This is a genomic window from Leclercia sp. UBA5076, assembly GCF_002416465.1.
Taxonomy (GTDB): Bacteria; Pseudomonadota; Gammaproteobacteria; order Enterobacterales; family Enterobacteriaceae; genus Enterobacter.
Genome location: NZ_DIAO01000005.1, coordinates 1 through 56804 on the forward strand (window position 1 = coordinate 1; position 56804 = coordinate 56804).

Consider the following 56804-nt stretch of genomic DNA (forward strand, 5'->3'; position numbering starts at 1 on the left):
GATTGAATTTACCGTGGACGATGGTATGGGAAATAATGTAAACGGGAAGCTAAGACCTGGCTCCTCAGGCCCTGCGTGGGGACTAGAGTACATCACCAAACAGGGTCTGAGAGAGGACATAGCCCAGTTTAAGACAAACTATCAGGGCCTACCCGACAAAGTACCTGAAGTTAAAGGCTACACCGGCTGGGATCATATGCGCTGTGACATGGATGCGGGGCGATAATTGATGAAAGGATTATGTACTTTTTTCGCCGTCGTCACCGTTGTGCTGGCTTCTGAGTGTCAGGCGAAAGAGCCGCCGACTCAGGTAGTTTATCGGTTCGATGACCATCGATTTCTGGAGCTTAAAGGCTGGGACTGCGAAGGAGAACTCTGGTATACGGACACTAAACGAGGTATTCACACAATACCAGCCAGTCAGTTTTATCGAATTTTTACGCGAAAGTTTATCCATCCCTCTGAGAGGTATATAGCAATTACCAACTGGCAAGTGGATGGATTTCTTGTTTCAAAAGATTATGGCAAAACCTGGAGGGCGGTTGGCTTTGCGCCCGGACATAATGAACCTAATGGTGATAACAGAGCGCCCGCAGAAGACGTGGTGTCTTTTACCGTCGTCAACGATCAGGGTTTTCTGCAGACCAAACACCGGCTGTATATGTCTTCAAAACCGTTTGAAGATCCGCGCATTCTGCCGGGGGGCCCAGGGATTGAATATACCGTGGATGACGGTATGGGAGGCATAGTAAACGGAAAGCTGGAAGCCCGTTCTCCTGGGTGGGCCTGGGGGATGATTTACATGACCAGGCAAGGGCTTGAGGGGAGCACGCAACAGCTTAAGACGAACTGGCAAAATTTGCCCGACACAGTCCCCGATGTGAAGGGTTACACCGGCTGGGATCGAATGCGCTGTGATATGGACGCGGGGCGATAAGTGATGAAAGGATTATGTACATCTCTCACAGTTGCCGCTGTTGTATTAACTGCAGATTGCGTGGCGAAAGAGCCACCGACGCAGATAGTTTATCGGTTTGATGACCATCGATTTCTGGAGCTTAAAGGCTGGGACTGCGAAGGAGAACTCTGGTATACGGACACTAAACGAGGTATTCACACAACACCAGCAAGTCAGTTTTATCGAATTTTTACGCGAAAGTTTATCCATCCCTCTGAGAGGTATATAGCAATTACCAACTGGCAAGTGGATGGATTTCTTGTTTCAAAAGATTATGGCAAAACCTGGAAGGCGGTTGGCTTTGCGCCCGGACATAATGAACCGAATGGAGATAACAGAGCGCCCGCAGAAGACGTGGTGTCTTTTACCGTCGTCAACGATCAGGGCTTTCTGCAGACCAAACACCGGCTGTATATGTCTTCAAAACCGTTTGAAGATCCGCGCATTCTGCCTGGTGGCCCAGGGATTGAATATACCGTGGATGACGGTATGGGAAGCAAAGTAAATGGGAAAATAGAACCCCGTTTCCCAGGGCCAGCCTGGGGGATGGATTACATCACCAAACAAGCACTGAAAGATAATACAGCCCAATTTAAAGCAAACTATCAGGATTTACCCGACAAAGTCCCCGAAGTGAAGGGTTACACCGGCTGGGATCGGATGCGCTGTGATATGGATGCAGGACGATAAGGAGATAGAAATAATGAAAGGTGTCATTCGATTAAACGACCCGCTGGTAAGCGGTGGAAAAGTAACGACAGCTTCCGGTGCGCCCTTTATGGGCAAACCCGTGGCCCTCAGGGCCGATCTGGTGACGTGCCCTTTGCACAGAGGGACATTTCCAATAAATGAATGTCATCCCACCTGGACTATGCGCGGCAGGGGGGTTGTGGTGGATGGTTGTCACGCGGCCTGTGGTTGCGAAATCAAAAGTACCTTGCCTGTCGCGGGGGCTGCGTGATGAAAGAGTGGTGGTTATTCAAGAAACAGCCAGATGCAGATACCGATGTGCCAGTCGCGGTTATTATTGTCCTGTATGTTGTCGCCATAGGAGCGAGCCTGCTGATCAGAGCTTTAACCTGGCCTGAAAAGGAACAGGTTACTGCCATTTTTTTTGTGCCTTCAGTTATTTTACCCTTTTGCCTTGTCTCTGTGATTGTTTATGTAGCGTTCATGTTTCATGACGCCAATATTCACTATTTTGAAACTCGTAAATTCATTGCAAAAGAGCGGGAAATTCATTTAAAAGCTTATGCTCGAAAAAATGTGGCTATTGCAGCATGGTCTGCCATCACTCCGCTGGAGCAACCGGCACTGAACATGTTGAAGCTGGAAGGGGAGTTTCCACTGGCGCCGAAAACACCGGTAAAAATTCTGCTGGAAGCGCTTTTCGACCAGACGCGCAATGAACAGGTATTTTGCCGCCTACTGGCTCCGATGGCCGAAAAGCTGAAGGGATACAATTACCGGGTTTTTGAAACCATTGTCTGGGTTCGCGGAGGGAATGAAAATTGTATAGAAGAGCTGAGGCGCTCGCTGGACCGATTAGGTGTGGTTCATGCCAGTACCTGCAAAATTGAATACAGCACTGAATGTCCCGATTATGCACTTATCAGCAAATGGACCAAACTGTCAGATTACAGGGTTGAAAACCGATTATTGGTTATCGTTGATTTACATGAAGAAGAAAATGAATCAAAGAACATGGAAAATGCTTGTGCATTCCTGCTGACCAACCATTATGTCCGGGAGGAAGGTGAAAAACCGGTTTATCTGTATCAGCCCATGGCCGGTGTGACAGATGTTGAGGCAAAAATGCCGATCTATCTGGAGGCAGGCTCGGTACTTACACCGAAAACGCTCTGGCATACCGGGCTGCCCCGTACTGAGAAATACCCGTTAATGCAGGTTCTGGATGAAAGGGGGCTGGCATCGGAGCGGCTGGATGTAGATGCCTCTTTCGGCGAAAAGAGTGCCGGGTATCGGTGGCTGGCGCTGGCTTTGGCGGCAGATGCGGTGAAATATGCCCAAGGGGAGCAGTTGGTGGCCTGTTCAGAAAAAAACAAATTTTGTATTACTGCACTCTCTTCCCAGAAAACCAGTATCCCGGCAAACCTTGAGTGGGGAAGCTGGAGTAATCCACTTATGCCTTCGGTTATGGCTGCATTTTTCTGTGTAATTTCATTCTTTGCATATCAGATTACTTTCTCAGATAAAAATGCCCCGCTATCTCTTTGGGGGCTTATTGCGAGTATCTTTATCCCTTTCGTCGGGTTTATTAGCATAGGCTGCTTAGCGTTAGTTATAAAAACCAATGAAGCATATAGGGACATGGGATATTAGTGTGCAGCTGAATCAAAAGATCTGTTTCCCGAATTCAGACCGTCATCAGGATTTGCCGGGCGGCGCTGCGCTTGCCCGGCCTACGGCTTCTGTACCCTTGTAGGCCGGGTAAGGCGCAGCCGCCACCCGGCGATTCATACATACAGCTCCGGATGCGCTTCAAGCATCGCCAGCATATTATCCCGAATCTCATCCTGCGCCCCGGCCATCCACACCGCCTCCAGCGGCATCCCCATCTGCTCCGCACCGTTCAGCTGCACAAATTTCACGCCCGGCATCAGATAGCGGCTACTCCAGGCGGGCACAATCGCCAGACCAATACCCGCTGCCACCAGGTTGATAATGGTCTGCTTCTCGTCCGCCATCTGTGACACTGTCACTTCTATCCCGGCGTGATGGAAAAGATTCATGGTCAGGTCGTGGCTGTGCGGGCGCGAGCGCCGCTCCGGCAGGATCATCGGCATCCCTTCCAGCTCCGCGATATCGACCTTCTCCCGGTCAGCAAACGGATGGCTGGCGGGCAGGGCGAGAATTCCCGGCTCATTGCATAAAAATGCCCGGCCAAACTGGGCGTCGAGCTGGGCAGGCGGGCGGATAAAGACCAGATCCAGCCTGCCGCTTTTCAGCTTCGGCAGGAGGTGTACGGTCTTATCTTCGAAAAGCTGAATCTCCACATCCGGGTAGTGCTGGCGGAAGAGATGCAGCAGTCCGGGCAGCAAACCGATGGCCGCGCTGTCGATGGTGCCGACGCGCAAAAGCGGCTGCGCCCGGCGTGGATTTTGACGAAATTGCAACATAATCGCGTCGGCATGGGCGAGCAGCTTACGTGCCTCTTCCCGCAGCAAGACGCCATTCTCCGTCAGCGCCACCCGGCGGGTCGAGCGGGTAAACAGCCTCGTGCCAAGTGCCTCTTCTAAAAGACGAATATTTCTTCCCAGGGCGGAGGGCAGCATATCCAGGCGCTGGGCCGCCTGACCGAAATGCAGGGTTTCGGCTACCGCCATGAAACAGCGCAGGTGTTGTAGTTCCATTCTGGCTCGCTCTCGATTATTGCATTTTTTTGTATAAACCGATGCGCATGATCATGCAAGAAATATCAGCATACTCATCAAGGCAGCCCGACTGCGTACCCTACAAAATAATTATGAGGAACACCTCACATGACCTGCACAATCGAACAACGGGTAATGCGCAAAATCACCTTGCGCATCGTACCCTTCATCATGCTGTTGTACTTCATCGCCTTCCTCGACCGCGTGAATATCGGTTTCGCGGCGCTCACCATGAACGCCGACCTCGGCTTCTCCCCGGCAGTGTTTGGTTTCGGTGCCGGGATCTTCTTTCTCGGCTACTTCCTGTTTGAGGTGCCCTCCAACCTGATCCTCCACAAGGTCGGGGCGCGTATCTGGATTGCCCGGGTGATGATCACCTGGGGGCTGGTCTCCGGCGCCATGGCCTTCGTGCAGGGCACGACCAGCTTCTACACCCTGCGTTTTCTGCTCGGCGTGGCGGAAGCGGGCTTCTTCCCGGGGATCATCCTCTACTTAAGCTACTGGTTCCCGGCGCAAAAGCGCGCCCAGGTGACGGCCATCTTTATGGCGGCAGCACCCATTTCCACCGCCCTCGGCTCGCCGATATCCGCGGCGCTGCTGGAGATGCACGGCATGATGGGCTTCGCCGGCTGGCAGTGGATGTTTGTTCTCGAAGCGGTGCCGGCGGTGATCCTCGGCGTGGTGGTGCTGTTCTGGCTCACCGATCGCCCGGAAAAGGCGAAATGGCTCAGCGAAGAGGAGCGTGGCTGGCTGATTGCCACCCTGCAACGCGAGCAGGCGGCGAAACAGGCCACGGCCCAGCACAGCGTCTGGAAAGGGTTGCTGGATAAACGCGTTCTCGCCCTGTCGCTGGTCTACTTCGGCACCTCCGCCGGACTCTATACCCTGGGCATCTGGTCCCCGCAGATCATCAAAACCCTCGGCGTCTCCTCCATGACCGTTGGCCTGCTGAATGCGATCCCGGCGGTGCTGGCGGTAGCGGCCATGGTGCTCTGGGCGCGTCATTCCGACAGAACCGGCGAACGCTCCTGGCACGTAATTGCCGCCTGCATTGTGGCTGCGGCAGGGCTGTTTATGGCGGGCAGCACGGCAAGCATCGTTGGGGTGATCCTCGCCCTGACCATCGTTAACTGCGGCATCAGCGCCTCCAAGCCACCGCTGTGGAGCATGCCAACCCTGTTTCTTTCCGGTTCGGCGGCGGGGATCGCCACCATCAACTCCCTCGGCAACCTGGGCGGCTTCGTCGGTCCGTTCATGATTGGCCTGATCAAGCAACAGACCGGCAGTTACGCCTGGGGGCTGTGGTTTGTCGCCGGGCTGCTGATCCTCTCTTCACTGGTTGTGCTGTGGCTCTCGGCATCCAGCCGTAAAACGCAGGCCAACGAAACATTAATTCAGTCAAAACATTAATTTAAGGAAAAAAACTATGAAAGATTACGCCATTGCAGCCATCCCCGCAGACGGTATCGGCCCGGAAGTGATCACCGCAGGGGTTGAGGTCTTACACGCCCTGGCCCAGCGTCAGGGAGATATGCGTTTCTCGGTACATACCTTCGAGTGGGGCTCGGACTACTACAAAACCCACGGCGTGATGATGCCGGAAGACGGGCTGGAGCAGTTAAAAGCCTTTGATGCCATCTACTTTGGCGCGGTGGGTGCTCCGGACGTGCCGGATCACATCACCCTGTGGGGGCTGCGTCTGCCGATCTGCCAGGGCTTCGATCAGTATGCCAACGTGCGGCCAACTAAAATCCTGCCGGGCATTCAGTCCCCGCTGCGCAAGGCGGTACCCGGCACCCTCGACTGGGTGATCGTGCGTGAAAACTCCGAAGGGGAATATTCCGGCCACGGCGGTCGCGCGCACCGCGGCCTGCCGGAAGAGGTGGGCACCGAGGTGGCGATCTTCACCCGCACCGGGGTGACGCGCATTATGCGCTACGCCTTCCGCCTGGCGCAGTCGCGTCCGCGTAAGCTGTTAACCGTCGTCACCAAGTCCAACGCCCAGCGTCACGGGATGGTGATGTGGGATGAGATCGCCGCCGACGTCGCCCGCGAATTCCCGGACGTCACCTGGGACAAGATGCTGGTGGATGCCATGACCGTGCGCATGACCCTGCACCCGGCGTCGCTGGATACCATCGTGGCGACCAACCTGCACGCCGATATCCTCTCCGACCTGGCCGGGGCGCTGGCGGGCAGTCTGGGGGTCGCGCCGACCGCCAATATCGACCCGGAGCGTCGTTTCCCGTCGATGTTCGAACCGATCCACGGCTCGGCCTTTGATATTACCGGCAAGGGTATCGCCAACCCGGTCGCCAGCTTCTGGACCGCGGCGCAGATGCTGGAACATCTGGGGGAAGGGGAAGCTGCCGCGCGCCTGATGGCGGCGGTGGAGCAGGTCTGCGCCGAAGGGATCATGACCCCGGACGTGGGCGGCACGGCCAACACCCGCGAGGTCACCCAGGCGGTGATCCGCGCCATTGCAGAAGGCTGATCTATGGCACAACACGACGATAGCGCCCTGCGAGGGGCGCTTACTGAGATCTTTATGGCGGCGGTGAAAAGCGCCGACCCCCATGAGGCGCTGATTAACGCCCTGCCGGCGAAACCGCGCGGGCGCTGCATTGTAGTCGGTGCCGGGAAAGCCAGCGCCGCCATGGCCGCCGCGCTGGAGGCCGCCTGGCCGGATGTCGATCTGCAGGGCGTGGTGGTGACCCGTTATGGCCATGCCGCCTCGACGCAAAAAATTCGTATCGTCGAGGCGGCGCACCCGGTCTCCGATGCCATGAGCGAAGTGGCCTCAATGCTGATGATGGAGCAGGTCAAGCACCTCACCGCCGACGACTGCGTGATCGCGCTGATCTCCGGCGGGGGATCGTCCCTGCTGGCCCTCCCGCGCCAGGGCATTACCCTGGCCGATAAGCAGGCGGTAAACAAAGCGCTGTTGAAGAGCGGGGCGACCATCAACGAGATGAACACCGTGCGCAAGCAGCTGTCGGACATCAAAGGCGGACGTCTGGCGCTGGCGGCGCTGCCTGCCAGGGTGATGACGCTTATCATCAGCGACGTACCGGGTGACGATCCCCAGAGCATTGCCTCCGGCCCGACGGTGGCGGACAGCGCCACGCCAGAAGAGGCGCTGGAGATTATCGCCCGCTATGGCCTGAAACTGCCGGAGCCGGTAATGCGGGTGCTACGCACCCCGCGCGCCCCGGTGACGACAGCGGAAATCGACGAAGATATCCGCCTGATCGCCACCCCCTCCGGCGCGCTGGCCGCTGCCGCAGCCGTGGCGCAGAAGATGGGATACACCCCGCTGATCCTGGGGGATGCCCTGGAAGGGGAAAGCGCGCAATTAGGTATCGTGATGGCCGGGATTGCGAAATCCGTGAAACAGCACGGCCTGCCGGTAAAAGGCCCGGCGGTGCTGCTGAGCGGTGGAGAGACCACGGTGACGATTGGCGATACGGGATGTGGCCGCGGCGGGCGCAACACCGAGTTCCTGCTGGCGCTGGCCTGTGCCCTGAAGGGCGAGGCGGGAATTTACGCCATCGCCGGGGACAGCGACGGGATTGACGGCACCGAGGATGCGGCGGGAGCGATAGTGACGCCGGAGACGCTGGCTCGCACCGCGCTGGATGCTAAGGCGATGCTGCGCGGGCATGACAGCTATAGCTACTTTGCCGCCGCAGGCGATCTGGTGGTGACCGGCCCGACATTAACCAACGTGAATGATATCCGGGTGATAATGATCGCCTGACAGGAGCAGTGCCGGGCGGCGCTGCGCTTGCCCGGCCTACAACGGCACCGGCCCCGTAGGCCGGGTAAGGCGCAGCCACCACACGGCGTTTTTTCAACAATTTGCGAGGCTGCTTCCGGGAATGCCTCTTGCCGTCTCGTCTGTATCGCAGTATCTTCTTGTTGCGCTTGCAAAATCAGGCGTCGGGATTAGCCTCCTGCAACCTTAGTGACGGCGCAAAGCTTCATTTGCGCCGTGCGACCTGCTACACCTCAATGGTGGGCTGGACGGGGGCGCTGCAAAGCGCGCCGGTGTCACTAAGGCCGGTAAGGCTAACTCCGTTCAGTTCACCACCAGCGAGATTAGCCTCTCCTGTGGTGATGTAAATTAATCACTTAGTGAGGTTGCCAATATGGCTACGACCCTAACCCCAATTCACGCATTAATTACCAGACCCTTCAACCATCTTACCGATTTCATCGAGCTTGCAGATAACTGCGAACGCTACGTTGAAGCGATGGTAGAAGCCGACGATCCCCGAGATAAACTGGCTCTGTGCGGACGGCTGTCTACCAGCCTCTCTCTGCTGATGCCGACGCTTAACGAGCCCATTCCTCCGGAAATGGTGGATGTGTTGACCATTGATACGCTGCCCACTCATCTCCCCGTGTTCGAGCCGGAAACCGATACTCTGTGCCGGTACTGTCAGGAACTCACTCAGTTGACAATGAGTGGCATGCTGACAAGCGAGCAGCAGCGCGTTATCGAAGATTTGCTGTTTGACCTAGTGAGTTATTTTACTTACAGGCTGAAAGCTCCGCGCTGGCTGAGGACAGAGCAGGGCGATGTATTACTTTGAAAACGATAAAATTTACTTCTTAATGCTTAGAGTATCTGGCATGAAAATGAATCTCTGAATTTAATTCGGCCAACATGTATATCGAAGAGTCGTTAGGTTGTGATATTCACGAAACACCCTTACAGTTATTATCTATAAGGGTGTTGATTTTATCTCTTTTTCAGTGATGCAGTTATATAAACGATGATGGCTACGATGAGTAATGATAAAATGCAGAGGGAAAGGAAATAATATTTATCCCATGTATCACCAGGGATGACATCTGTAAAGATTCTCACCAAACTATAGGCTTTCATTTCTGGTATCAGTAAAAATAAGGCCGCTAACACCAGGGTGTATAGCAGCGCTTCCCCAATCCATAATAACACGTAATGCAGTGGCTTCATTAATACACCTGTATAGTACCGAAAGCAGTTAATGAGGACGTTACTTGTATGGTTGGCGTTTTAAGCAAAGCATCGCGTAACAGCATAAAATCTGATAGACGCGGCAAGGTAATACAACCTTCGCTTACGCCTTTATAACCAGCGGGATGCAAGCGAAAGTGTCCTCTTTCTACCTGTCCTGTGAACGTAATATCATCAATCTGTGCGTCATGTCTGTACAAAGCAAACCATACTGACCTGTCCGAACCGGATACGAACGATGCAAAAGCATCACTCAACCCTGTTAGTGCACCACCTGTACCACGTGTAACAATGTAGTATAAACCTGGCGGTAGCGGTCCGATAGAAGGGATTGCAATATCATTAGCATTGTTGCGTGATGTGCCTGTACCAGAATAAGCCGGAAAAAAACCTATTCCGGGGCAGCTCAGATTACTTAGTTGATTCCCATTTAGATGGAAAGTGCATTGGATCATCGTTCATTCCAGCTATCGGAGAAAATGACATTCCCATCACAATATTTCCATGTTATTTTCTCATATCGTAAGGATACTGCTTCCAGATGATTATGCTTTTCAGTTGCTGGATTTTTACAATCGTGCATCATGGGGCAAATTGAAATAACCTTAACGTTCTCAAGTAACATATTGAAGTACTCTTCCTCTTGTCCTGAGTGATTAATTTTATACCATTTCAATTCTACGCTTTTTAGTGTCTGCCCCTGAGCTACAGCCTTATATATATATGGGCTTGAGGAATCAAATTCTTTCTGAAATGTTAATGGCGCATGTAAGCGCGTTCCGGTGATTTTGCCTGTGCTATTATCAGTCGGTAAGTGTAATCCATGACTAAAACCCAGAACCTCAATGCTTCCTTCACGATCTTTAACATCAACCGATCCTTTAATATCAGCTCCACCATCGTCTTTCATCCATAAGTAAGCTGGAATTGCCATTTGTGTAATCCTTTAATTAGTTGATAAACGAAAAAAAGCCTACATACATTAAGGTTAATTTGCAAAAACATTGATCCCGAAAATAAATAAGGTTTTTTTATTCGTTTAAACAAAGTTGATTCATGCGGGCTAGCCTGCATCGAACTCCTGGCGTTGAAATGTTCTCAGTACATTCACCGCAGAATCACCCGTCCCCCCTTTGACAGAGCACTACACTGATCTACATACCTGCACGCGCTAACCCAGCGCGCGTTTGTCATGTCCATTAAATAAGGATGCATCATGATCCGGCCTATTCCTCTCGAGCGTTATCGCAATATCGGTATCTCGGCGCATATTGATGCCGGTAAAACCACCACCACCGAGCGCATCCTCTTCTATACCGGGGTGAGCCATAAGATGGGGGAGGTCCACGATGGTGCGGCGATCACCGACTGGATGGCGCAGGAGCAGGAGCGGGGGATTACCATCACCTCGGCGGCGGTAAGCTGCTTCTGGTCCGGCATGGATCGCAGCTATGAGCCGCACCGGATCAATATCATCGACACCCCCGGCCACGTCGATTTTACCATCGAGGTGGAGCGCTCCATGCGGGTGCTGGACGGGGCGGTAATGGTCTATGACTCGGTAGGCGGAGTACAGCCGCAGTCGGAAACCGTCTGGCGGCAGGCCAATAAGTACCGGGTGCCGCGTATCGCCTTTGTCAACAAAATGGACCGTCCGGGGGCCGATTTTTTCCACGTGGTGCAGATGATGATCGACCGGCTGAAAGCGCACCCGGTACCGATTGTCATCCCCATCGGCGCGGAAGAGCATTTCACCGGGGTGGTGGACCTGATCCACATGCGGGCCATCATCTGGGATGACGCTACCCAGGGGATGACCTTTACCTATGCCCCGGTGCCGGATGATTTACAGGCCACTGCCCGGACCTGGCGGGATAAAATGGTCTCTGCGGCGGCGGAGGCCAGCGACGAGCTGATGGATAAATACCTCGACACCAATGAGCTCGACGAGGCAGAAATTATCCGCGGCTTACGTAAACGGACGGTGGCTGGAGAGATCCAGCCGATGCTCTGCGGCAGCGCCTTTAAAAACAAAGGGGTGCAGCGAATGCTCGATGCGGTGATCGAGCTGATGCCGTCCCCCCTCGACGTGCCCGCTATCGACGGCGTGGATGAAAAAGGCCAGCACGCCGAGCGCCACCCTAATGATGACGAACCCTTCTCGGCGCTGGCGTTCAAGCTGATGTCCGACCCCTACGTCGGGCAGCTGACCTTTATCCGCGTCTACTCCGGGGTGCTGAAAAAGGGCGACGCGGTCTTTAACCCGGTGAAAGGCAAGAAGGAGCGCATCGGGCGTATCGTCCTGATGCACGCCAACGACCGGCATGACGTGGAGGAGCTGCGCACCGGGGATATCGCCGCCTGCGTCGGGCTGAAAGATGTCACCACCGGCGACACCCTGACCGACCCCAACGCGGTGATCACCCTTGAGCGGATGGCGTTCCCGGACCCGGTGATCTCCCTCTCCATCGAGCCAAAAACCAAAACTGACCAGGAGAAGATGGGCATCGCCCTGCATCGTCTGGCGGCGGAAGATCCCTCCTTCCACCTGCATACCGATGAAGAGTCCGGTCAGACGATCATTTCCGGGATGGGCGAACTACACCTGGAGATCATCGTCGACCGCATGAAGCGGGAGTTTGGCGTCGAGGCCAACATTGGTCGCCCGCAGGTGACCTACCGGGAAACCATTCGCAAAGCGGTGAGCGACGTTGAGGGCAAGTTTGTCCGCCAGTCCGGTGGGAAAGGACAGTATGGCCACGTGGTGCTGAGCCTTGAGCCGCAGGCGCCGGGCAGCGGCTTTACGTTTGTCGATGCCACCAAGGGCGGGGTGGTGCCCCGGGAGTATATTCCGTCGGTTGAGAAAGGGCTGCGGGAAGCGATGAACAGCGGGGTGCTGGCGGGCTATCCGGTGGTGGATATCAAAGCGACCCTGACTTTCGGCTCTTATCACGATGTCGACTCCTCGGAGATGGCCTTCCGCATGGCGGCGATCTTTGGCTTTAAGGACGCAGCGCGCAAGGCCGACCCGGTGATCCTGGAGCCAATGATGCATGTGGAGGTGGAAACCCCGGAAGAGTATGCCGGGAACATTATGGGCGATCTCTCCTCCCGGCGCGGGCTGGTGCAGGGGATGGAGGAGCGGTTCGGCAGCCAGATTATTCGCGCCGACGTGCCGCTGGCGGAGATGTTCGGCTACGCCACCACGCTGCGCTCCATGTCCCAGGGGCGAGCCACCTACAGCATGGAGTTCCACCACTACGCCGAAGCGCCGCGTATCGTGGCCGATGAGATCATCGCCGGGCGGTCGAAAAAGTAGGCCCGTGGGGTGAACCATGAAGCGTCTGCATTATGCTCTCGCCGCACTCATGGCACCCCTGTTACTGCTGGGGTGTGTGGTGATGTCTGGCACCAGCAAAACCGACTTTGCCGCCACCCGGCAGGCGGATCTCGTTTTTATCGGCCTGCCGGCACCGCTGAACTGGCTTGCCGCCGGGATGCAGGGCACCACATTCCCGGTTTCAAGCCAGCTGTCGCTCACCGCCGCGCACGTCGCGGTGCCGCTGCTCAAGCCGGTCAGAGCCCAGCATCCCACCTGTGATGTCGCGGTAATTGGCGATAACAACCGCGGCAAGATCGTCCATCAACTGGCCTGGGCCCGGGCCGGACGCAACGTTACGCTGTTTGGCTATAGCGCCATCAACAGTTTGCCCAAATCCAGCCGGGGCAAAATCGACGGCTTTGTGAAGCGCAACGGCTGCTACTACGGCATCATTACCGGGGCGGGGGCGGTATCGGGCATGTCCGGCGGACCGGTAATAGACAGCCTGACCGGGGAGACGGTGGGGATCATCACCAACGTCATCCCCGGCAAGGGCGCGGTGGCCTTTGTGGCGGTGCAGGACTTTACCAACCTGCTGGACCGCATGCGGATCCCTTATAAGACCTATTAGACGATATTGACTACAGTGCAGGACCTGCGACGCCGGGTGGCGGCTGCGCCTTACCCGGCCTACGTGTCCCGTGCTCGTGTAGGCCCGTGCAAGCGAAGCGCCGCCGGGCAAAATCCGGCATCTGAATAAACACCGGTTATTTCACTCAGGCGCTTTCACCTGCTTCCCGCTGGTCACAAAGGTGCCTGCGCCCAGGTGGTGCAGGGTGTTGCGCTTATCGTCGTCAAACTGCCAGCGTCCGGCCGCGAACGCCCGTTCATCGGCGGCGGCTGAGACCACCTCGCCAAACAGGGTGTCATATTTTTCTGCCGCGGAGGTGGCGGGCAGCAGACGGCACTCCATCCACGCCAGGCACTTCTCTTCAATTACCGGCAGCCCCAGCACCGGGCCGTTAATCACCGGAATCCCGTAGCAGTTGAACTTATCCTCATCGCGCCCGCTAACGCTGCCCACGGCATAGGTCCAGTTGGTGGCCGCCACGCCGGGAATGACAATCCCGAACATGCCGCTGCGCTCAATCAGCTCCCGCGACCAGGCGCTTTTATCCACCACGATGGCGATCCGCGGCGGCTCGAACTCCACCGGCATCGACCAGGCGGCGGCCATGACGTTGCGGCGGTCCAGGGAGTCGTCGCGGCTGGTGATCAGGATGGTCGGGCCGTGATTTAACAGGCGGCTGGCGTGCATTAACTCAACGGGGCGGAAGTGGCTCATAGAAATTCCTCATCAATAGCATCAGAGCATTAAACGTCTGAAAGCCATCGGAAATCAATACGCAACAAAGGTGTCATGTTTTCGCAACACAAGCTGCCTACAGTGGCGGGCATCAAATCCCAAAGAGGATAACAAGATGCTCACTTCCATATCGCTCAAAGGCGTGTCGTACGCTTTTGGCGCGAATACCGTATTGAATCAAATCGATCTGCATATCGAGCCGGGTAGCGTGGTTGCGCTGCTGGGGCCGTCGGGCTGCGGCAAAAGCACCCTGCTGCGTCTGCTGGCGGGGTTAACCCAGCCTGCACAGGGTGAGATCCATTTTGGCGATCGCCTGGTGGCGAAAAGCGGATGGGCGCTGTCGCCGGAAGCCCGGGACATCGGCATGGTGTTCCAGGATTACGCCCTCTGGCCGCACATGACCGTGGCGCAGAATGTGATGTTCCCGCTGAAGATGCGCCATGTTCCGCGTCAGGAACGTGAAAGCCGCGTGGCGCAGGCACTGGATCGCGTCGGCTTAAGCGCTTTTGCCGATCGCAAACCGGCGGGGCTCTCGGGCGGACAGCAACAGCGTGTGGCGCTGGCCCGGGCGATTGTCGCGGAACCGAGAGTGCTGCTGTTTGACGAACCGCTCTCTAACCTCGACAGCGAGCTGCGTAGCGCCTTATGTCACGAGATGGCGTCACTGCTGCGCCAGCTCGGCACCACCGCCGTCTATGTTACCCACGACCGCCGGGAGGCTGAAATCCTGGCCGATCGCATCGTGCATTTGTCTGCTGGCAGCGTCGCTGCCGATCGTTTGATTACCACCTCAGGGGAGTTCGCATGAAAGCTACAATGTCCGTTAGAAAAGGAGTGCTGTTAGCCATGGCGTTATCGTCCGTTATGATCTCCAGCGCCCACGCGCTGACCGTCTACACTGCCGGGCCCGGGTCGCTCGCCAAAAACCTGGCCAGCGGCTTTGAAAAGAAAACCGGCGTGAAGGTGGATATCTTCCAGGCCACCACCGGCAAAGTGATGGCCCGCCTCGAAGCGGAGCAGGCTAACCCGCAGGCCGATATTCTGATCTCCGCCTCCTGGGATACCGCGGAAGATCTGCACAACCGCGGCTGGCTGTTGCCGTACCAGAGCGCCAATGCGGCTAACGTGCCTGCGGATCTGAAATCAGAGGACTTTGTCGCCCAGGGCGTCTCGGCGCTGGGCATCGTCTGGAACACTAAAAGCGGCACCCCGGAACCGAAAGAGTGGCGCGATCTGACCACCGCCGCCTTTAAAGACAAAGTCACCACCCCGGACCCGGCGCTGTCCGGTGCTTCTCTCGATCTGCTGATCGGGTTGCAGAATGGCATGGGCGACAAGGCCTGGACCCTGTTTGATGAGCTGAAAAAGAACGGCATGGTCGTCAGCGGCCCGAACGCGCAGGCGGTCACCCCGGTGATGCAGGGAGCCAAAGCGGCGGTGTTCGGCGCGGTGGATTATGTCTCGTATGGCAACATCAGCCAGGGCGAATCACTGAAGGTGATCTTCCCGGCCAGCGGCACGGTGATTGCCCCGCGTCCGATGATGATCCTCAAATCCACCCAGCATGCGGATGACGCTAAAGCCTTTGTGGATTACGTTCTCTCCCCGGAAGGTCAGGCGATGGTGGCCGACGCCTGGCTGATGCCCGCCCGCGGCGACGTGCAGGCCAAACGTCCGCTGCTTAACGACCTGAAAATTCTGCCGACCAAAAGCGATGGCAACAGCGAGCGCAGCGATATCCTCAAGCGTTTCAACACGCTCTTCACCTTATAATCAGGCGACGGGGGCAACCCCGTCTTCAGGACGGCTTCGTGAATCCTAAATATTTATCGGTAACGACGCTGGGATTATTGCTGATCCTGGTGGCGTTTCCGCTCACCTTTATTCTGCTCCAGGCGGTATTTCCGCACTTCAGCGCCGGACAGTTCTCCGGGGCGTTCAGCGGCATCAGCCAGCTACTGGCGGAGCCGCAACTGCCGGGCATGTTGGGCGGTACGCTACAAATTGCCCTTGGCGTCGCGCTGGTCAGTGCGCTCATCGGCTTTCCCCTCGGCGTGGCGCGCGGGCTGTTTAACCTGCCGCTGCCGAGGCTGTGGGATCTGCTGTTTCTGATCCCGTTTTTAACCCCGCCCTATATCGCCGCGCTCTCCTGGATGCTGGTCCTGCAAACCAACGGCTATCTGCAACAGATCACCGGAGTCAACCTCAACGACCTGCTGTTCAGCAGGAGCGGGATCGTGCTGGTGATGGCGCTGAATATCTTCCCGGTGGTCTATTTTGCGGTGTCGCGCAGCCTTCTGGCGAGCGGCCAGCGTCTGGCGCTGGTGGCCCGCGTTCACGGTGCCAGCCCCGGCCGGGCGTTCTGGCATATCACGCTGCCCATGCTTTCGCCGTCGCTGGCGGCGGGGATGCTGCTGGCCTTTACCCTGGCGATTGAAGAGTTTGGCGTGCCTGCCGCTCTCGGCACGCGCGCTGGCGTGGTGATGCTGACCACCGATATCGAGAAAAAGCTGGCGGACTGGCCGATCGATCTTTCGGGCGCATCGATGCTTTCCGTGGTGCTGGTAGTTATCGCCCTGAGTGCCTGGTGGCTGCAGAAAAAGCTGACCGGGCATCAGGATGTGACCAGCATTACCGGCAAACCGACCGAGAATATGGGCGCCAGCGCCGGGATTTTTACGCTGCCGGTTATCGCTGTTTTTGCGCTGACCGGGTTTATCGCGGTGATCCTGCCGGGGGCGTCGATGGCGCTGTCCGGGGTGCTGGGAACCCTGTCTGGCGGGGTGACGCTGGATAATCTGACCGGCGGGCACTATGCGGCGCTTTTCAGCCAGCAGGGGGATGCGCTGTCGGCGCTGGGCACCAGCCTGTCGCTGGCGCTGGGGGCGGCCTGTATTACCGGCGTGCTGGGCCTGCTGGCCGCGTGGCTGGTGGTGGTGCAGAAGATCAAAGGGCGCGGCGTTCTGGATGCGCTCTCCCTGATGCCTGCCGCCTTGCCGGGCGTGGTGGTCGGGGTGGGGCTGATCCTGCTGTGGAACCGTCCGTTCTGGCCGGTCTCGCCCTATAACAGCTGGGCGATATTGCTCCTGTCCTACTGCTGCCTGTTGTTGCCGTGGCCGGTGCGCTATGTCGGCAGTGCGCTGCGCCAGCTGGGAGGGAATCTTGAGCCTGCCGCGCGGGTGCATGGCGCCTCGGCGTTGCAGGCGCTGCGCTTTATCGTGTTGCCACTGGTCTCCCCGGCGATGCTGGCGGCGATGCTGATGGTGTTTGCCATCGCCTCACGCGAGCTGGTCACCTCGCTGCTGCTCGCCCCTGCGGGCACGCAAACCGTGTCGGTGTTCATCTGGCGGCAGTTCGAACAGGGATCGGTCGGGCAGGGAATGGCGATGGCGACCCTGACGCTGCTGACCGGGCTGGTGCTGATGTTAACGGCGCTGGGGATCATGCAGCGCTCGGCGCGGGGATAAAAAGCACGTTTCACACCGTGAGCGGGGAAAAATAGTTTATAAACAAGGAAACTGTAAAAAGGAAACTGATTATGACCCCGTTTTTGACCGCTTATCTCGCCCGTACCGGCTGGCAGCAGCCGGTTTCTGCGGACATCGCCACCCTGCGGGGCCTGCACCTGCATCACAACAGCGCCGTCCCGTTTGAGAATATCGATGTGGTGCTGCCGCGTGAAATCCAGCTCGACGAGCAATCCCTGGTGGATAAGCTGGTCACCGCCCGCCGCGGCGGGTATTGCTTTGAGCAGAATGGGTTATTCGAGCGGGCGCTGCGTGAGGTGGGATTCCATGTGCGCAGCCTGCTGGGGCGGGTGGTGCTGGCGAATCCGGCCCAGATGCCGCCGCGCACCCACCGTCTGCTGCTGGTGGAACTGGAGGGCGAACGCTGGATCGCCGATGTCGGTTTTGGCGGGCAGACCCTGACCGCGCCCATCCGTTTGGTCGCCGAAGAAGAGCAGGCGACGCCGCACAGCCTGTACCGGCTAATCAACGACGGTTGCGACTGGGTGCTACAGTTCCGCCACCATGAGCACTGGCAGTCGATGTATCACTTCGATCTCACCGCGCAATACCAGGCCGATTACGTGTTGGGCAACTTCTGGTCAGCGCACTGGCCGCAATCCCATTTCCGTCATCATCTGCTGATGTGCCGCCATCTGCCGGACGGCGGCAAACTGACCCTTACCAACTTCCACTTCACCCACTGGCAGGACGGCCACGCCCTGGAGCAGGTTAACCTGCCGGATGCAGAAGCACTTTATCAGGTGATGCAGGAGCGATTTGGGCTGGGGGTGGATGATCCGAAGCACGGCTTTACGCTAGCGGAACTCACGGCAGTGATGGCCGGGTTTGAAACCCATCCGCAGGCGGGGAAATAGCCTGCAACGCCGGGCGGCGCATGCGCTTGCCCGGCCTACGGTGTGGTGCGCTTTTCAGGCCGGGTAAGGCGCAGCTGCCACCCGGCGTGGCTGGGGGCTACCTTCGCGACCGCACCAGCTGATAACGCCGCGTAATGTACTCAAACGGCGCGCTCCAGACGTGTACCAGCCGGGTGAAGGGGAAGATCAGGAAAATGGTCATCCCCAGCACCAGATGGACGCGGAAAATAAAAGCCACGCCGCTCAGCATCTCCGATGAACCGCCGCGGAAGGTGACAATCCCCTGGGCCCATCCCACCAGCTTGAGCATCTCACTGCCGTCAGGGTACTGCGCCGAGAACGGAATGGTCGTCAGGCCGAGCACGCACTGGGTCAGCAATATACTCATAATGACGATATCCGGCGTGGTCGACGTGGCCCGCACCCGCTGGTTAAACAGGCGGCGGTAGAGCAGCATCGAGCCGCCAATCAGCGTCAGCACCCCGCAGATCCCCCCGGCGATCATCGCCAGCTGCTGTTTCACCGCCATCGGCAAAAACCAGGCGTACATCCAGTGCGGGGTTAACATACCGAACAGGTGGCCGAAGAAAATTCCCAGAATGCCGATGTGGAACAGATTAGAGCCCCAGTTCATGCCGCGCTTATCCAGCAGCTGGCTGGAGGAGGCGCGCCAGGTGTACTGGCCGTAGTCATACCGCAGCCAGCTGCCGAGGAAAAAGACCGCGGCGCAGATGTAGGGGTAAATATCGAAGAAAAAGACGTTCAGATGGTGTGTCATTTTGGGCCTCCGGCGCTGACGTCCACGTACTGAGGTGCGACGTCCTGGCTAAAGCGTCGTTGATACTGCTGCATCGGCGAGCTGTCGCAGGCCGTGGCGTTATCTTCAATAAACTTCACCTGTTCCTCTTCCCAGACCGCATCCAGTGCCTGGCGGGTGTCATCCCGTTTTTCGCCTGCTACCTGCTGCGTGACACTGTCACTGGAGAGCTTACTGCCTGCGAATTTCAGCAGGGCGTCGAACAGCTGATACTGTGCCACCTCCCGCTGTTTTAATCGCCCGCCAATCAGCGCCAGGATCGGCGCCACGTTTTGCAGTCCCTCTTGCGCCTGCGCCTCGGGCAGGATGCTCAGATACTCCAGATAGAGCGGCAGATAGTCCGGCAGTTCGCGGCAGTCGAGCTGCAAGCCGGCCTGCTCGTACTGGTTCATCAGGTCGACCATCGCCTGGCCGCGATCCCGGGATTCAGCATGAACATGCTCGAACAGCAGCAGCGAGGTGGCACGCCCGCGCTCGAATACCTCGCACCACTCGGCCTGCCGGTCAAGCAGCGGGGCGTTTAGATAGTGCTCTGCAAACGGCATCAGCCTCGGCGCGTCCTGCGCCACCAGGGCGAGGGCTTCGTCGCGGCTCTCCCACAGCGCCTCGTCCGGGTACTCAATCAGCAGGGCGATAATTTTGAGGATCTGCATTACTCTCCCTCCCCATGTTCGCGCACCTCGGTGATGTTGATAGCGTCGATGCGGCTGCTGTTGAACAGATTGAATTTGGTGTCGGAGCCGTGGCAGCCGTCACCGAAGGTAAAGCCGCAGCCGTTGCGCTCCGGGAAGGCGTCCCGAGCCATTTCCCGGTGGCTGGTCGGGATCACGAAGCGATCTTCGTAGTTGGCGATGGCGAGATAGCGGTACATCTCCTCCACCTGTTCCACGCTCAGACCCACCTCTTCGATAGCGCGGGTATCGGTCACCCCCTCTACGGTCTGGGAGCGCTTATAGTGGCGCATCGCCATCATGCGTTTCAGGGCGCGCAGTACCGGGCCGGTATCGCCCGCGCTGAGCATGTTCGCCAGGTACTGGACCGGAATGCGCAGGCTTTCCACCGCGGGGAGGATGCTGTCGGTCTGCGGCAGGCCACCGGCATCGGCGTAAGACTGGATCGGTGACAGCGGGGGAACATACCAGACCATCGGCAGGGTGCGGTATTCCGGGTGGAGCGGCAGGGCCAGCTTCCAGTCCATCGCCAGTTTATAGACCGGGGAGCGCTGGGCAGCATCAATCACGTTCTGGGGGATGCCCTGTTTCAGCGCCTCTTCAATCACCGCCGGATCGTTCGGATTGAGGAACACGTCGCACTGACGTTCGTAGAGATCGGTTTCATGCTCGGTGCTGGCCGCCTCCTGGATACGGTCTGCGTCATAGAGCAGGACGCCGAGATAGCGGATGCGCCCGACGCAGGTCTCCGAGCAGACGGTAGGCTGGCCCGATTCGATACGCGGATAGCAGAAGATGCATTTCTCCGATTTTCCGCTCTTCCAGTTGAAGTAGATTTTTTTATACGGGCAGCCGCTGATGCACAGGCGCCAGCCGCGGCATTTGTCCTGGTCGATCAGCACAATGCCGTCCTCTTCACGCTTGTAGATGGCCCCGCTCGGGCAGGTCGCCGCACAGCTTGGGTTCAGGCAGTGTTCGCACAGGCGGGGGAGATACATCATGAAGGTATTTTCGAACTGGCCGTACATCTCCTTCTGCATCCGGTCGAAGTTGCGATCCCGGGCGCGTTTCTCAAACTCGCCGCCCAGCAGCTCCTCCCAGTTTGGCCCCCACTTGATTTTATCCATGCGCTTGCCGTCAATCAGCGAGCGGGGACGGGCGGTAGGGAGATGTTCGCTCTCTTTGGCCCGATGCAGATCCTGGTAGTCGAAGGTAAAGGGCTCATAGTAATCGTCGATCTGCGGCATTTGCGGGTTAGCGAAGATTTTGGACAGCACCCCCAGCTTGCCGCCCAGCCGCGGGGTCAGCTTGCCGGAGATGCCGCGGATCCAGCCGCCTTGCCACACCTCCTGGTCCTCCCAGTTTTTCGGGTAGCCGATGCCCGGCTTGGTTTCGACGTTGTTAAACCAGGCGTACTCCATCCCTTCGCGCCCGGTCCAGACGTTTTTGCAGGTCACCGAGCAGGTGTGACAGCCAATGCATTTATCGAGATTTAACACCATGCCGACCTGTGAGCGTATTTTCATTTTTTCGCCTCCTGTACCTGGTCGTTACCTTCGCCATCCAGCCAGTTAATGTTTTTCATTTTGCGGATCATGATGAACTCGTCGCGGTTAGAACCTACGGTGCCGTAGTAGTTAAAGCCGTAGGCGAGCTGAGCGTAGCCGCCAATCATATGGGTTGGTTTCGGGCAGACGCGGGTCACGGAGTTATGAATGCCGCCGCGCCGTCCGGTCACTTCTGAACCGGGGATGTTCAGAATGCGCTCCTGGGCGTGGTACATCATGGTCATGCCCGGCGGCACGCGCTGGCTGACCACCGCCCGGGCGGTGAGCGCCCCGTTGGCGTTGAAGGCTTCTATCCAGTCGTTATCCTCAATGCCCAGCTCCCGGGCGTCGGTTTCGCTCATCCAGACGATGGGCCCGCCGCGCGACAGGGTCTGCATCAGCAGGTTTTCGCTGTAGGTGGAGTGGATGCCCCATTTCTGGTGCGGCGTGAGAAAGTTGAGCGCCTTCTCCGGGAAGCCGTTCGGCGGGATCGCGCGCATATGGCTGACGCTGCGGGTATCAATCGGTGGACGATAGGCCACCAGGCTTTCGCCGAAGGCGCGCATCCAGAGATGATCCTGATACAGCTGCTGACGCCCGGAGAGGGTGCGCCACGGGATCAGCTCGTGGACGTTGGTGTACCCGGCGTTATAGGAGACATGCTCGCTCTCAATGCCGGACCAGGTCGGGCTGGAGATAATCTTGCGCGGCTGGGCCTGAATATCGCGGAAGCGGATCTTCTCGTCCTCCTTGTTCAGCGCCAGATGGCTGTGTTCGCGCCCGGTGAACTCCGCCAACGCTTCCCAGGCTTTGACCGCCACCTGGCCGTTGGTTTCCGGGGCGAGGGCGAGAATAACTTCCGAGGCGTCAATGGCCGTCTCAATGCGCGGGCGGCCTTTCGCCGGGCCGTCGAGCTTGACGTAATTGAGCTTGCCGAGGAAATCGACCTCATCCTGGGTGTTCCAGGAGATGCCTTTCCCGCCGTTGCCGAGCTTGTCCAGCAGCGGGCCGAGGGCAGTGAAACGCTCCCAGGTATCCGGGTAGTTACGTTCGACCACGGCAATGTTCGGCGCGGTTTTACCGGGGATGAGATCGCATTCACCCTTGCGCCAGTCGGCGATGTCAAACGGCTGGGAGAGCTCCGCCGGGGAGTCATGCTGTAACGGCTGCAACACCACGTCGGTTTCAGTGCCCAGGTGGCCGACACAGACCTCAGAGAAGACTTTGGCGATGCCCTTGTAGATCTCCCAGTCGCTGCGTGACTCCCAGGCCGGATCGACGGCGGCGGAAAGGGGATGAATAAACGGATGCATATCCGAGGTATTCATATCGTCTTTCTCATACCAGGTGGCGGTGGGCAGGACGATATCCGAGAACAGGCAGGTGCTGGACATGCGGAAATCGAGGGTGACCAGCAGATCCAGCTTGCCCTCAATGGCGGCGGTCTGCCACTCCACCTCTTCCGGCTTCATCTCATCGGTGGTGCCCAGATCGTCGCCCTGAATGCCGTTTTCGGTGCCCAGCAGGTACTTGAGCATGTACTCATGCCCCTTGCCGGAGGAGCCGAGCAGGTTCGAGCGCCAGACAAACAGGTTGCGCGGGTGGTTATTGCCGTTGTCCGGCTGCTCGCAGGCCATACGGATATCGCCCGATTTCAGCGCCTGGGCGGTGTACTCCTGGGGCGACATGCCAGCCGCATCGGCCTGAGCCTTGATGTGCAGCGGGTTGAGGTTGAGCTGGGGGGCGGAGGGGAGCCAGCCCATCCGCTCGGCGCGCACGTTAAAATCGATCAGGTGGCCGGTGAACTTCGAGGCGTCCGCCAGGGGGGAGAGCAGCTCCCGGGCGGTGAGTTTCTCATAGCGCCACTGGCTGGCGTGGTTGTAGAAGAACGAGGTGCTGTTCATCTGCCGTGGCGGGCGGTTCCAGTCGAGGGCAAAGGCCAGCGGCAGCCAGCCGGTTTGCGGGCGCAGCTTCTCCTGGCCGACATAGTGCGACCAGCCGCCGCCGCTTTTACCCACGCAGCCGCAGAAGACCAGCATGTTGATCATCCCGCGGTAGTTCATGTCCATGTGATACCAGTGGTTGACCCCGGCGCCGAGGATAATCATCGACCGGCCATGGGTTTTATGCGCGGTGTCGGCGAACTCCCGGGCGATCTGCTCGATATGACGACGCGGTACGCCAGTGATCTGCTCTCCCCACGCCGGGGTGTAGGCTTTGATCTCGGCGTAATCTTTGGCCGCGAGGTTATCCTCCAGCCCGCGGTCGAGGCCGTAATTCGCCAGTATCAGATCGTAGACGCTGGCGACCTGCAGCTGGCGGCCATCTGCAAGGGTCAACGTTTTCACCGGCAGCTGGCGCACCAGCACCGGCTCCTGCTTCACGCTGCGAAAATGCGGGTTCTCATTGCCGCCAAAGTAGGGGAAGGCTACCCCGGCGACGCTGTCGTGAGTGCCCAGCAGAGAGAGCGCCAGTTCGGTCTCCTGGCCTGCCGCCAGCGGCTCGAGGTTCCATTTGCCTTTTTCACCCCAGCGGAAGCCGATAGAGCCGTTCGGCACCACCAGATCGCCGGTGGTGGTATAGGCGACAGTTTTCCACTCCGGGTTGTTGGTTTCACCCAGCCCGTCGGCGAGATCGGCGGCACGCAGCATCCGACCCGGCACCAGGCTGCCATCCTCCCGCGGATCGAGCATCACCAGCATCGGCATGTCGGTGTAGCGGCGGCAGTAGTTAAGGAAGTAGTCGCTCGGGTTGTCGAGGTGGAACTCTTTCAGGATCACGTGGCCCATCGCCATGGCTAAGGCGCTGTCGGTGCCCTGTTTCGGCGCCAGCCACTGGTCGCTGAGTTTCGCCACTTCTGAGAAATCGGGGGTGATGGCGATGGTTTTGGTGCCCTTGTAGCGCACTTCGGTGAAGAAGTGGGCGTCCGGGGTTCGGGTCTGGGGCACGTTCGATCCCCAGGCGATGATATAGCTGGAATTGTACCAGTCGGCGGATTCCGGTACGTCGGTTTGCTCGCCCCAGGTCATGGGTGACGCAGGCGGCAGGTCGCAGTACCAGTCGTAGAAGCTCAGGCAGGTGCCGCCCAGCAGGGAGAGATAGCGGGTGCCTGCGGCGTAGGAGACCATCGACATCGCCGGGATGGGCGAGAAGCCCGCCACCCGGTCCGGGCCGTAGTGTTTGATGGTCCAGACGTTAGCGGCGGCGATAAGCTGGTTCAGCTCTTTCCAGTTTGAGCGGACAAACCCGCCGTGGCCGCGGGCCTGCCTGTAGCTCTGGCGCTTTTGCGGATCGTTCTGGATGGCGTTCCAGGCCAGCACCGGATCGCTGTGCTGCGCCAGCGCCTCGCGCCAGAGCTCAATCAGCTTTTTGCGCACCAGCGGATACTTCAGGCGGTTGGCGCTGTAGAGATACCAGGAGTAGCTTGCCCCGCGCGGGCAGCCGCGCGGCTCGTGGTTCGGCAGGTCGGGGCGAGTGCGGGGATAGTCGGTCTGCTGCGTTTCCCAGGTCACCAGCCCGTTCTTGACGTAGATTTTCCAGCTACAGGAGCCGGTACAGTTTACGCCATGGGTGGATCGCACAATTTTGTCGTACTGCCATCGCTGGCGATAGCTGTCTTCCCAGTCGCGGTTGGTGTGCATCACCTGACCGTGTCCATCGGCGAAGGTGTCGCCTTTGAGTTTGAAATAACGAAAGCGATCCAACAATTTACTCATGACATTTCTCCTGACGGGGCGACGCACCACCCCGGGGTTACACTGCTCACAAAATATTGAATATCGTTATGATTTGACGTGCTTTTGCCGACGGCCATACACCAGCCAGGTGACGAACACGCAGACGATGTAGAACACCAGGAAGACCTTCATCGCCCCCACCGGGGAGCCGGTTAACGCCAGCGAGGTGCCAAAGGCTTTGGGAATGAAGAAGCCGCCCACGGCACCAATGGCCGAGATAAAGCCCAGCGCGGCCGCGGTGTCGGTAACAGCCTCTTTCTGCGCCTGTTCTTCCGTGCCGCCGCGCAGTTTCACTCTATAGACGGTGATTTGCCGGAAGATGACAGCGATCATCTGGAAGGTCGAGCCGCTGCCGAGCCCGGCGGTAAGGAACAGCCCCATAAACACCAGATAGAAGGCGGTAAAGCTGCCAGAACCGGAGCCTGGAAGGGTAAGGAAGAGCAGGGCGGTAAACACTGCCATAAAGATGAAGTTCACCAGCGTGACGCGCACGCCGCCGAGCTTGTCGGAGATCACCCCGCCAGCGGAGCGGGCCAGCGCGCCAATCAGCGGGCCGAAGAAGGCCAGATGCAGGATGTTAACGTCCGGGAACTGGGTTTTCGACAGCATGGCGAAGCCCGCAGAAAAGCCGATAAACGAGCCGAAGGTCGCCAGATAGAGCAGGCTCAACAGCCACAGATGGAGACGCTTGAGCACCGGCAGCTGGCTGGCGATGGTCGCCTTCGAACTGGCGATATCGTTCATGCCAAAAAAGGCAGCAACGGTTGCCAGCAGCAGCAGCGGGGCCCAGATCCAGGCGGCGTTCGCCAGAAACAGGGACGAGCCATCCTCCTGCGGCACGCCATGTACCCCGAGAAAGGTAAACATCGGCAGGAAGATCACCACCGGGGCCACCATCTGCATCACGCTGACGCCGAGGTTGCCCAGCCCGCCGTTAATACCCAGCGCGCTGCCCTGTTTCGATTTGGGGAAGAAAAAGCTGATGTTGCCCATGCTGGAGGCGAAGTTGGCGCCGGCAAAGCCGCACAGCAGGGCGATAATAATAAATACCGAATAGGGGGTAGCAGTATTTTGCACCGCAATACCCAGCCAGACGCAGGGAATAATCAGAATGACGGTACTTAATACCGTCCAGTAACGGCCACCGAATATAGGCACCATAAAGGAGTAGGGAACCCGTAATATTGCGCCGGAGAGAGATGGCAGGGCAGTTAACATAAAGAGCTGGTCGGTGGTGAAATTAAAACCGACCTTATTCAGATTGACCGCCACCGCGCTAAATAACATCCAGACGCAGAATGCCAGTAGCAAACAGGCCACGGAGATAACCAAATTTCGTCGCGCAATCGGCTTGCCTTTATTTTCCCAAAAAGCAGGATTTTCCGGTTTCCAGTTACTTAAAAGATAATGATTATTCTTCTCAGTTTGTTGCGACATATTATCCTCTTGCTTATCCGAACGGCAGAAAGAGAAGTACAATCAGACAGAAGTCTGAAATTTTGATGAAGGTTGTAGGAAGTTTTTGGGAGTCTTCTGAAAAGAATAGATAAAAAAAAGCGAGCTACTGCCCTGGGAGGGGAGAAGTGGGCTCGCTTAATGTGTTACAAATCGTAACAGTTAAACGAAATTAATCATTAATAGAGTTCGAGGGTGATTAATTTTTCCAGATGCTGATTAAATGCGGTCTCATCCATCTCCGGCATGGATAACACGTAAAAGCTGTCCAGGCCGCAAACCAGGCCTATTAAGCGCCAGGCAATATTTTCGGGCCGATCTTTTAACGTAAAGGCTTGCGCTTCTGCCCCGGCGCGAATAATCGCCACCGTCTCCTGATGCCACATCTCCATAGTTAATACGTAAGCGCCTTTTATTTCCTCGTCCCGGATGGCTAACAGCTGCGCCTCGCGCCACAGGCGAATATAGGGCTCAAAACTGCGGTCGTCGCTGCCGAGCATGGAATGCAGGCGTTCGCGCCAGCTGGCGTTTTCTGCCACCACGTCGGCATCCAGCAGGGTGCGGATCAGGCGGATAAAAGCCTGCGCCTTAAGTTCGCCTGCGGAGGAAAAGTGGTGGTGGACCTGGCCGGTCGCCACCTGTGCCTCGGTCGCGATCCGCCTGACGGTCATCGCCGTAAAGCCTTCGCTCAGCGCCACGCGCATGGCCGCCTGCAGGATCGCTTCCCGCCGTTCATCCTTGCTCAGATAGCTCATTTTTTTCACTCTCAACTGGGGGATCACGAGTGTAACAAAAAGCTGGACATGCGTTCAACTTTCCGTAGGATCGCAATCTGGACATGTGTCCAGTTTTGGTCAAATAAGGAAAATTATGATTCGTCAGTGGGTAGCGTTAGTGATTATTGTGCTCGTTTATATCCCGGTCGCAATTGACGCCACGGTGCTGCACGTTGCCGCCCCGACGCTGAGTATGACCCTGGATGCCAGCGGCAATGAACTGCTGTGGATCATTGATATCTACTCGCTGGTGATGGCCGGGATGGTGCTGCCGATGGGGGCGCTCGGGGATCGTATCGGTTTTAAACGCCTGCTGATCCTGGGCAGTAGCCTGTTCGGCCTCTCGTCGCTGGCGGCGGCGTTTGCGCCCTCCGCCGGGTGGTTGATTGCGGCGCGGGCGCTGCTGGCCATCGGGGCGGCGATGATCATTCCCGCCACCCTCGCCGGGATCCGCACGCTCTTTGCCGATGCGCGCCAGCGCAATATTGCCCTCGGCGTCTGGGCGGCGGTGGGATCTGGCGGGGCGGCCTTCGGCCCGCTGATTGGCGGCATATTACTGGCGCACTTCTACTGGGGCGCGGTGTTTTTAATCAACGTTCCCATCGTGCTGCTGGTGGTCTCCCTGGCGGCGCGTTTTGTGCCCGCCCAGCAGGGCCGACCCGAGCAGCCGCTTAACATCACCCATGCCCTGATGCTGATTGTGGCGATTTTGCTGCTGGTCTACAGCGCCAAAACCGCGCTTAAAGGGGCGATATCGCCGTGGTTGGTGGCGGGGACACTGCTGACCGGGGCAATGATGCTATTGGCATTTATCCGCATTCAGCTTCGCGCCCGCACGCCGATGATCGACCTGCGGCTGTTCGGCCATCGAATTATTTTAAGCGGGGTGGTGATGGCGATGACGGCGATGATCGCCCTGGTGGGCTTTGAGCTGCTGATGGCCCAGGAGCTGCAGTTTGTCCACGGCTTCACCCCCTTTGACGCGGGCATGTTTATGCTGCCGGTAATGGTCGCCAGTGGATTCAGCGGGCCGATCGCCGGGGTGCTGGTCGGGCGTCTGGGGCTGCGGATCGTGGCGACCGGCGGCATGGGCCTGAGTGCGCTCAGCTTCATTGGCCTGTCGATGCTCGACTTCAGCACCCAGCAGTGGCAGGCCTGGAGCCTGATGGTGCTGTTGGGGTTTAGCGCCGCCAGCGCGCTGCTGGCCTCGACCTCGGCCATTATGGCCGCCGCGCCAAAAGAGAAAGCCGCCGCTGCCGGGGCGATTGAAACCATGTCCTATGAGCTGGGGGCCGGGCTGGGGATCGCGATCTTTGGCCTGCTCCTGACCCGCAGCTTCTCGGCGTCTATTGAATTGCCCCAGGGGCTGAATGCCAGCCTGGCGGATCACGCGTCCTCCTCCATCGGCGAGGCGGTGAAGGTCGCGCAAGATCTGCCGCCAGCCCTTGCTGAATCGGTGATTGAGGCAGCGAAAACAGCCTTTATCACCTCGCACAGCGTGGCGCTGGGCAGCGCAGGCGGGATGCTGCTGCTGCTGGCCGTCGGGATCTGGTTTAGCCTGGCGAAGGTACCGCGCGACGGGGGCTAAGCCCCTTCGGGCCGGGGGGAGGTGAGCCGGTAAACCAGCTCCACCTTCACCCACTCCACCTGCGAAGGCTGGTGCGGGTTTTGCGCCCGCGCCAGCAGCCGCGTCAGGGCGCGGCGCGCGATCCCGGCGACATCCTGATGCAGCGTAGTCAGTTGATAGCTTAACTGACCGCTTTGCGGCGTGTTATCGAAGCCAATCAGATGAAAATCATGCGGGGCCGATTTGCCCCGCTGGCGCATCCCATCCAGAAACCCGCAGGCCAGCTGCGCATTGGCGCAGAAAATTCCCTCCGGCAGCTCGGCCTGATAATCCAGGGCTGTGGCCAGCCCGCCATCGTAACCCTCCGTCGGGGCGGCGAGCCAGCTGAGCTGGCGCAGGGTGTCGACCCCCAGCTGTTGCAGCGCATGGACAAATGCCTCGCCCCGCATCACGCCCGCCCAGGTGGAGGCCGGGTGATTAAGCCAGCCGAAGCGACGGCACCCGGAGTGCCAGAGCTGTTCGGCAGCCAGCTGTGCGCCGCGCTGGTTATCCGAGCAGATAAAATCCACCCACGGCATGTCGGGAGGGCGGTTGATACCGACCACCGGGATCTGCTGGCTGACGCACTCATTCACGATAGCTTCCGGCGGCCTGCCTGAGGTGACTATCACCCCGGAGACGCGAAACTGGGTGAAGCGTCGCAGAGTGTTAACCAGATCCTCCTCGCCGGTGATCTCGCTCACCAGAGCCTGGTAGCCGCGCCGCTGGATCTCATGCAGTAATCCCTCCAGCAGACTGCTGCGAAAGGGATCGCCAATGCGGGCGACGATCACCCCAATCAGTTGGCTCCGCTGGCGGTTCAATCCCTGGGCGAGAAAATTCACCTGATAGCCGAGCTCCCGGGCGGCTTGTAATACCTTTTCCCGGGTGGCGGGGGAGATGCTGCCGTTGCTGCTCAGGGCGCGGGAGACCACGGCGCGGGAAACGCCCGCTCTTCTCGCCACATCCTCGGCGGTCACCGCCTGCTTGCGAGGGGCGTCGCTCACAGCGTTTCTCCCCGGCGAAGGGGCAGCTCGAAGGTCATGCCCTCTTCGCTGACGAACAGACCAGGGTGGGGCTGACAGGCCTGCGCCAGGATGGGGCGGGCGCTGTCGTGGCAATGATAGAGGCCCAGCGCAGGCAGTTTGAGCCGGGTAAAGAGCGCCAGGCAGTCGGGGAAATCGCCATGCGAGGCATCGCCGGGCAGCGCTGTTGCCGAGGCGCACTCCTGAAAGGCCAGATCGGCTCCCGCCATCAGGGCAATACTTTCCGGGGTCGGGCGGCCATCGCCGCTGTAAAACAGGGTGGCGCCCGGCGCCTCAATCCGCAGGGCCAGGTTCGGGATTTCGTGATGGGTAAAGGCGGTCCGCAGGAGCCAGTTCCGCCAGCGCCACTTCGGCGTGCTGTCGCGCCAGTCGATAGCAAAGCAGAGCCCGGTATCCGGCCAGTTCGCGAGGTTTGCCAGCTCAAGCAGTGCCGGGCGGTGGGCAGGCTGTGACCAGATAATCAGCGGTTTCGTTCGCTGAAAACTTTTCCAGTGGTTAAGGAGCGCCGTCAGCCCGGTGCAGTGATCCGGATGGATATGGGTGAAAAAGAGGGCATCAATGTCGTTTACGTCCAGTCCCCGTTGCCATAAGGCGCGGGGAATGGTTGGCCCGCAATCAATCAGCAGCTGATAGCCCGCGTTATCGATGACCCGGATTGCCGACGTATTATTCAGCAGGGAGAAAGCACTGCCGCAACCCAGAATATCTATTTTCATTTCGCCTCACCAAAATTTTTGCGGACTTAATCAAATTGTCACAAACAGACGACACAGTAGGCGCACATAATGGCGCTGGAACGTTGCGTTTTTTTTACAAAGAAATGAACACGTGTTCATCGGCGACGTGAAAGAATTAAGGGATCGTGCGTGAGTTATTTGCAAATAGATAAACTGAAAGTTGCCTACGGGAATAATATTGTCCTTCACGATATCCATCTGGCGGTCGGTAAGGGCGAGATGATCGCGCTTCTCGGCCCCTCTGGCTGCGGAAAGACGACACTGCTCAATGCGTTATGCGGTTTTTTACCCGTGCACTCCGGTACCGTGGCGATTAATGGCCGGGATATCACCCATAGCTCCCCGGAACAGCGAAATATCACCATGGTGTTTCAGAGTTATGCCTTGTGGCCGCATTTGACGGTCGCGCAAAATATCGGTTACGGATTAAAAGTCCGTCGCGTTAAAAAAGAGGAAATAACCCGTCGGGTGCAGGCGCTATTAAAAATAATTAACCTCGAAGGTTATGCGGAAATAAAGGTAACGGCCCTTTCTGGCGGTCAGCGTCAGCGGGTTGCCCTGGCCCGGGCGCTGGCAATTGAACCCGATGTGCTGGTGCTCGATGAGCCCCTGTCGAACCTGGATGCCAAAGTGCGCCTCAATGTGCGCCATGAGATCAAAGCGCTACAAAAGAGACTCGGCTTCACCTCGCTGATCGTCACTCACGACCAGCAGGAAGCGCTGGTGATGGCCGACAGAATTGCCGTGCTCAATAACGGTCGCATCGAACAGATCGGCACCCCGGAGGCAATTTACCACCGCCCGGCAACGCCTTTTGTCGCCGATTTTATGGGGGCGGATAACTGCATCACACCTGATGAGGGGCAGGGGAGAACGCTCTATTTTCGCAGCGCCGATATCGCCATGCATGCCGCACTGCCGTCCGCGCCGGGAGGATTAACCCTCGAAGGGATTGTTGAGGAGAGTGCCTTCTTAGGTCATCACTACCGGCACAGCGTGCGCTGTGGTGGAAAGATCTTACTCGCAGACTCAGCAACATGCTGGCCTGACCGTTCGCCAGTGGTGCTGCATGTGCCTGATGCTGCGCTCCATGCCTTTGAACCTGCTTTGTAATGCCAACCGACACACACTTTTCTGGGGATCAATCATGTCCGTAAAAACAAAAATGGCTATCACTGCCGCACTTTATCTGGGCTGCCTGCACGCTGCGCATGCCGAAACGGTACTTAACGTTGCCACCGCCGGGGACCAGAATATGGTGGATTACGTCAAAACCTGGCTGGGGCCGAAATTTGAAGCCACCCATCCGGGAGTAAAAGTGCAGGTGGTCGGCACCGGGCCCGGCGATGCCGGATCAAATAAGATCGTTGAAAAGCTGACGGCGCAGGCGCAGAGCAGCGCGAAAAGCTGGGATATAGATGTGGCGGTGGTCCATCAGGCCGCAGGCGGCCAGCTGGTAGAGAAAGGGCTGCTTGAGAATTACCGCCAGGCGGTGAAAACCGGCACCATGACCACCGCAGAGAACGCTAAAAACGCCCTGGGGGTCAACGTTGACGGCTACGTGATGCCTATGTTCCTGAGCCAGACGGCGATGGCTTACAACAGCGATCTCATCACCACTCCGCCGAAATCTTATGACGAGCTGGTGCAGTGGTCGGAAAAAAATCCCAAAGCCTTCGGCTATAACGGCATCAAAAACGGTATGTCAGGCGTGAGCTTTGTGGTGGGCTGGATCTACGCCTATGGCACGCCAGCCGAGCGCCTTACCGCGCTGCCGTATGATAAAGGGGTTGAAAAAGAGTGGGGCCCGGCCTGGACGAAGCTGAAAGCATTTAATAAAAACGTCACCTTTACCCCGGGCAATGCCGGCACGCTGGATATGCTCAGCCGGGGCGAAATCGCTATGGGGCCGGTATGGGTGGATATGTTCTACAGCTGGAAAGATCAGGGCAAGCTGCCGCCGTCCATCAAGCTTACCTTAATCGCACCCGGTATGCCGGGGCAGCCAATGTATTACGTCATCCCGGCCAAAGCCACCCAGGCAAAACTGGCGCAGGAGTTTATCGAGCTGGCGACCAGCCCGGAGATTCAGGCGGAGGGGATCGTGAAGCAATTTAACTGGTACCCGGGCATCGACGCGAAATATGTGAAGGGGGCGCTGGATGATGCGACGTGGCAGAAGCTGTTCGCGGAAATTTCGCCAGAAACCTTAGCGGAGAACGGCAAAAGTTTCCCTCTCAAACCCTACTTTGACGCTATCAAAGAAGGTTATGAGAGCCAGGTTTCGAACTGAGGGTATGGCGTGCCTGGCAGAATATTGCCAGGCACCTTTAGCGGTGATTATTCATGCGACAGACATTTAACGCTTTCCTGCTGGTTCTTCCGGCGACGCTGATGATTGGCATCTTCTTTCTCTGGCCGCTGGGCTATTCGCTTATTTCGGCTTTTACCCATGAAACAGGTTTGACGCTGGCGCACTTTGAAAAAGTGTTTAGCCTCTATTCGAACGATATTCTCTTTACCCTGATCATTGTGCTGGTTTCACTGGCGATCCTGGCGCTGCTCTCCATCATTATTTCCGCCGTGATTGTGCTCTCGCCCTGTCGTCGTCTCGTTAAAGCGCTGGCCTTTTTATACCGCCTGCCGCTGTTTATCCCATTCATCGTTGCCGCGCAGATGATGCGGACCTTCCTGGCAAAAAACGGCCTGATGAACAATTCCCTGGTTGCCCTCGGCGTAATGACGCCGATGGAGACCACCTCGCTGCTGGGCTGGAGCGGGATCATTATTACCTTTGTCTGGAAACAGATGGCCTTTACCACGCTGCTGATTAGCGGCGCCATGGCGGCGGTGGAGTCTACCCATATTCTGGCGGCGAAAAACCTCGGTGCCTCCCGGGTGCGTATCCTGTTCGACATTATTTTGCCCCAGGTGTTGCCGACCATTGGCATCGCGATGGTGTTATCGACGGTCACCATGATGTCGGTGTTGTCAGTTCCTCTGATGATCGGCACTGGCGCCCCAACAATGATGACCGTTGATATGGCATTTCGCGTCAACTCGTATGGCGACTATCCGGTTGCCAATGCGATGGGGGTCATCTCGTACCTGATGTGCGCCGCGATGTCCTGGTTCTATCTGCGCCACAGCCTGAATGCAAAAGGAAACCCCTGATGAACACGCTGTTTAATAGAGTTCGCGGTAGCTTTATTCTACAAACCCTGCTGCTTACCTTTCTGGTGCTGGCGCTGTTTGGCCCGCTGCTGAACCTGCTGATCTGGACGGTGGCGGAGAGCTGGTTTTTCCCGCACACCTTGCCCAGTCAGTGGGGGCTGAAGTACTGGGGGCAGGTTTTTAGCCCTTACAGTGACGTCTCCGGTTCGTTGTCCATCAGCGTCCTGATAGCCCTTCTGTCGGTGGTGGTGTGTCTGCTGATTTCAATCCCGGCAGGGTACGCACTTTCGCACCGGTCCATGCCGTGCCGCGCCTTCTTTATGCTGCTGTTTTTGATCCCGCAGGCTTTCCCGAACCTGACGGTCTATATGAACGTGGCGCGGCTCTTCTACCAGTGGGGGTTGAACGGGACGATTGCCGGGGTAGTGCTGGTGCACAGCGTGCACGGGCTGATGTACTCCATCTGGATAAGCGTCGCGGCGTTCTCGGCGCTCGATCCGCTGCTGGCGCGGGCGTCACGCAATCTGGGCGCCGGGCCGGTCTACACCTTTTTCCATATCATCCTGCCGCAGGCCGCCCCCGGGTTGATTGCCGCCAGTATCTTTGTCTTTCTTGAGTCGCTGGATGAGTTTACCGCCACGTTCTTTGTCGGCGCGCCGGAGATCAACACGCTGCCAATACTGCTCTATACCGCCAGCATGTCGGGAAATTATCAGATGTCCTCCATTACGGCGCTGATTCTGCTGGTGCCGTCGGTGATCTTTATGTTGGTGATCCATAAATTTATGCGCCCTGAGATGCTGTCGAAGCTGGGGAAATAACCGCAATTAGTTACAACATACTGTAAGCGTTTTCGATTAATGGTTCCCCGGCCGTTGGCCGGGGAAAGTGCCTGTTTATGACTCCTGCGCCGCACTCAACACGCTATGCAGCAACACATTGGCCCCTTTTTCTGACCATTCCGGATGAATCTTTTCCGCTTCGTTATGGCTAATGCCCTTCACGCAGGGGATAAAGATCATGCTGGCAGGCGCGATTTTGCTGACGTAACAGGTATCGTGCCCGGCGCCGGATACCATCGATTTTGATGAATAGCCCAGCGCGGCCACAGCCTGTTCCGTTCGGACAAGACAGGTTTCATCAAAGGCGATCGGTGCATAGTCGAAGATGCGCTCGACGCTGGCGCTCACGCCACGCGCCGAAAGACCTGCAGCCGCCTGATGCAGCGCGGTTTCCATCGCCTCCAGCGCCTCGCTGAGCGGATGGCGGAATTCTACGCTGCACACCACCCGGGACGGGACCACGTTACGTGAATTCGGGGTTACGTTCACCATGCCGATGGTGGCACGCCCGTCCGGGGCATGTTGATAACCGATCGCCTCCACCTTCAGCGCCAGCTCCGCAAAAGCGGTCAACGCATCGCGGCGGCTGTGCATTGGCGTGGTGCCCGCATGTGCGGCAAACCCGTCGAGAGTAAGGGTAAACCAGCGCTGGCCCATCGCCGCACGCACCAGGCCGATATCGATGGCTTCGTCTTCCAGAATAGGCCCCTGTTCGATATGCAGCTCATAGCAGGCGTGGATCGGGAAGGCGCGGGCAGGGCGGGGGCCACGATAGCCGATGGCCTCAAGGGCGTCGCGAACGGTGATCTGTTTGCTGTCCATCCTGGCGTAAGCAAAGGCTTCGGAAAGTTGACCCGCCCAGACCCCGGAGGCGAGCATCGCCGGGGCAAAGCGCGCGCCTTCTTCGTTGGTCCAGTTCACCAGCACAATATCGCGCTCGGTTTCTACCTGACGATCGTTCAGGGTGCGCAGCAGCTCCAGCCCGGCCAACACGCCGTAGATCCCGTCATAGTTGCCGCCGAGCGGCTGGGAATCCACGTGGGAACCAGTCATCACCGGGGGAAGCGCCGGGTTTTTACCGGCGCGGCGGATAAACATGTTGCCCATGCTGTCCACTTCGCAGCTAAAACCGGCCTCCAGTGCCCACTCGCGCAGCAGGTTGCGGGCAATACGGTCTTCCTCGCTTAGCGCCAGGCGGGTCACCCCGCCGGCGGGGGTGCCGCCGATCTGCGCCATCGTCTCGAGCGTAGACCACAAACGGTCTGCATTAACGCGGATCATGCTTTGTCCTTCGTGCTGCGGTAGCGGAAGTCGCAGCATGCGCCGCCCTGCATAATGGTGGTGGTGCGGGTCAGCTCCACGTCCGGCGCGTAGCCGACGATGAATTTCTCATCCCGGGCGCACGACAGCAGATGGCCGATCTCGCCGAGGCCCATCTCGTGATACATCTCGGCATAGCGGCAGCGGGTCACGTTGTAGTTGTACTGCTGGTCGTCGGCGTCGATCACCTTCACGTCGAGAGCGTTATCCTTCTCCCACAGATACTGCAGAGCAATAAAGCTCTTCACGTCCGCGCCGTTTGGCTCCTTGCGGGCAAATTCTTTGCCCGCATTAATGGCGGCCTGCTCAATGGCCTCGCCAATCACCGCCTGGGCGCGGGACTTGCCGATCTCACGCACCAGGATTTCATAAATTGGTTTAATAATTTCTGCTTCAATTTTGCGGCGGGCAAGAATGCCCAGCTCATTATTATCACTCATCACATTGCCTCACTGCGTTACTTAGCTTTTGCGCCGCCGAGCACGGTCTGCGGCTGCCATTTGCCATCGACCACTTTATAGACGGTGAAGGACGGGGCCTTCAGGTTGCCCTGATCGTCAAAGGCGATCTGCCCGGTGACGCCGGAGTAGCTGATGGCGCGCAGGGCAGGCAGGTACTCTGCCGGATCAACCGAGTCGGCTTTTTCCATCGCGGCAACCAGTACGCGGGTGGCGTCATAGGCGAACGGGGCATGCAGTTCAATATGGGTGTGGTAGCGGGACTGGTATGCCTGCTCGAAGGTCTTGCCGCCCGGCATCTGATCCACCGGCAGGCCCGGCTCCAGCGCGACAACGCCTTCACCCTCTTTCTGCGCCAGCTGCAGGAAGGTCTGGCTGACAAAGCCGCCAGCGCCCATCAGGGTCGTCTTCATACCCAGCTGTTTGATACGACGTGCCAGCGGTGCCGCCTGGCTGTCCACGCCGCCGAAGAAGATCAGATCGGCGTTCTTACTGCGAATGGCGGTCAGTACGGCGCTAAAGTCGACGGTTTTGTCGTCCACGTACTGACGGTCAACAATCTTCACGCCCTGGGCTTCCAGCGATTTTATAAACTCATCCGCCAGGCCCTGACCAAAGGCGGTACGATCGTCGATGACCGCGATGCGTTTGGCTTTAAGGGTATTTACCGCGTACTGTCCGGCAAACTGGCCGCCGTCATCGTCGTGGCCCATCACGCGGAAGCTGGTGTCGAACCCCTGTCTGGTATAGGCATGACCGGTAGCAACGGGGGCCACCTGAGCGATACCGGCATCGTGATAGACGCGGGCCGCCGGGATGCTGGTGCCGGTGTTCCAGTGGCCGACTACGCTTGCCACGCCGGTATCCACCAGACGCTGAGCCACAGCCACGGCGGTGCGCGGATCCGACTGGTCATCTTCCGACTGCAGCTTAAAAGTCACCGCCTTGCCGCCGATGGTCGGGTGCTGTTTGTTGATATCGTCAATCGCCAGCTGCGCGCCATTCTCCAGATCTTTACCGATACGGGCAGACGGGCCGGTCAGCGGACCCGCCAGGCCGATCACCACGATTTCGCTGTCGGCGGCCCAGGCGCCGGTAGAGGCAAATCCGCTGAGCACAATGGCCGCGCTGAGCGCGCTGATTTTAATGGTTTTCATTATTGTTCCCTGATATTGGTTAGTGTGTTAAGCGGGCATTTCGCCCAAATAAATCTGTGCAATCTGGTCGTCGTCGAGCATCGCCCTGGACTCGCCGTGATGAACGATGCTGCCGCTGTCCATCACCCAGGCCCGATCGGTCACCTCCAGCGCCAGCCGGGCGTTTTGCTCGATCAGCAACAACGCCACGCCGCGCTCGCGCAGTCCGGCGATGACGGCGAAAATGTTCTCGACCATTTTGGGCGCCAGGCCCATCGAGGGTTCGTCGAGGATCAGCAGGCGCGGGCGGCTGAGCAGGGCGCGGTTCAGGGCTAAGAGCTGCTGTTCCCCGCCTGAGAGCAGTCCGGCCAGCTGGTGCTGGCGTTCGCCCAGACGCGGGAAACGTTCGAAAATCGCGTTCATCTCCTGCCGGACGGTGACAGTGTCACGGCGGAGCCAGGCGCCCATCTGCAGGTTTTCCAGCACCGTCATGCGGGCGAAGATGCCCCGGCCTTCCGGAACCATCACCAGCCCGTCGCGCAGCAGCGCTTCGGCTTTCTGTTTGCGGATCGGTTTGCCATTAAATTCGATGTTGCCGCCAAAACGCTCCAGTCCGGTGATGGCCCGCACGGTGGAACTTTTGCCTGCGCCGTTAGCCCCAATGAGCGTGGCTTGTTCGCCTTCACCCAGGCTAAAGGAGACATCCCGTACTGCCTGGATACCACCGTAATGCACGTCCAGACGTTCCACTTTCAGTAATTCAGACATGGGCATTGCCTCCTAGCCAGGCGGCGATCACCGCCGGGTCGCGACGCACGCTGTCAGGGGTACCGCTGGCCAGCGTTTTGCCGTAATCCAGCACCGTGAGCCGATCGCAAATCCCCATCACCAGCTTGACGTCGTGTTCAATCATTAGCAGGGTTTTGCCGTCGTCACGAATACGGGTCAGCAGCTCACCCAGCGCCACTTTTTCCGCCGCGTTCATCCCGGCGGCGGGTTCATCCAGCGCCAGCAGCAGCGGATCGGTCGCCAGCGCGCGGGCGATCTCCAGCCGCCGCTGATGGCCGTAAGCCAGATCGCAGGCGCGGTAGTGGGCAAACTTCGCAATGCCGGTGTAGGCCAGCCAGTGCCAGGCCTGCTCGAGGGTCTGAGCTTCTTCTGCCCGGGCGCGTTTGTGACGGCTCAATGCCGCCCAGAGTCCGTTGTGGGTGCGCACGTGGCGACCCACCATCACGTTCTCCAGCACCGACATCTCGTTAAACAGACGCACGTTCTGGAAGGTACGGGCGATGCCCGCGGCAGTGACCTTCTCGATCTGGTTCGGGAAGTAGGGCTTATCGGCAATGGCGAACTCACCGCTGTCAGCGGGATACAGGCCGGTGATGAGGTTAAAGCAGGTGGTTTTGCCCGCGCCGTTGGGGCCAATCAGGCCGTAGATCTCGCCCTTGTTAATCGACAGCGAGACGTTGTCCACGGCGGTAAGGCCGCCAAAGCGTTTGGTCATGTTGCGCACGGTTAACAGGCTCATGCTTTTACCTCCTTGTGGCGCTTCGGCCAGATGCCCGACGGTCGAACCAGCATCACCAGCACCAGCGCCAGGCCATAAAACAGCTGACGCAGGATCTCCGGGTCAATCAGTACCGAACCAAACAGCGCCTGCTGCACCGGGGCCGCCTGGCTGCGCAGCAGCTCCGGCAGGGCGGTGAGCAGTACCGCGCCGAGGATCACCCCCGGGATATGGCCCATCCCACCCAGCACCACCATCGCCAGTACGGCTATGGACTCCTGCAGGGTGAAGGATTCCGGCGAGACAAAGCCCTGGAAGGCGCCGAACAGCGCTCCGGCCACACCGCCAAAGGAGGCACCCATGGCAAAGGCCAGCAGCTTAAAGTTGCGCACGTTGATACCCATTGCCCGGGCGACATCTTCGTCTTCACGGATAGCGTGCCACGCCCGGCCAATACGTGAGTGTTGCAGGCGAAGGCAGACAAAAATGATCCCGACAATCACCAGCATCAGCAGGTAGTACCAGAGCCACAGGGCAGGCACTTTGACGCCGAACCAGTGATAAACGCCGCTGAACTTCAGACCGAACAGGTTGAGGGTATCAACGCCGGTAATGCCTTTCGCGCCGTTGGTGATGTTCACCGGGCGGTCGAGGTTACGCATCAGAATGCGGATGATCTCCCCGAAGCCGAGGGTCACAATCGCCAGGTAATCCCCGCGCAGCTTCAACGTCGGGGCACCCAGCAGAATGCCGCACACGGCCGCGACCAGCGCCGCAATCGGGATAATCAGCAGGTACGAGGTGTGCAGCCCGTCCGGGAACCAGAGGTTGAGGATCGGGAACACCTCTGCCAGATGCGGTGACGCCATAAGCGCCGCCAGATAGGCGCCAACGGCATAGAAGGCGATAAAGCCCATATCCAGCAGGCCGGTGTAGCCGACGACGATATTCAGCCCCAGCGCCAGCATGATGTAGAGCAGGGCGAAGTCGATCACCCGCACCCAGTAGTTGCCGCCCAGCTGGGTAGCCACAACCGGCGCAAGCAGGAGGGCCAGCACGAAGAGGGTCATGCCGGACCAGAATTTACCGCTGGCCGCCGGGGTTTTGATTTCAATGGCAGTCATGATTTCTCCTTACGCTCTGTGCGCCACGCGCTCGCCCAACAGACCAGCCGGACGGAAGACCAGCACCAGAATCAGAACGATAAAGGCGAATACGTCCTGGTAGTTACTGCCGAACACGCCGTGAGTCAGTTCGCCGAGATAACCGGCGCCCAGCGCTTCGATAATCCCGAGCAGGATCCCGCCAATCATCGCTCCGCGAATGTTGCCGATGCCGCCGAGCACCGCCGCGGTAAAGGCTTTAATGCCGGGCAGGAAGCCCATCGAGAAGCTGGCGTTGCCGTAATTGCTGGCCATCATCACCCCGGCGAGTGCGGCAAAAACGCCGCCGATGGCAAAGGTCAGAGTGATGATGGCGTTCGGATTAACGCCCATCAGGGTGGCGATGCGTGGGTTTTCAGCCACCGCCCGCATACCCCGGCCAAGGCGGGTATACTCCACCAGCAGCCACAGGCCGGTCATGACGATCAGTGCCAGCGCCACGGTGACGATGCCGGTGACCGTGACAATCGCCGGGGGATGCGCCTCGCTGCCCGCCGTGATAGCAATCGGGTCCATCGGCAGGATCTGCGGGAACATCAGCGGATTACGCGACCAGATAATCATCGCCACGGTTTGCAGCAGCACCGATACGCCAATCCCGGAGATCAGTGGTGCCAGCCGCGGCGCATTTCGCAGGCGGCGGTAGGCAAAGCGCTCAACGGACATCGCCAGCAGGGCGCAGACCGTCATGGCGCTCAGCAGCGCAAAGCCGAGCTGTAACAGCTGCGGCATGGCGGGGAAATAGCCGGTCAGGAGATTCAGCGCCGACAGAGTGGTCAGCGCGCCGACCATCAAAATATCGCCATGGGCGAAGTTAATAATGCGCAAAATGCCATACACCATGGTATAGCCCAGCGCGATCAGCGCGTAGATGCTGCCCAGCATCACGCCGTTGATCAGTTGTTGTATGAGTGTGTCCAACGTTGTTACCCGACAAATTGCTCTTTTCAGCGGCTAACATCTAATAATTGAATTAAATTGTGAAATACACATATATTCTTTCTTATGATTTTTGGAGCTTGCTTTATCTGATTGATTTTAATGATGATGATAAATGGCTGATTAACCGGATTATCCATAACAGATCAATATATGAATAAAACAGAACAATCCCTGGCGTTGTCGGCCTTTGCCGAGAGCCGACTGGCGAACGATCCGCCGCTGCGGGCGGTGCGGGCCTTCGAGGCGATAGCGCGGCTGGGAAGCGTGACGCAGGCGGCTCAGGAGCTGGACATATCGCCCTCGGCGGTGAGTCACCAGCTGAAAGTGCTGGAAGGATACTTACAGATGCCGCTCACCGAGCGTCAGGGGCGCGGGCTGATCCTGAGCCAGCAGGGGCGGGATTATTACCGTTCCATCCGCGCGGCCTTTAACGTGCTGCGCCAGGCCACCGGGCATCTGCTGGAGCAGGTGCAGACCCGCCAGGTGACCATCAGCCTGATCCCGCTTTTCGGCATGGGGTGGTTTATCCCGCGTCTGCCCGGGTTTATGCGCGCTAACCCACAGACCGAGATCAACGTGGTCTACGCCAACCACCGCAACTACCTGAGTGACGCGTCGGATATGTCCATCCGCTTCGGCAACGGCCAGTGGGCGGGCTACCAGAGTGAAAAGCTGATCTCCGGGCAGATGGTGCCAGTCTGTAGCCGGGCATTTTTGCGCCTTCACGGGCATATTGATACTCCCGAACAGCTATTACAGATGCCGCTGTTGCATGATGAAGAGCGCGCCACCTGGCAGCAGTGGTTTATCCAGCAGGGGGTGAAACGCCCGCTGCGGCGCAGTGGCCCGATGTTTGAAGACGGGCTGTTAACCCTGGCGGGCGTGCAGGCAGGGTTGGGCTGCGCGTTGATGCGCGAACCGTTGATTGCGCCCTATCTGGAGAGCGGTGAGCTGGTGAAGATCTTCGATCTCCCTATCGACGATGGCCGGGATTACTACCTGTGCGTGCGTCAGGATGGAGAGATGAGTCAGGACGGGAAGTTGTTGCAGAGCTGGTTGCGGCGGGCGGCTGGGCAGGAATAGTCTTCGCCGGGTGGCGGCTTCGCCTTACCCGGCCTACAAAACTCACTCCCTACGTGCCCGGGTGGCGTACCAGCACAATAGCGATCCGGCGCACACCATCATCGCTCCCTGCCAGAAGCTGAACGACAGCGGCGCATTCAGCAGCACCGCTGCCAGTGCCGCTGACAGTACCGGGGTGAAATAGGATGCTGCCGCCAGCAGCGTTACGTTGCCGTGCAAGATACCGATATTCCACGACGCGTAGCCAAACCCCAGCGCCACGCCGCACATCAAAAGTTTGATCACCACCGGCACGCTAAACACCATCTCCGGCTGCGGGCTGAAAGCATATTTCAGCCACAGGGTCAGGGCGGTGAGCAATACAAACAGGGTGATCCCGTTCTGGCCGTTGGCGTATTTACTGGTCACGGTGCAGTAGGCTGCCCAGATGAAAGCGCCAACGAACGCCAGGCCGTAACTTAGCGGGTTGGAGGTGATGTTACGGGCGATATCCGTTGGGTTCAGCCCATTTTCGCCGCCTAATACCCAGCTTACCCCCAGCAGGGCGATGATCAGGCCCGGGATCACCCATAGGGTGGTTTTCTGGCCGTTGAACAGGATGGCGAACAGAATGGTCAGGCTCGGCCAGAGATAATTCACCATCCCCACCTCAATCGCCTGGTGGCGAGTGGCGGCATAGCCTAACGAGAGGGCAAGACAGATTTCATAGCTGACAAACAGTACGCTGCCGGCAATGAGATAGCGGGGCGAGAAACGTCGCAGCCTGGGGAAACCCACCGTTACCAGACAGAGTAAACCGCTTAGCGTATAGATTGCCGCCGCGCCCCCAACCGGACCTAATCCCTCGCTAACGCCCCTAATCAGACCCACCATCGTGCTCCAGAGCACGATCGCGGCCAGACCGACCAGGGTGGCTTTTTTTCTCTCCATCGCATTTCCACCGGCTATCAATTTAAGGGGCAAATTTATAGCACTGTTTCAGTACCTTCCGCGAATTTATCTGTGCCGAAGTAACCCTTTAGCATTAGCAAAAGCCGCCAGCGCTGACTATTAAGAGGGCGAAGATCGGCGATATTGATTTGCCGCAAAAAAAACAGGGGCTTTGCTGTTAGTTTTCTGCCGGATTTCTCAATGATCTAACGAGGACAACGATGGACGTCAGTCGCAGACAGTTTTTTAAAATCTGCGCGGGCGGTATGGCCGGGACAACAGTAGCCGCTCTGGGGTTTGCCCCCAAAATGGCGCTGGCTCAGGCGCGCAACTATAAGTTGCTGCGCGCCAAAGAGATCCGCAACACCTGCACATACTGCTCCGTGGGATGCGGGCTATTGATGTATAGCCTGGGTGATGGCGCGAAGAACGCTAAAGCGTCGATTTATCATATTGAAGGCGATGCGGATCATCCGGTCAGCCGCGGGGCACTCTGCCCGAAAGGGGCAGGTCTGCTGGACTATGTTCACAGCGACAACCGTCTGCGTTACCCGGAATACCGCGCGCCGGGCTCCAATAAATGGCAGCGCATCTCCTGGGATGAGGCTTTCACCCGCATTGCAAAATTGATGAAAGCCGACCGCGACGCCAACTTCGTTGAGACGAACGAACAGGGTGTAACGGTCAACCGCTGGCTCTCCACCGGGATGCTCTGCGCCTCGGCGGCGAGCAATGAAACCGGCATGCTGACGCAAAAATTTGTGCGCTCACTCGGCATGCTGGCGGTAGACAACCAGGCGCGCGTCTGACACGGACCAACGGTAGCAAGTCTTGCTCCAACATTTGGTCGCGGTGCGATGACCAACCACTGGGTTGATATCAAAAACGCTAACGTCGTGGTGGTGATGGGCGGTAACGCCGCCGAAGCCCATCCGGTGGGTTTCCGCTGGGCGATGGAAGCGAAAAATAACAACGATGCGACGCTGATCGTCGTCGATCCGCGCTTTACGCGGACGGCATCGGTGGCCGATATCTATGCGCCGATCCGCTCCGGTACGGACATTACGTTCCTCTCCGGCGTGCTGCTGTACCTGATCGAAAACAACAAAATTAACGCCGAGTACGTTAAGCACTACACCAACGCTAATCTGCTGGTGCGGGAAGACTTTGCCTTTGAAGACGGGCTGTTCAGCGGCTATGACGCCGAAAAACGCCAGTACGACAAATCCTCCTGGAACTATCAGTTCGATGAAAACGGCTATGCGAAGCGCGATGAAACCCTGACCGATCCGCGCTGCGTGTGGAACCTGCTGAAGCAGCACGTCTCCCGCTATACGCCGGAGGTGGTGGAGAACATCTGCGGTACGCCGAAAGCGGACTTCCTGAAAGTGTGTGAAGTGCTGGCCTCCACCAGTGCTGCGGACAGAACCACCACATTCCTCTACGCGCTGGGCTGGACGCAGCATACCGTCGGGGCGCAGAACATCCGTACCATGGCGATGATCCAGCTGCTGCTCGGCAACATGGGCATGGCCGGAGGCGGCGTAAACGCATTACGCGGTCACTCTAACATTCAGGGGCTCACCGATCTGGGGCTGCTCTCCACCAGTCTGCCGGGTTATCTGACCCTGCCGTCGGAAAAACAGACCGATCTGCAAACCTATCTGACGGCGAACACCCCAAAAGCGACCCTGCCGGACCAGGTGAACTACTGGAGCAACTATCCGAAGTTCTTCGTCAGCCTGATGAAATCGTTCTACGGCGATGCGGCGCAGGAGGAGAACGACTGGGGCTTTAACTGGCTGCCAAAATGGGACCAGGCTTACGACGTCATCAAGTATTTCAACATGATGGCGAAGGGCGACGTCACGGGGTACATCTGCCAGGGCTTCAACCCGGTGGCGTCGTTCCCGGACAAAAACAAGATTGTCGCCAGCCTCAGCAAGCTGAAGTACATGGTGGTGATCGATCCGCTGGTGACCGAGACCTCGAACTTCTGGCAGAACCACGGCGAGATGAACGATGTGGATACCGCGTCGATTCAGACCGAGGTGTTCCGCCTGCCGTCTACCTGTTTTGCAGAAGAAGACGGCTCCATCGCCAACTCCGGGCGCTGGTTACAGTGGCACTGGAAGGGGCAGGATGCGCCGGGTGAAGCGCGTAACGACGGTGAAATTCTGGCCGGGATTTACCATCGCCTGCGTGAGATGTACCGCACCGAAGGCGGGAAGGGCGTTGAGCCGCTGCTACGGATGAACTGGCACTACAAACAGCCGGATCACCCGGAATCGGAAGAGGTGGCGAAAGAGAACAACGGCGTTGCACTGGCGGATCTCTATGATGCCAATGGCGTGCTGATTGCGAAGAAAGGCCAGCTGCTGAGCAGCTTTGCTCATCTACGTGATGACGGCACCACGGCATCGTCGTGCTGGATCTATACCGGCAGCTGGACCGAGCAGGGCAACCAGATGGCTAACCGCGATAACGCCGATCCGTCTGGGCTGGGCAATACGCTGGGCTGGGCCTGGGCGTGGCCGCTTAACCGTCGCGTGCTCTATAACCGCGCCTCGGCGGACATTAACGGCAAGCCGTGGGATCCAAAACGGATGCTGATCCAGTGGAACGGCACGAAGTGGACCGGGAACGATATTCCGGACTTCAACACCGCCGCGCCGGGCAGCAACACCGGGCCGTTTATCATGCAGCCGGAGGGGCTGGGACGTCTGTTTGCCATCGACAAGCTGGCGGAAGGGCCATTCCCGGAACACTACGAACCGATGGAAACGCCGCTCGGCACCAACCCGCTGCACCCGAACGTGGTCTCCAGTCCGGTGGTGCGTGTCTATCAGGAAGATGTTGTGCGCATGGGCAAGAAAGACAAGTTCCCGTACGTCGGCACAACCTATCGCCTGACCGAGCATTTCCACACCTGGACCAAGCATGCGCGACTGAACGCCATCGCCCAGCCGGAGCAGTTTGTGGAGATCAGCGAAACCCTGGCGAAGGCCAAAGGGATTGCCAACGGCGATCGCGTTAAGGTCAGCAGCCAGCGCGGGTTCATTCGCGCCGTGGCGGTGGTCACCCGTCGTCTGCAGGCCCTGAACGTTCACGGTCAGCAGGTGGAAACCGTGGGTATTCCGCTGCACTGGGGCTTTGAAGGGGTGGCGCAGAAAGGCTATATCGCCAACACCCTGACGCCATCGGTGGGGGATTCCAACTCGCAAACGCCAGAGTACAAGGCGTTCCTGGTCAACATCGAGAAAGCATAAGGAGCGAATAAATGTCGATGGAAACACAAGACGTCATCAAACGCTCCGCCACTAACGGCTTTACCCCCGCGCCTCGTGCGCGGGATTACAAAGCGGAAGTGGCAAAGCTTATCGATGTCTCCTCCTGCGTGGGCTGCAAAGCCTGCCAGGTGGCCTGTTCCGAGTGGAACGATATCCGCGACGAGGTAGGGCATTGCGTTGGGGTTTACGATAACCCGGCGGATCTGAGCGCCAAATCCTGGACGGTGATGCGCTTTAGCGAAACCGATCAGAACGGCAAGCTGGAGTGGCTGATCCGTAAAGACGGCTGTATGCACTGCGAGGATCCGGGCTGTCTGAAGGCCTGTCCGTCTGCCGGGGCGATCATTCAGTACGCCAACGGTATCGTCGATTTTCAGCAAGAGAACTGCATCGGCTGCGGATACTGTATCGCCGGGTGTCCGTTCAACGTGCCGCGCCTCAATAAAGAGGATAACCGGGTCTACAAATGCACCCTGTGCGTGGATCGCGTCAGCGTCGGCCAGGAGCCCGCCTGCGTGAAGACCTGTCCGACCGGGGCCATCCACTTTGGCACCAAGAAGGAGATGCTGGAGGTGGCGCAGCAGCGGGTCGATAAGCTGAAAGCGCGCGGCTATCCCAACGCGGGCATTTACAACCCGCAAGGGGTGGGCGGGACGCACGTGATGTATGTTCTGCACCATCTCGACCAGCCGGCGCTGTATCACAACCTGCCGAAGGACCCGGCGATCGATACCTCCATCAATCTGTGGAAAGGGGCGCTGAAGCCGCTCTCTGCGGCGGGCTTTATCGCCACCTTTGCCGGGTTGATTTATCACTACGTGGGTATCGGGCCGAATAAAGAGGTGGATGACGATGAGGAGGAACATCATGACTAAATCGAAAATGATTGTGCGCACGAAGTTTATCGACCGCGCCTGTCACTGGACGGTGGTGATCTGTTTCTTCCTGGTGTCATTGTCGGGGATTTCGTTCTTCTTCCCAACCCTGCAATGGCTGACGGAGACCTTCGGCACCCCGCAGATGGGCCGTATTCTGCATCCGTTCTTCGGGGTGCTGATCTTCGTGGCGCTGATGTTTATGTTTGTGCGTTTTGTGCATCACAACATCCCGGACAAGCAGGATATTCCCTGGCTGAAGGGTATTGTTGAGGTGCTGAAGGGCAACGAGCATAAAGTTGCGCGAGTGAGTAAATACAATGCCGGGCAGAAGATGATGTTCTGGACCATCATGAGCATGATTTTTGTGCTGCTGGTGACCGGCGTCATTATCTGGCGTCCGTACTTTGCCCAGTATTTCCCGATGCAGGTGGTGCGCTATAGCCTGCTGATCCATGCGACCTCGGCCATTATTTTGATCCACGCCATTCTGATCCATATGTATATGGCGTTCTGGGTTAAAGGCTCGATTAAAGGGATGATCGAAGGGAAGGTGAGCCGCCGCTGGGCGCAGAAACACCATCCTCGCTGGTATCGGGATGTAGAGCGTATGGAAGCGCAAAAAGATGTGAGTGAAGGGATGAAGTAAGGTGCTCTGTTGCCCGGCGGCGCTGCGCTTGCGCGGGCCTACGGGGAAGAACCCCGCTCCGGACGGTTTTCCGGAGCGGGTTTAATGCTCCTTACCGGCGTTCTTTTCCTTAATACTTGTTTCGATGAGTTAGTTCTTCTTTACGGGCAATGTCATATCCATCCTGAAGAATAAAGACAATTTAGCTTCGTCTGTAATAATTAAATTGCATCCTCCCGATAAAGAACCGGGAGGGCGATAATCAGAACTTCTCTTTAATATAACGGAACGGATAAGCGGTCGGCTTAATTTTGCCAATTTTTCGTTTCGGTAATTTCACCGGTTCTTCTGGAATATCTTTATAGGGAATCTGCGACAGCAGATGCGAGATAATATTCAGCCGCACGCGCTTTTTATCTTCGGAGCGGGCGACAAACCACGGGGCCCAGGCGGTGTCGGTGGCGGCGAACATCGCATCGCGCGCTTCGGTGTAATCATCCCAGCGGGTGAAGGATTTAATGTCCATTGGGGAGAGCTTCCAGGTTTTCCGCCCGTCGTTAATGCGGTCGCGCAGACGACGCTCCTGCTCTTTAGGCGTCACTTCCAGCCAGTATTTAATGAGAATAATGCCCGCATCGACCATCGCTTTTTCAATGATGGGCGCACCGTCGAGGAATTTCTCTACCTGCTCTTCCGTACAGAACCCCATTACCCGTTCCACCCCCGCGCGGTTGTACCAGCTGCGGTCGAAAATCACGATTTCCCCCGCCGAGGGCAGATGCGGGACGTAGCGCTGGAAGTAGAGCTGGCTTTTCTCTTTTTCCGTCGGGGCGGGCAGCGCCACCACCCGGAATACGCGCGGGCTGACGCGCTCTGTCAGAGCTTTGATCGTGCCCCCTTTGCCGGCGCCGTCGCGGCCTTCAAAGACGACGCACACCTTCAGGCCCTTACTCACTACCCAGCGCTGAAGCGTTACCAGCTCCTCATGCAGGCGATGCAGCTCTTTTTCATACTCCTTGCGTTTAAGGGGGACGGGAGGCGTGTTAGTCGCAACGGGTTTGCTTTTCTTTTTATCTGCCATGATGCGTTCCTTTCAGGGATTCTGCCGGGACGGAGTGACATAACACTTTGAAGTGTAATCACCGACAGGGGGATTGGTGGAAAATATTCACACCCCACCCGAAATAATGGATGAAGCTGCCAGCGGCGCGATTTGAACTGGCTCACCATACAAGATTGTTCAATAATGTCTGTCGCAATTTTTTAACAAGTGGCTGTGGTATGAAAAAGACGGTGTTTTCGTTAGCGCTTGGCACGTTCGGTCTGGGGATGGCCGAATTTGGCATTATGGGTGTATTAACCGAGCTGGCGCGGGATGTGGGCATTACCATTCCCTCTGCCGGGAATATGATCTCATTTTATGCCTTCGGGGTAGTGATTGGCGCGCCGATTATCGCGCTCTTTTCCAGCAAGTTTTCGCTTAAAACCATTCTGTTGTTTCTGGTAACACTCTGTCTGATCGGCAATGCGATTTTTACTTTCTCCAGCTCATACACCATGCTGGCGATCGGACGGCTGGTCTCCGGCTTTCCACACGGTGCGTTCTTCGGCGTCGGCACCATTCTTCTCTCCCGCATTGCGCCCCCGGGCAAAGTGACGCTGGCGGTAGCGGGGATGATTGCCGGGATGACGGTCGCCAATCTTGCCGGCGTACCGCTTGGCACCTGGCTTGGGCACCAGTTCAGCTGGCGCTATACCTTCTTTCTGATTGCTGCATTCAATCTGCTGGTGCTGCTCTCTGTCGCCCTGTGGGTGCCGCAAACGTTCGATAAGACGCAGACCCGTCTACGGGAGCAGTTTCTCTTTCTGAAAAAGCCGGAGCCCTGGTTTATCTTTGCCGCCACCATGTTCGGCAACGCTGGGGTCTTCGCCTGGTTCAGCTTCGTTAAGCCGTTCATGATCAACGTGTCGGGCTTTTCCGAAGGGGTCATGACCGCGATCATGATGCTGATGGGGCTCGGCATGGTGCTGGGGAATCTCTTTAGCGGCAAACTGTCCGGGCGCTACAGCCCGCTGCGGATTGCAGCCTTCACCGATCTGGTCATTGTTCTCTCCCTGCTGCTGCTGTTTGCCTTCGGTGCATTCCCTGCGGCCTCGCTGGTGATGGGCTTTATCTGCTGTGCCGGGCTGTTTGCGTTGTCGGCACCGTTGCAGATCCTCCTTCTGCAGAATGCGCAGGGCGGGGAGATGCTCGGTGCGGCAGGCGGGCAGGTGGCGTTTAATCTCGGTAGCGCCATTGGGGCTTACTTTGGCGGGATGATGATTACCCTGGGCTATAGCTGGAGTTACGTCACATTACCGGCGGCGCTGCTTTCATTCTGCGCCATGTCGTCGCTATTGATTTATGGCCGTCTGAAATCGCGGCGGGGAGAGGCTAACGCACAGGCGATAGCCTAAGCAACGTGCGCGCAGCTGCCCGGCGGCGCTGCGCTTGCACGGGCCTACGTTTTCCCCGGTCTGGCTTTTGTAGGCCGGGGAAGCGAAGCGCCGCCGGGCAAAAAGCACTCACATCACGCTTTCGAGGTTTTTCAGGAAATTTTCAACCTGCTCTGACGAGGCAGTGTCTGCCTCGTAAAGAATATCCAGCGTGACATTCTTCAGGCCGCAAAAGCCGAAAACGCCTTCGACTAACTGGGTTCGTATCGCCGTCGAATAGCCGTGTTTATCAAAGCCCTTGAGATCGCTGCCCGCCGTCGCGACAAGGCGTACCGGTACATCGCGTAAGTTACCCACAATCCGACCATCTTCCGCTACCTTGTACGCCCAGTTCAGGGTGAGTACCCGATCAAACCAGCCTTTCAGCAGACCCGGAACGGACCACCAGTAGATCGGGAAGACAAACACCAGCATATCTGCCCGCTCCACGCGCTGTTGTTCACGCCGGATATCGGCAGGCGGGGCGCTGGTCTCCCGGTGATACAGCGCAAGATCGGGACGCAGCATTGCTGGTGTAAAGGCTTCAGCGTGGAGATCGGCAATCTCGACCTGCGTACCTTGTTCACGTAAGCGGGCGGCAATTCGCGCCGCCAGTGTGTGGGATAACGAATTTTCGACAGGATGAGCCGTCACGATCAGCGCATTATCTATGACATGTGTTACAGACATAACCACCTCAGCACGCAGTTAACCTGTCACTTATATTACTATTGGTAACTTAAATGTCAATCCGGCAACACCACTCATTTTGTGCTGTCGGCACAAGTGTTCAGTACGCCAAACATCGCGCCGCAGAGCATATCTTCTGCGACGTTACGGGCCAGTACCCCGTTGCTCGCGGCGGTACTAAGCGCCTCCGCCGCACCAATAATGGCCGTCAGCGCCGCTTCACCCTGCACCCCTTTCAGGGTGATATAAGGGGAGAGCGCCATGCGCAGGCAGTCTGCACATTCGGCAACGCAGGCTTCCCGAAATGTCAGAAGAGCCCGGGAGCCGGACAGGGCAGCAGCGATAGGCCCTGTCTCTGGCCCGGCGCTGATGGCGCAATCAATATAGGCGGCACTGAAAAAACTGACGGTATTTTCCAGCGTTTTATTATCGACATTCAGCGTTTCACGGAATTTTTTTAACTGCCGATCGCTGTAATCCTGATACAGCGCCATCAACAACCCTTCACGATCGCCGAAGTGATCGTAGGGAATGGGCTTGGTGACGTTTGCCCGCTCGGCCAGATAGCCCAGCGTCAGTGCCTCGGTGCCTTGCTGGCGTACGATCCCACGTGCCACTTCCAGCAACTGTACCCGTCGATCCTCTTTTCTTAACCGTTTAACGACCATATTGTCCTCGCGCCAGTGCCTACTAAAGGTAGTTTACACGGTTTATTCGCGAGGCTGTATGCTTTGCAATAATATCGCCGTCTCGTTGCTCCATACCAAATGGTTCTCTGGGTTAACATCAAACGGTTAACGCTCGCGAGGACCGCGGCGGCAGGATATGTTTCATATTACGGTGCAGAAGTGGTTAGCGGGGTGTTGTGGCCGTAGGCCCGGCAAGCGAAGCGCCGCCGGGCATGCGAGAGTTATGACCGGAAATCAATCACCATACGGCCACGGATCTGGCCTTGCTCCATCTCTTTAAAGATGGCGTTGATATCCCCCAGCGGACGCAGCGCCACTTTCGGCACCACTTTGCCTTCGGCGGCGAACTGGAAGGCTTCGGTCAGATCCTGACGGGTGCCCACCAGCGAGCCCACCACCTGAATGCCATCCAGTACCAGACGTGGAATATCAAGGCTCATTGACTCCGGCGGCAGGCCAACGGCCACCACGCGACCACCGGCACGAACGGCATCTACCGCCGAGTTAAAGGCCACTTTCGCCACCGCCGTTACCACCGCAGCGTGGGCGCCGCCGGTTTTTTCCTGGATGAATTTCGCGGCATCCTCCGTGCGGGAGTTAACCACCAGATCGGCGCCCATACTCTCGGCCAGTTTCAGCTGTTCATCATTGATATCAACCGCAATCACTTTGGCGTTGAACACATTTTTGGCGTACTGCAGCGCAAGGTTCCCCAGCCCGCCGAGGCCATAGATAGCGATCCACTGGCCAGGCTTAATCTCAGAGACTTTTACCGCTTTATAGGTGGTTACCCCGGCGCAGGTGATACTGCTGGCGGCGGCGGAGTCCAGGCCGTCCGGCACTTTTACCGCATAATCGGCGGTGACGATGCACTCTTCCGCCATCCCACCGTCCACAGAGTAACCGGCGTTCTTCACGTTTCGGCACAGGGTTTCGTTACCGGAGTTACAGTATTCGCAGTGGCCACAGCCTTCGAAAAACCATGCCACGCTGGCACGATCCCCTGGTTTGAGCGAGGTGACGCCCGGGCCAATCTCTTGTACCACACCAATGCCTTCATGCCCGAGGATCACCCCGGTTTTATCCCCAAAATCGCCGTTTTTGACGTGAAGATCGGTATGGCAGACGCCGCAGCAGTCCATCTTCAGCAGCGCTTCCCCATGTTTCAGCGGGCGCAGGGTTTTCTCGGTCACTTCTACCTGATGGTCTTTGGTCACGACAGCAGCTTTCATATGTTTCTCCATTTTCATATTGCGGATCTGCGGGGCAGGTTCGACAGAACGAAATACCCATTAAGGATTAGGTTATTTAATGATTGTGACAAGGCCATAGCAACATAATGTAATAATTTAATTGATTTTTTGCGGCCCGGGTCGCGCAAAATGAGTAATGGGCATAATAATAGAGTGGTTATTATTTCTGCAGTAAATGTGTAATGTTTCTGACATAACCAGACCGTAAGGTGTTGTCTTCTCAATAACCGAAGAGTTAAAAAGACAATGCATCTGGTAAAAAAACTTCTCGCAGTGAGCGTTCTTTTGTCCGCTTCCGTACAGGCGCAAAACATCCTCGAATTCCCTCAGCCTGACAACAACCCGGAAGAGTTCTACGCCGTCACCGAAATTCCGGCGGGCGGGATCATTAAGTATGAAACTGACGCCAAAACCGGCTTTATCATCGCCGACCGTTTCCAGTCGATGCCGGTGGCTTACCCGGCAAACTACGGCTCGCTGACCCAGTCGCTGGCGGGGGATGGCGATCCGCTGGATGTGATTTTCTACACCCGCGCGCCGATGGCCCCGGGCACCCTGATTAAACTCCGCGCCATTGGCGTGCTGAAGATGATCGATGGCGGCGAGAAAGATGACAAAATCGTGGCGGTGCCAGCCAGCAAAATTGACCCGACCTATGACGACATCAAAGAGCTGAGCGATCTGCCGAAGATTGAGCAGCAGCGCCTGGAGTCGTTCTTCCGCGTCTACAAGCAGTTGCCGGAAGGGCGCAAGTCGGTGGAACTGAACGGCTTTAACGATGCCGCCACCGCGAAGCAGGAGATCAAACAGGCATGGGATGCCTGGAAAACCCGTCAGCCGAAGTAAAAATTGCCCGGCGGCGGCTACCCGCCGGGCGATCTCCTACAGCTGCGCCGTCAGCGCGGCAATCTCCTCCAACCACTGCGCCTGAAGCTGCGGCTTCTGATGTTTAGGCTTACGCAGCAGATCCTCTTCCAGCAGTCTCTCCAGCATTATCAGCCGCTCCAACAGATCGTCAGCGGGTTCAGCCTGGCTGACGCACGGGGTAGCGGGGACCGGTTGGGCTTGTAATCCGCTCTCCTCACGCAGCCGGGCAAACACCGCGTCGGCATCGTGCCATTCGCTGAGTTGGCCCTTTTCTATCAGCCAGAAGCGGTTACAACTCTGACTGATTAACTGCCGATCGTGGCTGACCAGCAGCACGCCGCCTTCAAACTGTTGTAGCGTCTCCGCCAGCGCCTCTTTGCCTTCCATATCCAGATGGTTGGTTGGCTCATCAAGCATCAGCAGACTGAAGCGGGCCAGCGTCAGGCCAATAAAGAGCAGGCGCGAACGCTCTCCGCCGCTGAGGGTGCTGACCTTTTGCCCGTGACGCGCCCAGGCGAACCCGGCGGAGATCAGCGCCATCTTGCGATCCTGGATGTTCGGAGCGAAGGGCTCCAGAGCATCAATCAGCGTGGCGTCATCCGCCAGCTGATGCAGGGTCTGGTCGTAATAGCCCAGCGTCACGCGCGGATGGATAGTCAATCCGGCGTGGCTTGCACTGGCGATAATCTGCTGCCAGATAAGCCGCATTAACGAGGATTTACCGCAGCCGTTACGCCCGACAATGGCGACCCGATCGCCGCTTTTTAAGCGGACGTTTTCTACCGAGAAGAGCGTCGGCAGCCCTGGAGCAGGCGCCACACCCAGCCTGTCGATCTCCAGCAGACGGTCGGCCCGCAGGGCATCGCCGCGCAGGGTTAAGGTCCAGGGGCTGCCCGAGGTCAGCGCCGTCTGGCTCTCCTTCAGCCGCTCTACCTGGCGCTCCATCTGTTTGGCTTTGCGAGCCAGATCTTCGTTGTCGTAGACCTTGCCCCAGGTCGCCAGCCGTTTCGCGCTGGCGGTGACCCGGTCGATCTCCTTTTGTTCCGCTTTATGGCGCAGGGCGTCGCTCTCGTCTTTCTCTGCCAGCGCCTGACGCGCGCGGGTGCAGTGAAGGGCGAAGTAGTGCAGCGTTTTGTCGCGCAGGATCCAACTGCCGTTGGTAACGGCATCCAGGAGCTGTCTGTCGTGAGACACCAGCACAAAGCTGCCGGACCAGCGCTGGAGGAACTGTTCCAGCCACAGCAGCGTAGGCAGATCCAGGTGGTTGCTGGGTTCATCGAGCAGGAGCAGATCCGGCTCGCTAATCAGCGCCCGCGCCAGCAGCAGACGGGTATGCTGGCCGCCGCTGAGGGTCGCCGAGGGCAACGCCATATCGTCCGGGGTAAAGCCCATGCTCGCCAGCAGCGTTTCTGCCCGCCAGCGCAGGCTTTCACGCTCGGCTACCGGCAGCTGCGCCAGCACCGCATCCAGCATGGTTAACGGATAGATCGTCTCCGGAAGATGCTGTTCCACCCGCGCCATCAGGCAGTGGCCGGCCAGCGCCACCGTGCCGGAAAGCGGCGTTTCGGTGCCATCGAGGATCTTCAGCAGGGTACTTTTGCCGCAGCCGTTATCGCCCAGCAGACCAATGCGGTCGCCTTTTTTCAGGCTAAAGGTGAGGTCGTTAAACAGCGTGTCAAAGGCGGTATCAACACGAAGAGAAAGTGCAGTCAGTAATGTGCTCATTTGCTTACTCAAGAGTTACAGGCATGGAAATGCCTCGTCAATCAACGCTGACGATAACCCGGTAAGCCCGAGAGAAGGGATGTCTTAGGTGTCTTCGCTCAAGCCGAAGTTATCGCAGCACGAAACCGATAACGCTTGAGCAGGTGCGATCACCAAGGTGGAATGAAATATCAAAGATTTCATTGCACAGCATAATTAGCCTCCTTTTTATTCAGTGGGTTGATGGATGAAGCGAGTGTAGCGGGGAAGGTGTCTTTCAGCAAGGAATGTTAGTTGGTTGCATTTTAAAACCACATCATCTAGCCTTTATTTGGTTTTACTTTAAAACCAATTGAGAGGATGTGAGAGCATGAAAGTGGAAATGGCGTTATCGACAGGGGAGGCGAAACCTGCGGGTCTGTCGCGTAGCCTGGTATGGCTCTTCGCAATCGCCAGCGGAATGAGCGTGGCGAATGTCTATTTCGCACAACCGCTGCTGGATGCGCTGGCGCAGGATTTTGCTATCAGCCAGGCGGCGGTCGGCGGCGTTGTCACTGCTACCCAGGCCGGTTGTGCGCTGGCGCTGCTCTTTCTGGTGCCGTTGGGCGACGGGATGGATCGCCGTCGATTGATGATCATCCAGCTTCTGGCACTGGTGGCCGTGCTGGTGGCGGTGGGGATGGCACAATCCGCGCCTGTGCTGCTGACGGCGATGCTGGCTGTCGGCCTGCTCGGTACGGCGATGACCCAGGGGTTGATCGCTTATGCGGCGAATGCGGCTGCGTCTCACGAGCAGGGGCGTGTGGTGGGGGCGGCGCAGGGCGGAGTGTTTATTGGTTTACTGCTGGCGAGGGTTTTCGCCGGGAGCGTGAGTGATCTCGCGGGCTGGCGCGGGGTCTATTTCTGCGCAGCGGGCCTGATGCTAATGCTTGCGATCCCCCTGCTGCGAGGGCTAC

52 protein-coding genes and 1 pseudogene (1 of these 53 running past the window's edge) are annotated in these 56804 nt (G+C 58.0%); 27 read left to right on the top strand and 26 right to left on the bottom strand.

The annotated features are described in order from the left end of the window. The 5 genes and pseudogenes from B3X29_RS06140 to B3X29_RS06160 all read left to right on the top strand — a co-directional run. Positions 1-226 (top strand): annotated as a pseudogene (locus B3X29_RS06140) (hypothetical protein); the annotation flags it as partial. A 3-nt stretch (positions 227-229) separates the two neighbouring features. Further along, entirely contained in the window at positions 230-937 is a 708-nt protein-coding gene (locus tag B3X29_RS06145; RefSeq protein ID WP_290512990.1) for a T6SS immunity protein Tli3 family protein, read from the top strand. A 3-nt stretch (positions 938-940) separates the two neighbouring features. Then, entirely contained in the window at positions 941-1648 is a 708-nt protein-coding gene (locus B3X29_RS06150) for a T6SS immunity protein Tli3 family protein (RefSeq protein ID WP_159342944.1), read from the top strand. 88 nt (positions 1649-1736) lie between these two features. Further along, positions 1737-1919 carry a PAAR domain-containing protein gene (locus B3X29_RS06155; RefSeq protein ID WP_409454962.1) on the top strand — a complete coding sequence of 61 codons (183 nt, stop codon included), beginning with the start codon at positions 1737-1739 and terminating at the stop codon, positions 1917-1919. Next, positions 1919-3301, top strand: coding sequence for a hypothetical protein (locus tag B3X29_RS06160; protein WP_168192018.1), 1383 nt, complete (start codon positions 1919-1921; stop codon positions 3299-3301). The genes B3X29_RS06155 and B3X29_RS06160 overlap by 1 nt, the downstream gene beginning before the upstream one ends. A gap of 134 nt (positions 3302-3435) precedes the next feature. On the opposite strand, the gene B3X29_RS06165 is transcribed toward B3X29_RS06160, so the two are convergent. Then, positions 3436-4332, bottom strand: a complete 897-nt coding sequence (locus tag B3X29_RS06165) for a LysR family transcriptional regulator (protein WP_159338829.1) — start codon at positions 4330-4332, stop codon at positions 3436-3438. 129 nt (positions 4333-4461) lie between these two features. Between B3X29_RS06165 and B3X29_RS06170 the strand changes: the two genes are divergently transcribed. The 4 genes from B3X29_RS06170 (at position 4462) to B3X29_RS06185 (ending at position 8951) form a co-directional block, all read left to right on the top strand. Continuing rightward, positions 4462-5763: an MFS transporter gene (locus tag B3X29_RS06170; protein ID WP_290512995.1), complete on the top strand. Its 1302-nt coding sequence runs from the start codon at positions 4462-4464 to the stop codon at positions 5761-5763. Positions 5764-5779: 16 nt separating this feature from the next. Continuing rightward, the gene (locus B3X29_RS06175) at positions 5780-6847 is read left to right on the top strand and encodes a tartrate dehydrogenase (RefSeq protein WP_159338831.1); all 1068 of its coding nucleotides are present in this window, start codon (positions 5780-5782) and stop codon (positions 6845-6847) included. 3 nt (positions 6848-6850) lie between these two features. Next, positions 6851-8113, top strand: a complete 1263-nt coding sequence (locus B3X29_RS06180) for a glycerate kinase type-2 family protein (protein ID WP_159338833.1) — start codon at positions 6851-6853, stop codon at positions 8111-8113. Between the two features lie 391 nt (positions 8114-8504). Then, positions 8505-8951, top strand: a complete 447-nt coding sequence (locus tag B3X29_RS06185; protein ID WP_103179661.1) for a hypothetical protein — start codon at positions 8505-8507, stop codon at positions 8949-8951. Positions 8952-9100: 149 nt separating this feature from the next. Here B3X29_RS06185 and B3X29_RS06190 read toward each other — a convergent pair whose 3' ends face one another. Genes B3X29_RS06190 through B3X29_RS06200 form a run of 3 tightly spaced genes read right to left on the bottom strand, consistent with a single transcriptional unit; the run spans position 9101 to position 10292 of the window. Continuing rightward, positions 9101-9337, bottom strand: coding sequence for a hypothetical protein (locus B3X29_RS06190; RefSeq protein ID WP_103179660.1), 237 nt, complete (start codon positions 9335-9337; stop codon positions 9101-9103). Next, entirely contained in the window at positions 9337-9813 is a 477-nt protein-coding gene (locus tag B3X29_RS06195) for a DUF2778 domain-containing protein (RefSeq protein ID WP_103179659.1), read from the bottom strand. Before B3X29_RS06195 ends, B3X29_RS06190 begins: the two co-directional genes overlap by 1 nt. Beyond that, positions 9810-10292 carry an Hcp family type VI secretion system effector gene (locus B3X29_RS06200; protein WP_159338837.1) on the bottom strand — a complete coding sequence of 161 codons (483 nt, stop codon included), beginning with the start codon at positions 10290-10292 and terminating at the stop codon, positions 9810-9812. Before B3X29_RS06200 ends, B3X29_RS06195 begins: the two co-directional genes overlap by 4 nt. A 282-nt stretch (positions 10293-10574) precedes the next feature. Between B3X29_RS06200 and fusA the strand changes: the two genes are divergently transcribed. Continuing rightward, positions 10575-12677, top strand: a complete 2103-nt coding sequence (gene fusA, locus B3X29_RS06205) for an elongation factor G (RefSeq protein WP_159338839.1) — start codon at positions 10575-10577, stop codon at positions 12675-12677. Positions 12678-12693: 16 nt separating this feature from the next. Then, entirely contained in the window at positions 12694-13311 is a 618-nt protein-coding gene (locus B3X29_RS06210; protein ID WP_103179657.1) for a trypsin-like peptidase domain-containing protein, read from the top strand. 141 nt (positions 13312-13452) lie between these two features. Here B3X29_RS06210 and B3X29_RS06215 read toward each other — a convergent pair whose 3' ends face one another. Continuing rightward, a complete protein-coding gene (locus B3X29_RS06215; protein ID WP_159338841.1) occupies positions 13453-14025 on the bottom strand; it encodes a flavin reductase family protein in 573 nt (190 codons plus the stop codon). Between the two features lie 136 nt (positions 14026-14161). On the opposite strand from B3X29_RS06215, the gene B3X29_RS06220 reads away from it, so the two are divergent. The 4 genes from B3X29_RS06220 to nhoA all read left to right on the top strand — a co-directional run bounded on the left by B3X29_RS06220 (position 14162) and on the right by nhoA (position 18430). Continuing rightward, on the top strand, positions 14162-14854 hold the full coding sequence (locus B3X29_RS06220) for an ABC transporter ATP-binding protein (RefSeq protein ID WP_103179655.1): 693 nt from the start codon (positions 14162-14164) through the stop codon (positions 14852-14854). After that, a complete protein-coding gene (locus tag B3X29_RS06225; RefSeq protein ID WP_159338844.1) occupies positions 14851-15819 on the top strand; it encodes an ABC transporter substrate-binding protein in 969 nt (322 codons plus the stop codon). Before B3X29_RS06220 ends, B3X29_RS06225 begins: the two co-directional genes overlap by 4 nt. A gap of 38 nt (positions 15820-15857) precedes the next feature. Further along, the gene (locus B3X29_RS06230; RefSeq protein WP_159338846.1) at positions 15858-17513 is read left to right on the top strand and encodes an ABC transporter permease; all 1656 of its coding nucleotides are present in this window, start codon (positions 15858-15860) and stop codon (positions 17511-17513) included. A gap of 71 nt (positions 17514-17584) precedes the next feature. Continuing rightward, positions 17585-18430 carry an N-hydroxyarylamine O-acetyltransferase gene (gene nhoA / locus B3X29_RS06235; RefSeq protein ID WP_159338848.1) on the top strand — a complete coding sequence of 282 codons (846 nt, stop codon included), beginning with the start codon at positions 17585-17587 and terminating at the stop codon, positions 18428-18430. Positions 18431-18527: 97 nt separating this feature from the next. On the opposite strand, the gene narI is transcribed toward nhoA, so the two are convergent. From narI to B3X29_RS06265, 6 genes are all read right to left on the bottom strand, one after another. Beyond that, positions 18528-19208: a respiratory nitrate reductase subunit gamma gene (gene narI, locus B3X29_RS06240; RefSeq protein ID WP_103179651.1), complete on the bottom strand. Its 681-nt coding sequence runs from the start codon at positions 19206-19208 to the stop codon at positions 18528-18530. Beyond that, positions 19205-19900: a nitrate reductase molybdenum cofactor assembly chaperone gene (narW, locus tag B3X29_RS06245; RefSeq protein WP_159338849.1), complete on the bottom strand. Its 696-nt coding sequence runs from the start codon at positions 19898-19900 to the stop codon at positions 19205-19207. The genes narI and narW overlap by 4 nt, the downstream gene beginning before the upstream one ends. After that, positions 19900-21444 carry a nitrate reductase subunit beta gene (gene narH, locus B3X29_RS06250; RefSeq protein WP_114314924.1) on the bottom strand — a complete coding sequence of 515 codons (1545 nt, stop codon included), beginning with the start codon at positions 21442-21444 and terminating at the stop codon, positions 19900-19902. The genes narW and narH overlap by 1 nt, the downstream gene beginning before the upstream one ends. Next, positions 21441-25181 (bottom strand): nitrate reductase subunit alpha, encoded by a 3741-nt coding sequence (locus B3X29_RS06255; protein WP_159338851.1) that lies wholly within the window; start codon positions 25179-25181, stop codon positions 21441-21443. The genes narH and B3X29_RS06255 overlap by 4 nt, the downstream gene beginning before the upstream one ends. 66 nt (positions 25182-25247) lie before the next feature. Then, positions 25248-26639, bottom strand: a complete 1392-nt coding sequence (locus B3X29_RS06260; RefSeq protein ID WP_103179647.1) for a NarK family nitrate/nitrite MFS transporter — start codon at positions 26637-26639, stop codon at positions 25248-25250. A 197-nt stretch (positions 26640-26836) separates the two neighbouring features. Continuing rightward, a complete protein-coding gene (locus tag B3X29_RS06265; protein WP_159338853.1) occupies positions 26837-27412 on the bottom strand; it encodes a TetR family transcriptional regulator in 576 nt (191 codons plus the stop codon). Between the two features lie 115 nt (positions 27413-27527). On the opposite strand from B3X29_RS06265, the gene B3X29_RS06270 reads away from it, so the two are divergent. Further along, a complete protein-coding gene (locus B3X29_RS06270) occupies positions 27528-29021 on the top strand; it encodes an MFS transporter (protein WP_103179645.1) in 1494 nt (497 codons plus the stop codon). On the opposite strand, the gene B3X29_RS06275 is transcribed toward B3X29_RS06270, so the two are convergent. After that, entirely contained in the window at positions 29018-30046 is a 1029-nt protein-coding gene (locus B3X29_RS06275; RefSeq protein ID WP_159338855.1) for a LacI family DNA-binding transcriptional regulator, read from the bottom strand. The genes B3X29_RS06270 and B3X29_RS06275 overlap by 4 nt on opposite strands. After that, positions 30043-30801, bottom strand: coding sequence for an MBL fold metallo-hydrolase (locus B3X29_RS06280; protein WP_159338857.1), 759 nt, complete (start codon positions 30799-30801; stop codon positions 30043-30045). The genes B3X29_RS06275 and B3X29_RS06280 overlap by 4 nt, the downstream gene beginning before the upstream one ends. A 150-nt stretch (positions 30802-30951) precedes the next feature. Between B3X29_RS06280 and B3X29_RS06285 the strand changes: the two genes are divergently transcribed. Genes B3X29_RS06285 through B3X29_RS06300 form a run of 4 tightly spaced genes read left to right on the top strand, consistent with a single transcriptional unit; the run spans position 30952 to position 34817 of the window. Beyond that, a complete protein-coding gene (locus B3X29_RS06285) occupies positions 30952-31935 on the top strand; it encodes an ABC transporter ATP-binding protein (RefSeq protein ID WP_103179642.1) in 984 nt (327 codons plus the stop codon). A 34-nt stretch (positions 31936-31969) separates the two neighbouring features. Beyond that, positions 31970-33115 (top strand): extracellular solute-binding protein, encoded by a 1146-nt coding sequence (locus B3X29_RS06290; protein ID WP_159338859.1) that lies wholly within the window; start codon positions 31970-31972, stop codon positions 33113-33115. Positions 33116-33168: 53 nt separating this feature from the next. Then, positions 33169-33996, top strand: coding sequence for an ABC transporter permease (locus B3X29_RS06295; protein WP_103179640.1), 828 nt, complete (start codon positions 33169-33171; stop codon positions 33994-33996). Then, complete coding sequence (locus tag B3X29_RS06300; protein WP_103179639.1) at positions 33996-34817, top strand: ABC transporter permease; 822 nt, start codon at positions 33996-33998, stop codon at positions 34815-34817. The genes B3X29_RS06295 and B3X29_RS06300 overlap by 1 nt, the downstream gene beginning before the upstream one ends. A gap of 75 nt (positions 34818-34892) precedes the next feature. Here the strand turns inward: B3X29_RS06300 and B3X29_RS06305 are convergent, their stop codons facing one another. Genes B3X29_RS06305 through B3X29_RS06335 form a run of 7 tightly spaced genes read right to left on the bottom strand, consistent with a single transcriptional unit; the run spans position 34893 to position 41343 of the window. Beyond that, positions 34893-36119: a Zn-dependent hydrolase gene (locus B3X29_RS06305; RefSeq protein WP_159338861.1), complete on the bottom strand. Its 1227-nt coding sequence runs from the start codon at positions 36117-36119 to the stop codon at positions 34893-34895. Beyond that, positions 36116-36598, bottom strand: coding sequence for an L-2-amino-thiazoline-4-carboxylic acid hydrolase (locus B3X29_RS06310; RefSeq protein WP_103179637.1), 483 nt, complete (start codon positions 36596-36598; stop codon positions 36116-36118). Before B3X29_RS06310 ends, B3X29_RS06305 begins: the two co-directional genes overlap by 4 nt. A gap of 17 nt (positions 36599-36615) precedes the next feature. After that, positions 36616-37773, bottom strand: coding sequence for a branched-chain amino acid ABC transporter substrate-binding protein (locus tag B3X29_RS06315; protein WP_159338863.1), 1158 nt, complete (start codon positions 37771-37773; stop codon positions 36616-36618). Positions 37774-37800: 27 nt separating this feature from the next. After that, positions 37801-38520 (bottom strand): ABC transporter ATP-binding protein, encoded by a 720-nt coding sequence (locus B3X29_RS06320; RefSeq protein ID WP_159338865.1) that lies wholly within the window; start codon positions 38518-38520, stop codon positions 37801-37803. Beyond that, complete coding sequence (locus B3X29_RS06325) at positions 38513-39280, bottom strand: ABC transporter ATP-binding protein (RefSeq protein WP_159338867.1); 768 nt, start codon at positions 39278-39280, stop codon at positions 38513-38515. The genes B3X29_RS06320 and B3X29_RS06325 overlap by 8 nt, the downstream gene beginning before the upstream one ends. After that, positions 39277-40383 (bottom strand): branched-chain amino acid ABC transporter permease, encoded by a 1107-nt coding sequence (locus B3X29_RS06330; protein WP_159338869.1) that lies wholly within the window; start codon positions 40381-40383, stop codon positions 39277-39279. The genes B3X29_RS06325 and B3X29_RS06330 overlap by 4 nt, the downstream gene beginning before the upstream one ends. A 9-nt stretch (positions 40384-40392) precedes the next feature. Continuing rightward, on the bottom strand, positions 40393-41343 hold the full coding sequence (locus tag B3X29_RS06335; RefSeq protein ID WP_290513015.1) for a branched-chain amino acid ABC transporter permease: 951 nt from the start codon (positions 41341-41343) through the stop codon (positions 40393-40395). Positions 41344-41514: 171 nt separating this feature from the next. Here B3X29_RS06335 and B3X29_RS06340 point away from each other — a divergent pair, with 171 nt between their 5' ends. Further along, complete coding sequence (locus B3X29_RS06340; RefSeq protein ID WP_159338873.1) at positions 41515-42447, top strand: LysR substrate-binding domain-containing protein; 933 nt, start codon at positions 41515-41517, stop codon at positions 42445-42447. A 42-nt stretch (positions 42448-42489) separates the two neighbouring features. Here the strand turns inward: B3X29_RS06340 and yddG are convergent, their stop codons facing one another. After that, positions 42490-43377 (bottom strand): aromatic amino acid DMT transporter YddG, encoded by an 888-nt coding sequence (yddG, locus tag B3X29_RS06345; RefSeq protein ID WP_103179630.1) that lies wholly within the window; start codon positions 43375-43377, stop codon positions 42490-42492. A gap of 221 nt (positions 43378-43598) precedes the next feature. Between yddG and fdnG the strand changes: the two genes are divergently transcribed. From fdnG to fdnI, 3 genes are read left to right on the top strand one after another with little or no spacing between them, the layout of a single operon-like run. After that, positions 43599-46646 (top strand): formate dehydrogenase-N subunit alpha, encoded by a 3048-nt coding sequence (fdnG, locus tag B3X29_RS06350; RefSeq protein ID WP_156654502.1) that lies wholly within the window; start codon positions 43599-43601, stop codon positions 46644-46646. Between the two features lie 11 nt (positions 46647-46657). Continuing rightward, positions 46658-47542: a formate dehydrogenase subunit beta gene (gene fdxH, locus B3X29_RS06355; RefSeq protein ID WP_159338875.1), complete on the top strand. Its 885-nt coding sequence runs from the start codon at positions 46658-46660 to the stop codon at positions 47540-47542. Then, the gene (fdnI, locus tag B3X29_RS06360) at positions 47535-48191 is read left to right on the top strand and encodes a formate dehydrogenase-N subunit gamma (protein ID WP_159338876.1); all 657 of its coding nucleotides are present in this window, start codon (positions 47535-47537) and stop codon (positions 48189-48191) included. Before fdxH ends, fdnI begins: the two co-directional genes overlap by 8 nt. Positions 48192-48432: 241 nt before the next feature. Here fdnI and ppk2 read toward each other — a convergent pair whose 3' ends face one another. Then, positions 48433-49251, bottom strand: coding sequence for a polyphosphate kinase 2 (gene ppk2, locus B3X29_RS06365; RefSeq protein WP_156654500.1), 819 nt, complete (start codon positions 49249-49251; stop codon positions 48433-48435). Positions 49252-49451: 200 nt separating this feature from the next. Here ppk2 and araJ point away from each other — a divergent pair, with 200 nt between their 5' ends. Beyond that, positions 49452-50627: an MFS transporter AraJ gene (gene araJ / locus B3X29_RS06370; RefSeq protein ID WP_156654499.1), complete on the top strand. Its 1176-nt coding sequence runs from the start codon at positions 49452-49454 to the stop codon at positions 50625-50627. A gap of 108 nt (positions 50628-50735) precedes the next feature. Here the strand turns inward: araJ and B3X29_RS06375 are convergent, their stop codons facing one another. From B3X29_RS06375 to adhP, 3 genes are all read right to left on the bottom strand, one after another. Next, complete coding sequence (locus B3X29_RS06375) at positions 50736-51335, bottom strand: NAD(P)H-dependent oxidoreductase (RefSeq protein WP_159338877.1); 600 nt, start codon at positions 51333-51335, stop codon at positions 50736-50738. A gap of 74 nt (positions 51336-51409) precedes the next feature. Beyond that, positions 51410-52003: a TetR/AcrR family transcriptional regulator gene (locus B3X29_RS06380; RefSeq protein WP_159338878.1), complete on the bottom strand. Its 594-nt coding sequence runs from the start codon at positions 52001-52003 to the stop codon at positions 51410-51412. Between the two features lie 242 nt (positions 52004-52245). Continuing rightward, positions 52246-53256 (bottom strand): alcohol dehydrogenase AdhP, encoded by a 1011-nt coding sequence (adhP, locus tag B3X29_RS06385; RefSeq protein WP_103179622.1) that lies wholly within the window; start codon positions 53254-53256, stop codon positions 52246-52248. 267 nt (positions 53257-53523) lie between these two features. Here adhP and B3X29_RS06390 point away from each other — a divergent pair, with 267 nt between their 5' ends. Next, entirely contained in the window at positions 53524-54123 is a 600-nt protein-coding gene (locus tag B3X29_RS06390; RefSeq protein WP_159338881.1) for an inorganic diphosphatase, read from the top strand. A 36-nt stretch (positions 54124-54159) separates the two neighbouring features. Here B3X29_RS06390 and B3X29_RS06395 read toward each other — a convergent pair whose 3' ends face one another. Further along, on the bottom strand, positions 54160-55869 hold the full coding sequence (locus tag B3X29_RS06395) for an ABC-F family ATP-binding cassette domain-containing protein (RefSeq protein WP_159338882.1): 1710 nt from the start codon (positions 55867-55869) through the stop codon (positions 54160-54162). A 349-nt stretch (positions 55870-56218) separates the two neighbouring features. Here B3X29_RS06395 and B3X29_RS06400 point away from each other — a divergent pair, with 349 nt between their 5' ends. Then, positions 56219-56804 carry the 5' portion of an MFS transporter gene (locus B3X29_RS06400; protein ID WP_159338884.1) on the top strand. Its footprint extends 617 nt past the window's final position, so 586 of the gene's 1203 nt are visible here — the first part of the coding sequence; it begins with the start codon at positions 56219-56221; its stop codon lies beyond the right edge, outside the window.

What these genes read in the sequence shown, in the direction of transcription:
- B3X29_RS06145 (WP_290512990.1), top strand. Translation starts at nt 230, where the DNA reads ATGAAAGGATTATGTACTTTTTTCGCCGTCGTCACCGTTGTGCTGGCT.
- B3X29_RS06150 (WP_159342944.1), top strand. Translation starts at nt 941, where the DNA reads ATGAAAGGATTATGTACATCTCTCACAGTTGCCGCTGTTGTATTAACT.
- B3X29_RS06155 (WP_409454962.1), top strand. Translation starts at nt 1,737, where the DNA reads ATGGGCAAACCCGTGGCCCTCAGGGCCGATCTGGTGACGTGCCCTTTG.
- B3X29_RS06160 (WP_168192018.1), top strand. Translation starts at nt 1,919, where the DNA reads ATGAAAGAGTGGTGGTTATTCAAGAAACAGCCAGATGCAGATACCGAT.
- B3X29_RS06165 (WP_159338829.1), bottom strand. Translation starts at nt 4,332, where the DNA reads ATGGAACTACAACACCTGCGCTGTTTCATGGCGGTAGCCGAAACCCTG.
- B3X29_RS06170 (WP_290512995.1), top strand. Translation starts at nt 4,462, where the DNA reads ATGACCTGCACAATCGAACAACGGGTAATGCGCAAAATCACCTTGCGC.
- B3X29_RS06175 (WP_159338831.1), top strand. Translation starts at nt 5,780, where the DNA reads ATGAAAGATTACGCCATTGCAGCCATCCCCGCAGACGGTATCGGCCCG.
- B3X29_RS06180 (WP_159338833.1), top strand. Translation starts at nt 6,851, where the DNA reads ATGGCACAACACGACGATAGCGCCCTGCGAGGGGCGCTTACTGAGATC.
- B3X29_RS06185 (WP_103179661.1), top strand. Translation starts at nt 8,505, where the DNA reads ATGGCTACGACCCTAACCCCAATTCACGCATTAATTACCAGACCCTTC.
- B3X29_RS06190 (WP_103179660.1), bottom strand. Translation starts at nt 9,337, where the DNA reads ATGAAGCCACTGCATTACGTGTTATTATGGATTGGGGAAGCGCTGCTA.
- B3X29_RS06195 (WP_103179659.1), bottom strand. Translation starts at nt 9,813, where the DNA reads ATGATCCAATGCACTTTCCATCTAAATGGGAATCAACTAAGTAATCTG.
- B3X29_RS06200 (WP_159338837.1), bottom strand. Translation starts at nt 10,292, where the DNA reads ATGGCAATTCCAGCTTACTTATGGATGAAAGACGATGGTGGAGCTGAT.
- fusA (WP_159338839.1), top strand. Translation starts at nt 10,575, where the DNA reads ATGATCCGGCCTATTCCTCTCGAGCGTTATCGCAATATCGGTATCTCG.
- B3X29_RS06210 (WP_103179657.1), top strand. Translation starts at nt 12,694, where the DNA reads ATGAAGCGTCTGCATTATGCTCTCGCCGCACTCATGGCACCCCTGTTA.
- B3X29_RS06215 (WP_159338841.1), bottom strand. Translation starts at nt 14,025, where the DNA reads ATGAGCCACTTCCGCCCCGTTGAGTTAATGCACGCCAGCCGCCTGTTA.
- B3X29_RS06220 (WP_103179655.1), top strand. Translation starts at nt 14,162, where the DNA reads ATGCTCACTTCCATATCGCTCAAAGGCGTGTCGTACGCTTTTGGCGCG.
- B3X29_RS06225 (WP_159338844.1), top strand. Translation starts at nt 14,851, where the DNA reads ATGAAAGCTACAATGTCCGTTAGAAAAGGAGTGCTGTTAGCCATGGCG.
- nhoA (WP_159338848.1), top strand. Translation starts at nt 17,585, where the DNA reads ATGACCCCGTTTTTGACCGCTTATCTCGCCCGTACCGGCTGGCAGCAG.
- narI (WP_103179651.1), bottom strand. Translation starts at nt 19,208, where the DNA reads ATGACACACCATCTGAACGTCTTTTTCTTCGATATTTACCCCTACATC.
- narW (WP_159338849.1), bottom strand. Translation starts at nt 19,900, where the DNA reads ATGCAGATCCTCAAAATTATCGCCCTGCTGATTGAGTACCCGGACGAG.
- narH (WP_114314924.1), bottom strand. Translation starts at nt 21,444, where the DNA reads ATGAAAATACGCTCACAGGTCGGCATGGTGTTAAATCTCGATAAATGC.
- B3X29_RS06255 (WP_159338851.1), bottom strand. Translation starts at nt 25,181, where the DNA reads ATGAGTAAATTGTTGGATCGCTTTCGTTATTTCAAACTCAAAGGCGAC.
- B3X29_RS06260 (WP_103179647.1), bottom strand. Translation starts at nt 26,639, where the DNA reads ATGTCGCAACAAACTGAGAAGAATAATCATTATCTTTTAAGTAACTGG.
- B3X29_RS06265 (WP_159338853.1), bottom strand. Translation starts at nt 27,412, where the DNA reads ATGAGCTATCTGAGCAAGGATGAACGGCGGGAAGCGATCCTGCAGGCG.
- B3X29_RS06270 (WP_103179645.1), top strand. Translation starts at nt 27,528, where the DNA reads ATGATTCGTCAGTGGGTAGCGTTAGTGATTATTGTGCTCGTTTATATC.
- B3X29_RS06280 (WP_159338857.1), bottom strand. Translation starts at nt 30,801, where the DNA reads ATGAAAATAGATATTCTGGGTTGCGGCAGTGCTTTCTCCCTGCTGAAT.
- B3X29_RS06290 (WP_159338859.1), top strand. Translation starts at nt 31,970, where the DNA reads ATGTCCGTAAAAACAAAAATGGCTATCACTGCCGCACTTTATCTGGGC.
- B3X29_RS06295 (WP_103179640.1), top strand. Translation starts at nt 33,169, where the DNA reads ATGCGACAGACATTTAACGCTTTCCTGCTGGTTCTTCCGGCGACGCTG.
- B3X29_RS06300 (WP_103179639.1), top strand. Translation starts at nt 33,996, where the DNA reads ATGAACACGCTGTTTAATAGAGTTCGCGGTAGCTTTATTCTACAAACC.
- B3X29_RS06305 (WP_159338861.1), bottom strand. Translation starts at nt 36,119, where the DNA reads ATGATCCGCGTTAATGCAGACCGTTTGTGGTCTACGCTCGAGACGATG.
- B3X29_RS06310 (WP_103179637.1), bottom strand. Translation starts at nt 36,598, where the DNA reads ATGAGTGATAATAATGAGCTGGGCATTCTTGCCCGCCGCAAAATTGAA.
- B3X29_RS06315 (WP_159338863.1), bottom strand. Translation starts at nt 37,773, where the DNA reads ATGAAAACCATTAAAATCAGCGCGCTCAGCGCGGCCATTGTGCTCAGC.
- B3X29_RS06320 (WP_159338865.1), bottom strand. Translation starts at nt 38,520, where the DNA reads ATGTCTGAATTACTGAAAGTGGAACGTCTGGACGTGCATTACGGTGGT.
- B3X29_RS06325 (WP_159338867.1), bottom strand. Translation starts at nt 39,280, where the DNA reads ATGAGCCTGTTAACCGTGCGCAACATGACCAAACGCTTTGGCGGCCTT.
- B3X29_RS06330 (WP_159338869.1), bottom strand. Translation starts at nt 40,383, where the DNA reads ATGACTGCCATTGAAATCAAAACCCCGGCGGCCAGCGGTAAATTCTGG.
- B3X29_RS06340 (WP_159338873.1), top strand. Translation starts at nt 41,515, where the DNA reads ATGAATAAAACAGAACAATCCCTGGCGTTGTCGGCCTTTGCCGAGAGC.
- yddG (WP_103179630.1), bottom strand. Translation starts at nt 43,377, where the DNA reads ATGGAGAGAAAAAAAGCCACCCTGGTCGGTCTGGCCGCGATCGTGCTC.
- fdxH (WP_159338875.1), top strand. Translation starts at nt 46,658, where the DNA reads ATGTCGATGGAAACACAAGACGTCATCAAACGCTCCGCCACTAACGGC.
- fdnI (WP_159338876.1), top strand. Translation starts at nt 47,535, where the DNA reads ATGACTAAATCGAAAATGATTGTGCGCACGAAGTTTATCGACCGCGCC.
- ppk2 (WP_156654500.1), bottom strand. Translation starts at nt 49,251, where the DNA reads ATGGCAGATAAAAAGAAAAGCAAACCCGTTGCGACTAACACGCCTCCC.
- araJ (WP_156654499.1), top strand. Translation starts at nt 49,452, where the DNA reads ATGAAAAAGACGGTGTTTTCGTTAGCGCTTGGCACGTTCGGTCTGGGG.
- B3X29_RS06375 (WP_159338877.1), bottom strand. Translation starts at nt 51,335, where the DNA reads ATGTCTGTAACACATGTCATAGATAATGCGCTGATCGTGACGGCTCAT.
- B3X29_RS06380 (WP_159338878.1), bottom strand. Translation starts at nt 52,003, where the DNA reads ATGGTCGTTAAACGGTTAAGAAAAGAGGATCGACGGGTACAGTTGCTG.
- adhP (WP_103179622.1), bottom strand. Translation starts at nt 53,256, where the DNA reads ATGAAAGCTGCTGTCGTGACCAAAGACCATCAGGTAGAAGTGACCGAG.
- B3X29_RS06390 (WP_159338881.1), top strand. Translation starts at nt 53,524, where the DNA reads ATGCATCTGGTAAAAAAACTTCTCGCAGTGAGCGTTCTTTTGTCCGCT.
- B3X29_RS06395 (WP_159338882.1), bottom strand. Translation starts at nt 55,869, where the DNA reads ATGAGCACATTACTGACTGCACTTTCTCTTCGTGTTGATACCGCCTTT.